At 39.1% G+C, this 41120-nt stretch carries 45 protein-coding genes and 4 pseudogenes; 28 read left to right on the top strand and 21 right to left on the bottom strand.

Annotation, left to right across the window (positions count from 1 at the left end):
• Window positions 1-203 (top strand): annotated as a pseudogene (locus tag C7B62_RS25705) (hypothetical protein); the annotation flags it as partial.
• Here C7B62_RS25705 and C7B62_RS11695 read toward each other — a convergent pair.
• Window positions 189-3485 carry a helicase-related protein gene (locus C7B62_RS11695; RefSeq protein WP_106236173.1) on the bottom strand — a complete coding sequence of 1099 codons (3297 nt, stop codon included), beginning with the start codon at window positions 3483-3485 and terminating at the stop codon, window positions 189-191. The pseudogene C7B62_RS25705 and the gene C7B62_RS11695 overlap by 15 nt on opposite strands.
• 127 nt (window positions 3486-3612) lie before the next feature.
• On the opposite strand from C7B62_RS11695, the gene C7B62_RS11700 reads away from it, so the two are divergent.
• The 4 genes from C7B62_RS11700 to C7B62_RS26525 are packed head-to-tail and all read left to right on the top strand — an operon-like array spanning window position 3613 to window position 4962.
• Entirely contained in the window at window positions 3613-3918 is a 306-nt protein-coding gene (locus C7B62_RS11700; protein ID WP_106236175.1) for a type II toxin-antitoxin system HicA family toxin, read from the top strand.
• Complete coding sequence (locus C7B62_RS11705; RefSeq protein ID WP_106236177.1) at window positions 3915-4232, top strand: type II toxin-antitoxin system HicB family antitoxin; 318 nt, start codon at window positions 3915-3917, stop codon at window positions 4230-4232. Before C7B62_RS11700 ends, C7B62_RS11705 begins: the two co-directional genes overlap by 4 nt.
• Before the next feature lie 21 nt (window positions 4233-4253).
• Complete coding sequence (locus C7B62_RS26520) at window positions 4254-4703, top strand: Uma2 family endonuclease (protein WP_233219926.1); 450 nt, start codon at window positions 4254-4256, stop codon at window positions 4701-4703.
• Between the two features lie 43 nt (window positions 4704-4746).
• Window positions 4747-4962 (top strand): Uma2 family endonuclease, encoded by a 216-nt coding sequence (locus tag C7B62_RS26525; RefSeq protein ID WP_233219927.1) that lies wholly within the window; start codon window positions 4747-4749, stop codon window positions 4960-4962.
• A gap of 60 nt (window positions 4963-5022) precedes the next feature.
• Here C7B62_RS26525 and C7B62_RS11715 read toward each other — a convergent pair whose 3' ends face one another.
• The 5 genes and pseudogenes from C7B62_RS11715 to C7B62_RS27135 all read right to left on the bottom strand — a co-directional run.
• Window positions 5023-5454 carry a helix-turn-helix domain-containing protein gene (locus tag C7B62_RS11715; protein ID WP_106236179.1) on the bottom strand — a complete coding sequence of 144 codons (432 nt, stop codon included), beginning with the start codon at window positions 5452-5454 and terminating at the stop codon, window positions 5023-5025.
• 6 nt (window positions 5455-5460) lie between these two features.
• Window positions 5461-5712: a hypothetical protein gene (locus tag C7B62_RS11720; RefSeq protein ID WP_106236182.1), complete on the bottom strand. Its 252-nt coding sequence runs from the start codon at window positions 5710-5712 to the stop codon at window positions 5461-5463.
• Between the two features lie 118 nt (window positions 5713-5830).
• Entirely contained in the window at window positions 5831-6187 is a 357-nt protein-coding gene (locus tag C7B62_RS11725) for a four helix bundle protein (RefSeq protein WP_106236184.1), read from the bottom strand.
• 31 nt (window positions 6188-6218) lie between these two features.
• Window positions 6219-7962: pseudogene (locus tag C7B62_RS11730) on the bottom strand (hypothetical protein); the annotation flags it as partial.
• Window positions 7963-7983: 21 nt separating this feature from the next.
• Window positions 7984-8109 (bottom strand): annotated as a pseudogene (locus C7B62_RS27135) (hypothetical protein); the annotation flags it as partial.
• Window positions 8110-8158: 49 nt separating this feature from the next.
• On the opposite strand from C7B62_RS27135, the gene C7B62_RS11735 reads away from it, so the two are divergent.
• From C7B62_RS11735 to C7B62_RS11750, 4 genes are read left to right on the top strand one after another with little or no spacing between them, the layout of a single operon-like run.
• Entirely contained in the window at window positions 8159-8425 is a 267-nt protein-coding gene (locus C7B62_RS11735) for a CopG family ribbon-helix-helix protein (RefSeq protein WP_106236186.1), read from the top strand.
• Window positions 8426-8429: 4 nt separating this feature from the next.
• Window positions 8430-8783, top strand: a complete 354-nt coding sequence (locus C7B62_RS11740; RefSeq protein ID WP_106236188.1) for a type II toxin-antitoxin system PemK/MazF family toxin — start codon at window positions 8430-8432, stop codon at window positions 8781-8783.
• Between the two features lie 34 nt (window positions 8784-8817).
• Window positions 8818-9195: a hypothetical protein gene (locus tag C7B62_RS11745; RefSeq protein ID WP_106236190.1), complete on the top strand. Its 378-nt coding sequence runs from the start codon at window positions 8818-8820 to the stop codon at window positions 9193-9195.
• Window position 9196: 1 nt separating this feature from the next.
• Window positions 9197-9664 carry a nucleic acid-binding protein gene (locus C7B62_RS11750; protein ID WP_106236193.1) on the top strand — a complete coding sequence of 156 codons (468 nt, stop codon included), beginning with the start codon at window positions 9197-9199 and terminating at the stop codon, window positions 9662-9664.
• Window positions 9665-9711: 47 nt separating this feature from the next.
• Here C7B62_RS11750 and C7B62_RS11755 read toward each other — a convergent pair whose 3' ends face one another.
• Window positions 9712-10140 carry a hypothetical protein gene (locus tag C7B62_RS11755; RefSeq protein WP_106236258.1) on the bottom strand — a complete coding sequence of 143 codons (429 nt, stop codon included), beginning with the start codon at window positions 10138-10140 and terminating at the stop codon, window positions 9712-9714.
• Window positions 10141-10243: 103 nt separating this feature from the next.
• Here C7B62_RS11755 and C7B62_RS11760 point away from each other — a divergent pair, with 103 nt between their 5' ends.
• Entirely contained in the window at window positions 10244-10597 is a 354-nt protein-coding gene (locus C7B62_RS11760; protein WP_106236196.1) for a four helix bundle protein, read from the top strand.
• A 35-nt stretch (window positions 10598-10632) separates the two neighbouring features.
• Here C7B62_RS11760 and C7B62_RS11765 read toward each other — a convergent pair whose 3' ends face one another.
• Window positions 10633-13917, bottom strand: a complete 3285-nt coding sequence (locus C7B62_RS11765) for an ATP-binding protein (RefSeq protein WP_106236198.1) — start codon at window positions 13915-13917, stop codon at window positions 10633-10635.
• A 195-nt stretch (window positions 13918-14112) separates the two neighbouring features.
• On the opposite strand from C7B62_RS11765, the pseudogene C7B62_RS11770 reads away from it, so the two are divergent.
• Window positions 14113-14253: pseudogene (locus C7B62_RS11770) on the top strand (IS4 family transposase); the annotation flags it as partial.
• Between the two features lie 262 nt (window positions 14254-14515).
• Here C7B62_RS11770 and C7B62_RS11775 read toward each other — a convergent pair.
• Window positions 14516-14737, bottom strand: a complete 222-nt coding sequence (locus tag C7B62_RS11775) for a DUF6335 family protein (RefSeq protein WP_106236203.1) — start codon at window positions 14735-14737, stop codon at window positions 14516-14518.
• 288 nt (window positions 14738-15025) lie between these two features.
• Between C7B62_RS11775 and C7B62_RS11780 the strand changes: the two genes are divergently transcribed.
• Both C7B62_RS11780 and C7B62_RS11785 read left to right on the top strand, forming a co-directional pair.
• The gene (locus C7B62_RS11780; RefSeq protein WP_106236205.1) at window positions 15026-16147 is read left to right on the top strand and encodes a calcium-binding protein; all 1122 of its coding nucleotides are present in this window, start codon (window positions 15026-15028) and stop codon (window positions 16145-16147) included.
• A gap of 250 nt (window positions 16148-16397) precedes the next feature.
• Window positions 16398-17012, top strand: a complete 615-nt coding sequence (locus tag C7B62_RS11785) for a hypothetical protein (RefSeq protein ID WP_106236207.1) — start codon at window positions 16398-16400, stop codon at window positions 17010-17012.
• Between the two features lie 122 nt (window positions 17013-17134).
• On the opposite strand, the gene C7B62_RS11790 is transcribed toward C7B62_RS11785, so the two are convergent.
• On the bottom strand, window positions 17135-17527 hold the full coding sequence (locus C7B62_RS11790) for a rhodanese-like domain-containing protein (protein ID WP_106236209.1): 393 nt from the start codon (window positions 17525-17527) through the stop codon (window positions 17135-17137).
• Window positions 17528-17715: 188 nt separating this feature from the next.
• On the opposite strand from C7B62_RS11790, the gene C7B62_RS11795 reads away from it, so the two are divergent.
• The 3 genes from C7B62_RS11795 (at window position 17716) to C7B62_RS11805 (ending at window position 19545) form a co-directional block, all read left to right on the top strand.
• Window positions 17716-18588 carry an SDR family oxidoreductase gene (locus C7B62_RS11795; protein WP_106236211.1) on the top strand — a complete coding sequence of 291 codons (873 nt, stop codon included), beginning with the start codon at window positions 17716-17718 and terminating at the stop codon, window positions 18586-18588.
• A gap of 201 nt (window positions 18589-18789) precedes the next feature.
• Window positions 18790-18927 (top strand): hypothetical protein, encoded by a 138-nt coding sequence (locus C7B62_RS26145; protein ID WP_199194159.1) that lies wholly within the window; start codon window positions 18790-18792, stop codon window positions 18925-18927.
• Between the two features lie 228 nt (window positions 18928-19155).
• Entirely contained in the window at window positions 19156-19545 is a 390-nt protein-coding gene (locus tag C7B62_RS11805; protein WP_106236213.1) for a DUF4346 domain-containing protein, read from the top strand.
• On the opposite strand, the gene psb32 is transcribed toward C7B62_RS11805, so the two are convergent.
• On the bottom strand, window positions 19542-20264 hold the full coding sequence (gene psb32 / locus C7B62_RS11810; RefSeq protein WP_106236215.1) for a photosystem II repair protein Psb32: 723 nt from the start codon (window positions 20262-20264) through the stop codon (window positions 19542-19544). The genes C7B62_RS11805 and psb32 overlap by 4 nt on opposite strands.
• Before the next feature lie 193 nt (window positions 20265-20457).
• On the bottom strand, window positions 20458-20940 hold the full coding sequence (locus C7B62_RS11815; protein WP_106236217.1) for a photosystem I reaction center subunit XI: 483 nt from the start codon (window positions 20938-20940) through the stop codon (window positions 20458-20460).
• Window positions 20941-21196: 256 nt separating this feature from the next.
• Here C7B62_RS11815 and C7B62_RS11820 point away from each other — a divergent pair, with 256 nt between their 5' ends.
• Window positions 21197-21322, top strand: a complete 126-nt coding sequence (locus C7B62_RS11820) for a photosystem I reaction center subunit VIII (RefSeq protein WP_106236219.1) — start codon at window positions 21197-21199, stop codon at window positions 21320-21322.
• A gap of 237 nt (window positions 21323-21559) precedes the next feature.
• On the opposite strand, the gene C7B62_RS11825 is transcribed toward C7B62_RS11820, so the two are convergent.
• The 4 genes from C7B62_RS11825 to C7B62_RS11840 form a co-directional block, all read right to left on the bottom strand.
• Window positions 21560-23038, bottom strand: a complete 1479-nt coding sequence (locus C7B62_RS11825) for a UDP-N-acetylmuramoyl-L-alanyl-D-glutamate--2,6-diaminopimelate ligase (RefSeq protein ID WP_106236221.1) — start codon at window positions 23036-23038, stop codon at window positions 21560-21562.
• Between the two features lie 51 nt (window positions 23039-23089).
• Complete coding sequence (locus tag C7B62_RS11830) at window positions 23090-23350, bottom strand: glutaredoxin family protein (protein ID WP_106236223.1); 261 nt, start codon at window positions 23348-23350, stop codon at window positions 23090-23092.
• Window positions 23351-23369: 19 nt separating this feature from the next.
• Window positions 23370-24683 (bottom strand): hypothetical protein, encoded by a 1314-nt coding sequence (locus C7B62_RS11835; protein ID WP_106236225.1) that lies wholly within the window; start codon window positions 24681-24683, stop codon window positions 23370-23372.
• A 245-nt stretch (window positions 24684-24928) separates the two neighbouring features.
• Window positions 24929-25660: a hypothetical protein gene (locus C7B62_RS11840; RefSeq protein ID WP_106236227.1), complete on the bottom strand. Its 732-nt coding sequence runs from the start codon at window positions 25658-25660 to the stop codon at window positions 24929-24931.
• Between the two features lie 1018 nt (window positions 25661-26678).
• Between C7B62_RS11840 and C7B62_RS11845 the strand changes: the two genes are divergently transcribed.
• The 7 genes from C7B62_RS11845 (at window position 26679) to C7B62_RS11875 (ending at window position 34804) form a co-directional block, all read left to right on the top strand.
• The gene (locus C7B62_RS11845; RefSeq protein ID WP_370303920.1) at window positions 26679-27434 is read left to right on the top strand and encodes an O-methyltransferase; all 756 of its coding nucleotides are present in this window, start codon (window positions 26679-26681) and stop codon (window positions 27432-27434) included.
• A 102-nt stretch (window positions 27435-27536) separates the two neighbouring features.
• On the top strand, window positions 27537-28886 hold the full coding sequence (locus tag C7B62_RS11850; protein ID WP_106236231.1) for an ATP-grasp enzyme: 1350 nt from the start codon (window positions 27537-27539) through the stop codon (window positions 28884-28886).
• Between the two features lie 109 nt (window positions 28887-28995).
• Window positions 28996-29991, top strand: coding sequence for a methyltransferase (locus tag C7B62_RS11855; protein WP_199194160.1), 996 nt, complete (start codon window positions 28996-28998; stop codon window positions 29989-29991).
• 306 nt (window positions 29992-30297) lie between these two features.
• On the top strand, window positions 30298-31011 hold the full coding sequence (gene ubiE / locus C7B62_RS11860; protein WP_106236236.1) for a bifunctional demethylmenaquinone methyltransferase/2-methoxy-6-polyprenyl-1,4-benzoquinol methylase UbiE: 714 nt from the start codon (window positions 30298-30300) through the stop codon (window positions 31009-31011).
• 42 nt (window positions 31012-31053) lie between these two features.
• A complete protein-coding gene (locus tag C7B62_RS11865) occupies window positions 31054-32304 on the top strand; it encodes a DUF445 domain-containing protein (RefSeq protein ID WP_106236238.1) in 1251 nt (416 codons plus the stop codon).
• Window positions 32305-32463: 159 nt separating this feature from the next.
• On the top strand, window positions 32464-33420 hold the full coding sequence (locus C7B62_RS11870; RefSeq protein ID WP_106236240.1) for a glycosyltransferase: 957 nt from the start codon (window positions 32464-32466) through the stop codon (window positions 33418-33420).
• Window positions 33421-33511: 91 nt separating this feature from the next.
• Window positions 33512-34804, top strand: coding sequence for an EpsG family protein (locus C7B62_RS11875; protein WP_106236242.1), 1293 nt, complete (start codon window positions 33512-33514; stop codon window positions 34802-34804).
• 208 nt (window positions 34805-35012) lie between these two features.
• On the opposite strand, the gene C7B62_RS11880 is transcribed toward C7B62_RS11875, so the two are convergent.
• Window positions 35013-35354, bottom strand: coding sequence for a hypothetical protein (locus tag C7B62_RS11880; RefSeq protein WP_106236244.1), 342 nt, complete (start codon window positions 35352-35354; stop codon window positions 35013-35015).
• 57 nt (window positions 35355-35411) lie between these two features.
• On the opposite strand from C7B62_RS11880, the gene C7B62_RS11885 reads away from it, so the two are divergent.
• The 4 genes from C7B62_RS11885 (at window position 35412) to C7B62_RS11900 (ending at window position 38549) form a co-directional block, all read left to right on the top strand.
• The gene (locus C7B62_RS11885) at window positions 35412-35711 is read left to right on the top strand and encodes a DUF6439 family protein (RefSeq protein ID WP_106236246.1); all 300 of its coding nucleotides are present in this window, start codon (window positions 35412-35414) and stop codon (window positions 35709-35711) included.
• 30 nt (window positions 35712-35741) lie between these two features.
• Entirely contained in the window at window positions 35742-36506 is a 765-nt protein-coding gene (locus C7B62_RS11890) for a YebC/PmpR family DNA-binding transcriptional regulator (protein ID WP_106236248.1), read from the top strand.
• Window positions 36507-36605: 99 nt separating this feature from the next.
• Complete coding sequence (locus C7B62_RS11895; RefSeq protein ID WP_106236250.1) at window positions 36606-37673, top strand: hypothetical protein; 1068 nt, start codon at window positions 36606-36608, stop codon at window positions 37671-37673.
• 57 nt (window positions 37674-37730) lie between these two features.
• Window positions 37731-38549: a PHP domain-containing protein gene (locus C7B62_RS11900; RefSeq protein WP_106236252.1), complete on the top strand. Its 819-nt coding sequence runs from the start codon at window positions 37731-37733 to the stop codon at window positions 38547-38549.
• 29 nt (window positions 38550-38578) lie between these two features.
• On the opposite strand, the gene C7B62_RS25710 is transcribed toward C7B62_RS11900, so the two are convergent.
• The 4 genes from C7B62_RS25710 to C7B62_RS11915 all read right to left on the bottom strand — a co-directional run.
• Window positions 38579-38746, bottom strand: coding sequence for a hypothetical protein (locus tag C7B62_RS25710; RefSeq protein ID WP_158260673.1), 168 nt, complete (start codon window positions 38744-38746; stop codon window positions 38579-38581).
• 160 nt (window positions 38747-38906) lie between these two features.
• Window positions 38907-39500, bottom strand: a complete 594-nt coding sequence (locus tag C7B62_RS11905; protein ID WP_146132087.1) for a salt stress protein, Slr1339 family — start codon at window positions 39498-39500, stop codon at window positions 38907-38909.
• A gap of 64 nt (window positions 39501-39564) precedes the next feature.
• Entirely contained in the window at window positions 39565-40041 is a 477-nt protein-coding gene (locus tag C7B62_RS11910) for an NAD(P)H-quinone oxidoreductase subunit N (protein ID WP_106236256.1), read from the bottom strand.
• Window positions 40042-40302: 261 nt separating this feature from the next.
• Window positions 40303-41120, bottom strand: an 818-nt coding sequence (locus C7B62_RS11915) for a dihydroxy-acid dehydratase (protein WP_199194161.1), incomplete at its 5' end; no start/stop codon positions are given.

Raw genomic sequence — 41120 nt, forward strand, 5'->3', positions numbered from 1 at the left:
ACCGTCGCTCTTTGAACCAAGAAGCAGAAGGAATACAGACTTCTCGTACTGTTAATTCGGTTTTGCTCAAGAAACAGAAACAACTATTGGTTCAGACGCAATTCGCTCACGACTTGGTTGGGAAATCAGTTATTATCGCTTGGATTATCCCAGTAGTAACATTGCTAGGCTGCATGGCTGTATTGCTCTTAAGTAAAAGATAATTTATTTTGTTGATCAACTATTTCTAGTAGCTTTTGAAATAGAGGCTCGCCAGGATTTATTAATCTAAGAGATGGCTTTTGATCGAAAACTTCAGGATAGAAGGTGACAGCATAAGTTTTATCTTTGTCAGTCAATTCCCAAATACGATCGCCTTTTGATTCAAAGAAGATATTTTGAGCAAGGAAGCTCGGCGAGGTTTCCTCGCCATGAGCAAGTCTTGCTTGAGCTAGTAATATTTGAGAATTAGTAAATAGTGCTTCTATTTGTTCTGAAGTTATAGGACTAGGAACAAGTGGTTTACGGATTTCTTTTAAGTCAGCTTTAACATCCATTGCGACCCTTACGGGTTCGCCAGTCGCTATAACGGAGGGAACCTCCGCAACGCGCTGGCTCACCATCTCTTCTAAACCAGGATGCAAAGGCGGTGTATCTAGAACCTGCTCAAATTCTGCTAGTAACACCCCTTCTTCTTCAGGATCGGCACTCATGACAGCCTGTTCGATAAATGTAGGCACTTGAGCGAGTATCGGCTGTAAATTACCGACTACACTTTGAAAAGCATCAATGCGATCGCGCAATTTACGATAAACTTTTGCTTCTACCGTACCATCATAGTAAAAGTTATGAATGTTAACTGTTGAATAAGCTTGCCCAATGCGATCAATCCTGCCGATACGTTGTTCTACTCGCATGGGATTCCAAGGTAAGTCGTAATTAATCAGTACCCCACAAGTTTGAAGGTTCAGTCCTTCACTAGCAGATTCAGTACAGAGCAATATTTTGATAATTCCTGCTTTAAACTGTTTTTTAATCTCTTCTTTTGGTAATCCTTGCCATTCTCCATCTAGATACAGTTCGCCACCTCTTCCTGAGTAGCAGGCTACTTGAGAACCAAATAGCTGCCGTAGGTTATCCCGTAAATAGTCCATTGTGTCAGTGTATTGAGTAAAAACGATCGCACTTTCTCTTTGACTCAGTTCTCGGCGTAGGATTGTCAGAAAATGGGATAGTTTACTGTCTTCTCCCGTATTCTCAAATTGCCGTAATAAGTTTTCTAGATATTCAATTTCTTTAGGATCTACTGGTTCTGCTAGATAGGTTTCTAAACCCGTAATTACTGCATCATCAGCATCATCTAAATCGCTGAGATCGTCTTGGGTTATATTATTAATTCCTTCTAAGCGTCGTTGGAGAGATTCACGAATAGCATAAAAAGAACTGGTGAGACGTTTGCGATATAGGGTCATCAAAAACCCTAATGCTTTACGGTTTTCTTTCTGAGCTAGTCTGTAAAAATGGCGAACGTAGTCACTCACCGCCTGATAAAGAGGAACTTCTCGATTTGGTTCAAGAGCGATCGCATTATCACTAACTATTCTTCTGGGAATATCTCTGTCTAAAATGCCCAGCTTATAATATTGCCTCAGAGTATCGCGAGTGTGGCGGAACATCAAATCTTTTAGGGGAGTATTGACCGTTAGATACTGACGCGAAGCATTAATAAAAGGAGTATCTTGAGCTAGCTGCTTAGGATTGACAATACTTTTACCTTGTTTCCAAGTATCTCTTAACTTGTAAGCCATCAGGCGATCGCCATTAACTAAATGTTCTTCTAAGCGATCGCGACGCGAAGCTAGTCCTTTAGGGCATTCTTCCCCACCACGACGAAAATAATCAGTAGACATGGTTTGCCAAAAGTCTAAAGTGTGACTATCTGGTTCATCCGAGAGTGAAGAGAAGTAATTACAAAAATTATCGCCATAACTCCAATGTCCTGCTAATCCCACAAGATTCAAGAGATCGAACACTTCTATCGGATCGATTTGCATTGGCGTAGCAGAAAGGAGTATTAAGGATTTGGTTCTGTTTTTCAATTGCTGCATCAATTGAAGTAAGCGATTAGGAGTGTCTTTACGTTGTTGTGGACTTTTACGACGAGCATGATGGGCTTCATCAAGGATAACCAAATCCCAAGGTTCGGCAGCTAGTAATTCTTCCATCCTCTCAGTACGTCGGACTAAATGAGATGAGGCTAAAACTAAATCCTGAGTATTCCAGGGATTTGAAGTAGGGGAAGTGATTCCACCATAACAGTCTTTAAATTTACCCTGGCTATAACTCCCAAAATGCAGGTTAAATTTTTCTCTTAACTCCTCTTGCCATTGGGGTTGAACGCTAGCAGGAGCAAGAATTAACACTCGTTTCACTTTTTTACTCAAAATTAAATAGCGCAGAATCAACCCTGTTTCAATGGTTTTACCTAAACCAACTTCATCGGCAATCAGAAAACTACAGGGGAAATTAGCAGCAACTCGACGCAATATTTTCAACTGATGCGCCCAAGGTTGAATGGGAATCGATTTAAGGCAAAAATCTAAACAACCTGGATGTTGATGAAGATTAGCTAGCAGTGCAAACATCTTACTTGCTTCTATATCTTGTATATCTGTATTTTTCGTCTCTGCATCAGGTGACGGTTGAATATTATCTAATTTTGAATTTTGAATACATGCGGGCAAGCCCTTTGTGAACTTTGAATTCTCAATTTCCTCTTCTTTTTTCCAACTCGGCTTACTATCTGGCGTATACGTTAAAAGTTTCTGCTTAACTGCTTCTGGTATCTCAAAAATTTTGACATTGGGCGATAAATCATTCCACAGTTGTTCAAACCTGTAGGCTTCCTCGTTAACTCGTTCCAAATCGCGATCGCCTTCCCAACCACAATAGACATGAAAAGACTCAACATTATGTGACCAACCGCTTATAGATTCATTGTTTGAGCCACTAAAAGCAAGGCGATCGCCTTTACTATCGGTAAAGATACCAACTTTCTCATGAAAGATATGGTTTGGATCGAGTAGGCGATCGCTTTCAAGGGGAATACCTTTATCTTTTGTAGGGACAGCAATTTTAATGTCTAAATACTCATTAGCAATTAACCAGCTAAGTATCTCGAAGTGTTTGAGTTGGACAAAGTTGGCTGGTGCTTGCAAGTCAGCTTCTAAACGAAATGCTAAAGCTTCTCTTAGTTCGTAACCCTTTTCAATTGCTGCTATGTCTTGCGGACTAAATTGACAGCCCATAATCAAGCGAATCTTACCATGATTGTGTAACATCGCTCCCAAACCTCTAGCTACTTTACTAAGAATGGCACTACCAAAGAAACCTGACTTGCGATCGTACTGCACAGCGCATTCTAAAGCAGGAATATAAAAATCTATGATGGGATTATTTTCGTTGCTGGAATAGCTAATGCGCCAGGAGTGATCTTGTAAGTGCATGAATTGAGAGGGATTAAGGGCTATCTCTCAATTCAAGGCTTTATTTATTCGTCAGTCTGTGAGTTCGATCTCTGGTTTGATGTGTTTAGCTAATAAAAATAGTATCATTAAGTAGTACTATATTTTTATGAATCGAAAACAGCGCAACACCTATGATGCAATCTTTGCCCAGCCAATCCGTCGCAATATTGTCTGGAATGACGTGGTGTCATTGATTAAAGCTGTGGGAGGTAGAGTGACTCAAGGAGATGGTTCGAGAGTTCGCTTCGATCTCAATGATATTTCGTTAAATATTCATTCTCCCCACCCGCAAAAAGAATTAAAAAAATATCAGGTAAAAGCGGTTCGAGAATTTCTAATTGCGGACGGGCGCGGTCTTGGGGGTCTCCCCCATGAGCGACCCGTTCAAGAAAATGCAGGAGTAGACTTATGAACTATAAAGGATATGAAGCTGTAGTCGAATTTGATGATGAAGATCGTTTATTTGTAGGACGAGTTATTAATACGCGAGATGTTATTGTTTTTGATGGCTTGTCAGTCGATGAATTAGAGCAATCTTTTCAGGCTGTGATTGATGAGTATTTAGAAGACTGCGAATCTTTAGGAAAAACTCCAGATAAGCCGTTTTCTGGTCGATTTAATTTGAGAATATCTTCAGAGTTGCATCGAAAAGCTGCTACCAAAGCCATACAAGAAGGTGTTAGTTTAAATACTCTGGTAGAACAAGCATTACAAAAAATTCTTTAAATAAAGTGGCAATTTAAAGTCATGACTCAGTTAAAATTTGTAGATTTTATTGAACGAGACAATTTACAGGAAAAAGACAAGCTGTTTATCTGTTCTAATACTTCTTGGGCTGAATATGAGGCAATTTTACAAGAAAAAGCTAACTCTTCAGCCTATAGAATTTCTTTTTTAAATGGTGTTCTAAAAATAATGTCACCCAGTCGCAATCATGAAATTATCAAGGATTTTATATATTTATTAATAGTTACTTACTGTGATGCTATTGAATTGGATTATTATCCTTTAGGTTCAACGACGCTTAAACAAAAAGATAAGTCCGTAGGTAAAGAACCAGATACTAGCTTTTGTTTTAATAGTTTGAAACAAGTTCCTGACTTGGCTGTAGAAGTAGTATTTAGTAGCGGTGAGAACCCGCGTCCTAAAGGATACACTCAATGCGATAAGTGCAAGCCGCTCCGCATATCGGCGTAAGACGCAAGGGAACGCTCACCAAGAGAGTGGCAGCGTTGAAGATTTGGAAAAATATCAAAAACTAGGTGTTAAAGAAGTTTGGTTTTGGATTAGCGATCGCTTGGAAATTTATGTACTGATTGATGATAGTTATCAAAGACAAAATAGTAGCTATAACCTGTCTAAGTTAGACGATAAAATTTTAGAGAAATATATTTGTCAGGTACTAACTGGTAATCCGAGACTACTTAAAAAGGCTTTTTTACAAGAAATTAGTTAGATTATGGTCTTAAATCTAGTTAAATTGCTTTTGTAAAAATAGAGATCATTCTCGATTGTCTTAATCTTCATATAAGTCTAATTCCTCACTCAAAGCTGTCAGTTCGTCTAATGATTGACTTCTTTTTGCATCAATATTTGCTTTGTATTCATACAAGTCTTGAGCCAGAATTCGTCTATGCTTTCCTACTTTGCGATGGGGTATCTCGCTAGATTCTAGTAATTTTATCAAATAGGGTCTGGAAACATTGAGGAGGTTTGCTGCCTGTTGGGTGCTTAATTCAGCTTGGACTGGAACTAAAGTAACTGCATTACCTTGAGATATTTGAGACAGGATATCAATTAAAAGCTCATATGCGACAGCGGGAATTAAGAGCGATTCTTGTTGTCCACTTTCTGACTCAACCGTGATTTTTTGAGTATGGCAATGACTGACAACCGTAGCATTTCCTTTGAGAAAAGCTATACAGATATTAGTATCTATTAAAAACATAAAAAACTATTCAAAGACACTAAAATCTATATCTCGACCGCGATAAGCATGACGTTCTCGATCTATTTCGGCAAAAACTTCATCTATTTCTGAATCATCTTGCCAAGCACCAGCAACTTGCTGTAGTCGTTGCCATTGGTCTGCTGCACTGCTCAAAGAGCGATCGCTAATTTCTACCGTAACTTCTGTACCATCTGGAACAGTAATTGCTTCTGGCAATTGAACTTTATTATCTTTAATAATTCCTTTGACTTTCATAGCGATCGCTTTTTGAGCTTGTCTTCCTATTATAGAGTTGTTCTGTTTTGGAGAAAGTATGAAGTATGAGGTTTGAGGGATGAAGTTTGGATTTACTTCATACTTCTGTTTTCGTACTTCATACCTCAATTAATAGTTTGTTAATTGTTGTCACCAATAGTCTTTGAATTTCATCCGAATCTTTTAGAACAGATTCTATGTAATTACTTTTTGTTAATTCTACCTTTAAAGAAATAATTAATTGAGTTTCTAACTCTCTTGCCGAGCCTAAAGCTATACGCAAAAACCTTATATATTCTTTTTTATTTTGTCTCCCATATCCTTCCGCAATATTACTAGGAATAGACACAGAACTCCGTCTAATTTGACTAGTTATTCCATATATTTCGCTTTTCGGGAAATAGGCAGTTAATTTATAACAACGTACCGACAAATTAACTGCTTTTTTCCATATAAATTGCTCTTTATAGCTCATACTTCAAACTTCAAACTTCAAACTTCATACTTCATACTTCAAACCTCATTTGCTCATAAACCACTTTGGCTTTTATTTCATCCATTGATAACCAGAGTGAAGTTAGGGTTTTATGTTCCTCGGCACTTTTAGGAATTACTTTAAAGGCAATTTCTAAGGTTTTCATCAACATATCATTATTATTTAACCCCGTTTTTTGCAAGAAGTTTCTAACTAACTGGGGATTTTGTTCTTCTTGGTAAATGGCAATAATGGCGTGCAGGGCATCGACTAGATAAAGGTTAGAAAAGTTATCGGCACAGGTGTTAAAAGCACGTTTTTTGTGTCTTTGTTTGGGAGTTAATAGTTTACAAGTACCGCTAGCGGAATCGAGTAATTTGTACTCTTTAGCTAAATCGTTAACGTTAAAACCACCAATAGCAAGGGCTAGCTGTCTGGCTTCATCGAAGGGGAATTCACGGGCTTTGAAAGCATCCCAGGCTAATAAATACCATTGAGTAAGGGGATCGAAACCTGCGGTGTCGGTTTGTACCAGTTTACGGAAACGATAGTTGGCGATCGCTTTTCTGGCTTCGGCAAAAGCAACTTCGGGGCGCACTGGTTCACCGCTACTATCTAGAATAGGATAGGCACGGGAAAAGACATTAAGGGCAGGGCCAAAAGCACTAAGATACAAGTCAATTCCTGTAATCTCATTCTCTTCAAATTCGGGAGCGCGTTGTTCGACGAGGTTGGCAACTTCAGGGCGCAAGTCATCCCACCAGGCTTGTTCGGCTAAGGGGTCGCGTTTGCGACAGACTAAAAGCACGGTACTAGAAACGGAATTTTTCTTAGCTTGATGCAGATTCTGCGGGTTTTCGGTACTGACTGACCAAGATGCAGTAATCTCAAAGCCAGCATCGATTAGGGATTTAGTGAGGACATCCCACGCCCCAGATTCTTTATGGTTAAACTGTACTGTCATTACGCCGTCATCTCGTAAGACGCGATAATATTCGCTAAATACCAGTTGCATCTTGGCTTCATAGTCTTGTTTTGCCAGTTCTTCGGGAGATGCACCCATGTTACGGAAGCGAGAAGGATTCGCAACGGCTTCTCTATCTTTATCGGTAAGTTCCGACCAAAATAAATCGGGGAAGATATCGCCTAATGTGCGTTTCATCCAGACATAGAAAAAGTCCGAAAGTTCGGCGTATTGAATGGTGGAATAGTACGGAGGGTCAGTTACTATTGTATCTACAGAGTTATCTGGGATGTGAAAAAGGCTATCGGCTGATGAAGTTTGAAGTATGAGGTTTGAAGTTTGAAGTTTGAAGATCATCTTCGCGCTTCATACTTCTGTCTTCATACTTCGAGGGAAAAAACTCCGCTAATCTCTTCTCTGCTTCATCACCAACAAACTTGACCCACTTATCAATATCCTGCTGTAAATCAGCCCCAAACTTGAGAGGATATTCCATTGCAGCTTTCATCGTCACTACAGCCACAGGATTTAAGTCAGAAGCGAGAACATTTAAACCATATCTAGCAGCTTCAAAAGGTATAGAACCTCCACCAGCAAAGGCATCTAAAATCACGGGCTTTCTTTTACCCCAAATGCGATCGCAATATTCTTCCAATTTCTCAATTACTAAACTGGTCGGAGGAGTTTTATATAATTTAATTGCTTCTTTTTTCTTGACATTGATTCCGTCTTTTTCTGGATGCAAACCCAACAAATATTCAAACTCTTCCATCGAAATATCTGCGGGTAACAAAGAAGCCAAAACCGAAGCGCGAGAAAAAGATAAAGGCTTGCGAGAATACCAACGATGTAACCCCTTAAAAGGATTTCCCCCGTGTTCGTAATATACCTGCTCGTTGAGGAGTTTTACAGGCATAATTTTTTCAATAAACACCTGGGGACGTTGGGATTTAGTCATAAGTAATATAAAAAGTATTATTATTTATATAGAGATTAAATAAGCTCCTATGATTAATAATTCCCAAAAACAACGAATTTCCATCACTGTTGATGCCCATTTGCTCGAAGAGATTGACCAAATGACTAAAAACCGTTCGGCTGCGGTGGAGGAAGGTTTACGTTTGTGGCGCAAACAGCAAATCGAAGAACAGCTAAGAAACTTCTATCAAAACCGTTCTCAGGCGGATATTGAATTTGAACAAGAGTGGACGGAAGAAACACAAGAACAAGCGATCGCTGCTTGGGATGAATTTCCCTGGGACGAATCTAAGTAAAATTATGAGTAGTGGAGACTTTCCCCGTCAACGACAGGTTTATTTATCCAAGGCTTTAAAACAGTCTGGGGATACTAAAAAACGTCCAGTAGTAATCATGTCGATAGATATCCGCAATCAATATAGTTCTACTGTCTTAGTTGTCCCTTTTTCTAGTGATACTTCTGATGCAGCTAATCCTAGCCGTGTCTTGGTTAAACAAGGAGAAGGAGGATTGAATGTCGATTCTGTGGCGATGTGCGACGTTATGACTAATATAGAAAAACGCTATCTTGAGCGTGGACCTTATGGCGAAATAACTCCTGAATCATTCGCTCGTATTCAAAGAGCAATTCAAATTGCGATCGGCATTTATTAAGTTTAGAGGCTTATCAGTAAAGAAGTTAACCAGCATGACTACAACTATAGAATTACCCAGCGGAAAAATTATCGATCTGGCTCGTTTCGTTGCTTTATTACCTGATGAAAAAACAGCAAATAATACATATTCTTTGATCTTAGAAGGCTGCGAAAAAGCGATCGCCTTGAATCCTCAAGAAGCAAAATCGATTAAAGAACATCTCAATTTGAAGTCCAATAAAAATCACAATGGTGTTTGGGATCGAGAAGAACAATTACGCAAAAATCAACCCAAACTGAAAAAACTTAGAGAATGGATTGACCAAAAGAAACAAGAATCGACCTCACCAGAAAAAGAAGCAGCTTTTGAAGAATTTAAACAAACAATTGATGCAGAAAGACCAGTAGGACAAAAATTATACGAGCATTAGAATGATTGTCCTAGTCGATTCTGGAATATTAGGAAAACTTTGCAATCCTAATTCTTCTGCTGAAGTTGAAGCTGCAAGAGAAAAGCTATACAAGCTGCTAGCCAGAGGAGTATATATTGTCAGTAGTCAAATCTGTGATTACGAAGTAAGGCGATCTTTAATTCTTAATTCTATGAGAGGTTTATCTTCAGAGGGAATTAGTAACTTAGACAAATTATCTGAATTTATTGATTTTCTACCTGTTAATAATACAGTTTTACAAGAAGCTGCTAATCTTTGGGCAGAAGCTCGTATACAAGGAGTACCTACCGCAGACGATAAAAGCCTTGATGCTGACATAATCATCTGCGCTCAATACAAGCTACTAAAGCAAGAATATCCAGGTAGATACATTATTATTGCCACTACCAATGTCAAACATCTAAGTCGCTTTACTGAAGCAAAAGAATGGCAAGCGATCGAGTTTTAACGGTAGATATTTATAATGAGAAAGTGTATCTCAAAGAATATAATTCGCTATTCTCCTAAAAGTATCCGTAAGGCTTTAAGAGCAGAAGAACGTTTACCATTGGCAATCATCGCAAACCAATAATGAGCTTCTTCATTACTCATAGAACTAATTCCAGTAGCAATTTTAGTAATGCGATCTAATTTTTTTAAAGGTTGTAAAGTTTGGAATAAAATTGCTAAATTAACTCCTGATTCCTCTGATAGAGTGTAATGACTTTGACGCTTATGAGACAAGCTTTGTGGATCGTATTTATTGCTCTTTAATATTTTATAAATATTCTTTTTAGCTAATACTAAAGTTTCTCCTTTCAAGTGACCAATTTTCTTGGCAGAAGCTCGTTTTTTTTCTCCTGCTTTTTTATAAGCGCATTGATATAGTTCAAGAGCGAAATTATTGTTATCGGTGGAAATAACTCTTAGTTGAAATTCTTGCACAGGTCGTTTCACTCCAATTCAAAATTCAGAATTCAAAATTCAAAGTTAAGTATGCTGAAAACTTGTTGATAAGATTGGCTTACATAATTCGATTAGTTTTAATATGAGTAATCTTCCTATTACAGAGAGAACTGAAGATTTTGCTATTAGAATAATTAAGGCTTGCAGTTTTCTTGCAAAACAGTCGGATGTGTCTAGAACTTTATCAAGGCAACTACTAAGGTCTGGTACATCTATTGGGGCTAATGTCCACGAAGCACAATCAGCACAATCAAACAAAGATTTTATCCATAAGTTAGAAATAGCATTAAAAGAAGCTAGAGAAACCGAATATTGGCTCAAAATATTAATTAAATCAGGAATAGTAGGAGAATCTAAGTTTAAATTGTTGTTGCAAGAATCCCAAGAAATTAAAGCTATCATTGCTGCCTCAGTAGTTAAATTAAAGAAAAAGTAATTTTGAACTTTGAATTTTGAACTTTGAATTCCAAGTCAATACTTCACTTTGGCATTAAGAGAAATTCGGTCTGCTTCGTTTCGCTTAAGTGCTTGATGAATATCGTTCAACTCTTTACTTTGGGGGGGAATACCAGGCTCAAAATCAATGATCAATTTCAGATTTACGTCGCCTTTAGTTTCTGGATTGTTGAGTAGTGCGTTAATGGTATTAAAAAAGCTTTGAAATCCTTTCATTTGCCCTTGATATTCCAAACGCACAAATTGGTCATCACCTGTTTGAATAGTTGCCGTTTGGTCGATTCTGAGGGGGAAACGACTTAATAAAGGAATCGCCGTTCCCAATTTACGGTAGTCAAGCAATTTGTCTACCGATATTTCCAACGACTCAATTTCTTTAACTTTGCGATCGCCACAGAGATCGATTAAGCCAGTAAAAACTTTGTTGACGGTGCCATCGAGTTCGATAACGGGCGATCGATAATCAAAGATAGTGCCAGTGCTGCCATTATCGTTTAGGTTATCATCAGGTTTATATTCACCATTTGGCTTTTTAACTCTAGTTCCATCTGACGAAATTACAGCTTGAGTTTGTTGTTCTACTGTTTCTCCGTTGCCATAGTCAGCAGCAACTTTAAATACTGTTGTATTAGTAATTGTTGTTTCGTATTCATCGGAAGGGCGAAACTCTTCGGGTATTAAAGTACCATTCTCATAAAGGCTAGTTTTTAATGCTCCCTTGGCTTTCCAACGAACTCGCACAGGTTTTTCTGTCTCTGTAGAAGGCATCACCTGAGCATTTAATTCAATTACTCTAGGTTCAGGCGGTTGAAGAATTCCGCGACGGTATAAAGTAAAGCGATCGCTAAATTCAATTGATTCAGGTAGAGATAGTGTGTCGTCGGTTTTAAGATAAACTTTTTCTCCCACTTTCATATCCCAGTGACCATCTTGTAATCCTTCGCGGATGGTATCTCGCAGTAGAGAAATTTCAGCATCCAGTAAAATATTCAGGTTTAAATCTTTGGCAAAGGCATCTTTTAAAGCTTTAGTTGTCCAGTGGTCTAAACCTTTACTCCAAACTTTCTGCAAAATATAAACAGGGGCAAAAGGCTTAGAACCTTCAGGGCGTATCTTTTCACAATCTTTGAGAGCCTTAAGGATGATCGACTGCTGATTATTATTACCTTTAACAGCACTCGAATCTTGGGCGGGTAAGACATAGTGCATCAACCCAGTGGGAGCTTTAACATCATCTTTGGTGGGATAAAACAGATGACGATAAGCATTAGTTAGAGATACTCTAACGTCTAAATCTTTACCTCCTTCTCTTTCTTTTAGTTGCTTTTGTTGAGTATCCGATAAATCTTCTAAACGGGTTTGACTTGTTAAAATATTTTGAATTGCCTTGTATTCTCTTGCGTTATCAATAGCTCTTTCGATTTCCTGTTTATTAGCTAGCAAAAATAACAATCGATTGCGATAAAGGCGGAATTTGCCAGATTCTCCAGTATTATTAAAAATCTGCTCGACAATATTAGGCGGACTATCGGTAGAGTTAACCACAGTTGTTTCATCAAAATCAATTAAACAAAGGGCAACGCCATCAGGAACATCATCAACATCTCCCGATCCTTCAGGGGAGAAAATTGGTGTAAATATTTTCTTGGCAAAAATACTATCGCGACGCGATCGCAAATCGTCTTTTGCCTCACTGCGCCCTACTTGTTCTTTTTCTTCAGTAACAATTTTATTAACTGATGGCTCTTCTTTAAACCGAGACTCTGAAGTAATCGGATCGTAATCTAAATACCAAGCCACTGCTGTCAATCTTTCTAAGGCGCGATCGACAAAACTAACCTCTAACCCTGGTGTGAGTAATGACAAGTTTAATTCTGCTCTTCTGATACCAGAAGAGATGCCCTGAGTTAGAGAATGTAAAAAGATAGTCCGAGCTACCCAACTGGAAAAAGGCGGTTTGTCGGCTGCAATCCACTCCTCATCTTGTATCTGAGCATAAGCTTCTCTACCATTAGGGTTGTAAATATCTGCCCCGATAGGTGGACGCATTTGTGAACGTTGAAGTCTTGAGGTTAGGTCATTGGTTATTTCACCATCTAAACCCACAGGAATATGATGGGTATGAATTAGATAAAAGTGAGAATTTGCAGAAGAATTCATTCTTGCATTCTGAACTCCTCCATCCTTACCTTCTTTATTCCACAAATGCCTAACTACTTGAGCTAGTAAACGCAATGCACCTCTGGTCTTTTGAAATTCTGGAATAGAGGCAATTTTTTTGGTTAACAGATTGAATAGCTCTGGGTGAAAAGGATAACTTTGAGCGATCGCCTCACTATAACGAGCGTCTTTACAGGCATCGGGTAAATTACTCCGACTAGCACGACAGGCGGTAAAGTATTCTGAGGCTGCTTTCCTTGCTGCTTCAGCACTAACGCTCTTGAACAATCGTTGTTTAACAATATTGTAGACTTCAACATCTGTTGAAGGGCTTAAAACCTTTTCTTGTCTGGCAGAAGCGCGAATTAATTCTTGCAATTCTGTAGTTTCTTCCGCAAAAGTATCTGTAGTTGAAGCAAGAGAATATACAAACACTAAATTATTACAAGATCCTGCCAAATCCATCAAGGTAAAAAGAAAAGCCACAACTTGTTCGGCTAAGTCACTCCTATTTATCTGTTTTGCTTTAGCTGCCCTCAGATAACGAGCAATTTCATCTAAAACGATTACCGTTGGCTGATTGTCTAATAACCTTTCTAAAACATCTGTTCCAGGACTAATACCTGAGCGATCGCTCCCTGCTAAAAGCTGATATCCTGCTATCCCCCCAATTTGATAGGCAATTTCACCCCAAAGAGTTTTGGTAGTTACGCCATTACTATGATTAATACCATTTTCAGGGTCTAAATCTCTTCCGTCTATAGCTGCTATTTGTACAGGGCGATCGGGGATTAAACTAAGTTCTGCAAATCTTTCTAATCCCTTAATTTCTCTTGCTTGTTTACAGATATGCCATAAAGCAATCTCATCGTGGGTTTTACCACCACCAAAGCTAGTTTCCAGTCTAATGACAGGAGAACCTGATGATTTACCCGTTAACCGACCAAACACCTCTGTGATCAGAGTTTTAATTCCATCTGTGGCATAAGTATTCGCAAAAAAACTTGCAGCATCTTGATATATCAGGGGTGCTTTTCCTTCGACCACAGATCGCAATTTAGCAGCGAATAGATCGACAGAAAGTTCTCCTGCTAAAATCTCTTCTCTGGGAATACAGGTTTCAAAAATTGAACGCAACATAGACAAGTCTCTAACTAGAAGCTTGTGCTTAAAATGCCCATTTTGGTTCGTTAAATCTAAAAAAAATCTAAAATTGCTGGTATGACTTTATTATCGCTACTAACTAAGAGCAAGCGATCGCTCTAGATCCTAGAGATTTGCTTAAATAAGGGGAAAATAGCAGTGATTCAAAACGAACATCAGTACAAAGTAACTCAAGAATCTCCTTCAATTAAACAAGTTGTGACTTGGATTGCTCAACTTGGAGGATTTTTGGCTCGAAATCATAATGGTTTCCCTGGAGTCAAAACTCTCTGGAGAGGATTACAGCGATTACATGATATTGTTTCTACTTAGAAGCTGATACATTCCTCTAAAAATCATAGTTTATAAACTTATGGGTAAGGCATAGATTAGGAAATAAGTACCGATCTGAAACTACATCTGAAAATTCAACTTCTTTTCTAATGACTAATATTCAAAAAACTAAAACTCAGATAAAAAAGATTGATTAATTGCTTGATTTTCCGTAGATTGGTTATGAAAAACACCAGCACACTACTGATGTCAATAAATTAGAATTAATTTCAATCTAGCTTATAGCCTTAAATTGTCATCCCTAATTCTTAGGATTGGAATCTAAATCCAAACGATTATTATCTCGGTTTTCAAGTTTAGCTTTCAAACCTAACTCTTCATTGTCATTCATCTCTAAACCCGCTTGTTTCCCTAGCTGATCGACATCATTCATGTCCTGACCTATTTCTTGATCGATTTTATCTGTATCATCTATTTCGCCCAAAGGCTCAGTGTGAGCAAATTTTTCTTCACCTGTATTCATACAAATACTTCCTGTTTCTGCTATTTAATTTTAACATTACCTAACAGATAACATAGTTATCAAGAAATGTGTTCCATCTTAAGAAGTATTTATTTCTTGTTTTAGTCTACAAATGTTTTTTATCTAGTATCGAGTCAAAAATCAACAGTTTTAAAACCAATTATATTTAGGTTGCTTTATCAACTTTTTCATTTTCATCATTTAAATTTTAAAACTATATCAATCTAGTCTTAATTTACATTTAAGAGCGAGCTAGTTTTTTACATCACAGCAGAGAAAAGAATTAATATGGCTAATTTTACAGGAACTTCAGCAAACGACGATTTTCGCGAATTATTTGGGCTGAGTTCAGAAAACGACGAACTGATTGGCTTGGAAGGAGACGATATTATTGATGGTTTTTTAGGAGACGATACTGTTTATGGTTCTGAAGGAAATGATACCGTAATTGGTGGAGATGACCAAGACTTAGTATCGGGCGATTTAGGTGATGATGTGCTATTGGGTGGCGGTGGCAATGGTTCGGATACTTTGACTGGAGGCGAGGGCAACGATCGAATTTCTGGAGAACTTGATGACGACACTCTTTATGGTGGGGAGGGCAATGATGAGCTATTTGGAGAGTCAGAAGATGATGAGCTATTTGGAGAAGCAAACGAAGATACTCTTTATGGTGGAGAGGGAAACGATGCTCTAAATGGTGGAGATGGTCAAGACTTTGTATCAGGGGATTTAGGTGATGATGTGCTTGCAGGGGGAAATGGTTTGGATACTTTAACGGGAGGTGAAGGCAACGACCGAATTTTTGGAGAAGCAAATGACGATACCCTTTATGGTGGTGATGATGATGATACGTTAGATGGAGGAACAGAAAACGATCGCCTCTTTGGTGAATCAGGCAACGATCTTTTGCAAGCAGGAGAAGGTAACGATATTCTGGAGGGAGAAATAGGCAGCGATCGCCTCTTTGGGGATGCAGGTAACGATATTCTCTTTGCTGGTAATGATAACGATATTCTCGATGGTGGCGATGGAGACGATGAGCTATTTGGAGAGGCAGGGGAAGATACTTTGCTAGGAAGTTTGGGTAGAGATACGTTATCTGGCAATCGAGACGACGATATTTTAGAAGGAGAGTCAGGGGATGATATTCTCAATGGCGGATCGGGTGCAGATACTTTCGTCTTTTCTGATATTTCTAATGTGGGCGTAGATACAATTGAAGGGTTCTCATTTGATGATGGAGATCAAATACGGATAGTTGCCGACGGTTTTAATATTGATACAGATGAAATTGACCGCTTTGGTTTTGATTCTGGTTCTGGTGAAGTTTTCTTTGACGACCAGGTTTTTGCTGTAATTGAAGGAGACAATGAATTTATTTCTGAAGATGCTATTGAGATCGTCTAAATTCTGATTTGAGCTACATCACACTAGGCAGGCATTGGTAATAATGTCTGTCTAGCCGCGCTCCTTCGGAGCAGAGGTCGAAAATACTACAAAATATAACATTAAAGGTTAAAAGTAATGCTCCGAAGCTAATTTAAAGCTTCGTCTTTAGAGGCAAAAAGAAATAAATAACGGTTCAATATCTGAATCCTCTTGTTTCAGAAAGAGGTAAAATTTTGACTTATGAAAATTATTTAAAGAGGTAATCTTAATGATAGAAGTAATTTGCGCTGGTTCTTTGTTCCTTTCAACGAATATCCCCGTTAAGCCAAACTCAATTGATTTTGCTTGGATAGATATGGCAGAATCCAGCTTAGTTCAACCAAATATCTGGCGTAATCAAATGTATCTGGCAGATAATGAGTCTGGTGCGAACCGTAATACTGAACTAGAACAACTTTTCCAGAGATTTAACATTATTCTCGATAATCCTCAGAACGACACGAGCGATCGCGATGCGGATGAACGTCGCCGAGAATTAGATTTAGAAAATCCAGAACCTGACTCAGAGAATAACTATGAATCAGATTATCGTCGTCAAGCAGACGAAGCAAGAGAAGAGAACGATATTTTTAATTCAGATTCAGATTCAGATTCAGATTCAGACAGCGATCGCGATGCGGACGAACGCCGTCGAGAATTAGAAACACAACAAAACGAATCTTATCCAGGGGAGTACAGTGAGAATGAGCATCAATCTGATTATCGCCGCCAAGCAGATGAGGCAAGAGAGGGGTCAGAAATTACTGTTCCCAACTCAAATTCAGATTCAGACAGTGATCGCGATGCGGATGAGCGCCGTCGAGAATTAGAAGATAATAACTAGAAGATTGGCAAAAATTGCCAATCTTCTTCATTTTAAACTTTAACCTTGTCTTGAGCTTCAGATGTCAAATTTGCTTGCTCCATTATCAAGGCAATCCCCTTGATATTGATCTTGTTATCTTGTTATACAGATCTGCCCTCAGTTGGGCCTTTAATTGCCTTCCAACCAGCTATACCGCCCTGAAGTTGCGACACACTCTCAAAACCTTCTTTACGTATTTGATTGGCTACTGTTTCCGCTTCTTGATCGTTGCTGCTGTAGACATAGATCTCGCGGTTTTTTGGTAAATTTTCCACGGTTTCCATTAACATTGCACCTGTAATTCTTTCTTCTAAATAAGATTCGCGATCCCGAGCATCAATAATGGTTAAACCAGGTTCGCCCCACTGTAAGCGTTCTTTTAATGCTTGAGCGCTGGCTTTAGGAGTAGCTGGCGGAGGAGTGGGAACCGCTTTAGTAACTGTTTCCTTAACATCCAAGATTGCTTTTTCTGCTTTTTGTTCAGATTCAGACATAAAATTTTTATCCAAATAAATTCTTATTAATGTTAATTAATGCAAGTTTCTGCTGCTAATGAATCCCTCTAAAGGAATAAATATTAATAATGATCTGAGCTGTAAATATTCCTTTTGGTTCATTTTTTTAAGTTACTTTTTATTTAATCTTAATTACTGTAGCTAGCAATCAACTTAAAAGTAAGACCATGCAGAGTCAAGAACGTCGTCCAACTCCCGATGAAATTCCCGAACAGAAATTAGACTACCCTGCTTCTCAAAGGAATATGATTCCTCAGCCTGATAGTGATTTGTCTAACTATAGTCCTGCTAATAAATTAACAGGCAAGGTGGCGTTTATTACTGGTGGTGACTCTGGTATTGGTCGAGCAGTAGCGATCGCCTACGCAATGGAAGGAGCAGAAGTGGCTATCTTTTATCACGCTAATGATACCGATGCCGAAGACACTAAAAAGATGGTTAAGGAAATTGGCAATAAAGACTGTCTGGTTATCAAAGGTGATGTTCGTGATTTTGCAAGTTGTGAAGCTGCAATCCAACAAGTAGTCGCTCAGTTTGGGAAGTTAAACATTCTGGTGAACAATGCAGCATACCAGATGGTACAGAAGAAGTTTGAAGATATCACCTTAGAGCAGTTTCGACGCACGATGGAAACTAACGTTTTTGGTTATTTCTATATGGTCAAAGCAGCGATATCTCATTTAACCGAAGGGGATGTGATTATTAATACTGGTAGCGTAGTCGGTAAAATGGGTAAAGGAATGCTGGTGGATTACTCTACTTCTAAAGGTGCAGTACATACCTTTACCAAGTCTCTGGCTTTAAATTTAGGCGATCGCGGTATTCGCGTCAACTCCGTCGTACCTGGCCCAGTGTGGACTCCTAATATTCCCGCAACCATGCCAATTGAGAAGGTCGGTCAATATGACACAGATGGCATCATCAAACGAGCAGCTCAACCAGAAGAATTAGCTCCCGCTTTTGTCTTTCTAGCTTCTTCTGACAGTAGTTTTGTCACTGGCGCACTATATGACGTAACAGGTGGACAACTATCTGCCTAGCCAGTACAAGAATCGTTGGCGTTGCTCTAAATTTTGTTTAATAAAAGCTATAAGCTCTAGGCTTTAAGCCTGGTCAACGACTGCATATGCGGAGCGGCTTGCACTTATCGCATTGAGTGTATCCTTTAGGACTACCCCCAACTTAAATATGTAAAATCTCCTTCTTATATTTCAGGTAACTTAACTCTCTTAAAAGATGAGGTGGGTTCACTAGCGATCGCCATTTCTTATTATTGTCTGTTTATTGTTGCTGTAGCGATCGCTCTATTAGCTTTAACGGCTTATCTTTTATATAAAACCGACTGGTCGTCAGGTACGGGCAGTGACTCAAAACCGTGAAATGGTTAAGTGTCTGAGGGTGAATATCAGTTTGGTAGACTCAGATCTTGCATCAGTACAAAAAAACTAAATTATGGAGACTGGACAATCAATTTAATACCCTTTTCCCTTTGACCCTTCCCCTTTACCCGAATACCACAGTTAAATTACGCGGTAGGTGCAAGATCTCAGTAGAGATGATTTTGTTATAATAGTTGCCTTATTAAACTCAACCAGCGCTCTATTTTAATGCAGACTACTGTTAATTTTGAACTTCAAGCTATAGACGATCAGCTTTCGAAACGTCCGATAGCTCTTGATCCTGGTGGCTACTATATTATCTACCTAGATCGAGAAGCAGGACTAATTTGCGCCAAACACTATACTAATATTATTAACGAGCAGGGATTAGCAGCAGATCCAGAAACAGGAGAAGTGATTGCTTGTGGTGGGAAGAAAGTTGAGCGCAGCGTGGAAAAGCTCTATACTGCTAGAACTGCTAAAGAATTGTGTGTCGAGGTAATCGAAAAGCCTCAACCCTGTCCTTTGACCATGTTAGACCATGCTGCCTACTTGGGTAGAGAGTTTACCAGGGCCGAGTATGCTTTAGTTAATGGTACTGAATATATTCAGGATTAATTCCCCAATCCCACATACCAGTAGTAAGTGACCATGGGTACGACAGTAGCTACTATTAAGAAACCAACTACCCAAACTGTGGCGCTTCCTTGGTCGGTATCTTCAGCTTTAGTAAAAGTACCTTCAGTTTGGATCTCATCTTCAATAATTGGTGGACCTGGATCTTCTTGTCCTGACAGTACTGCTACTAAGCGATCGCCTGCATCAAGAAAAGCCTGGTTATATTTATTGCCCTTGCGCATGTTGTAGCCAACAGTATCATCAATAATACTTTTCGCGACTTCTGCACCAATCAATCCTTGGGCGGCATCTCCTGAACGAATAGCCACATTATTAGTTAGGGTATCCAATACCAATAACGTCTGATTCGCCTTGGATTCAGCATCAGGATACCAATCCTGAAATATTTCCTCTGCCAGACTGTCCACCGTCTCACCGTAGTCTAGACGGCGAATTGCGACCATTCTAATTTCTTGACCTGTTTCTCTTGCCAAGTCTTTAAAAGTATTGCTTAACTTGTTTTGATTGACGCTACTAATAGCATCGGCAGTATCCACTACCCATAAGTTTTCCGCATCAAAGTTAGGTAGGTCAAATAGTCCTGTGGCGATCGCTGGAGTAGCGACGCAAAATATTGTAAATATCAGCAAGAGGGTAGATAAAGCTGATTTTAATAGATTAGTTCGCGGTAAAACCGCTTTTATAGACAAAAGATTCATTGTTGTTCTCAAATAACTAAAATAACTACTTACACTTACTTTAAAGAATATATTTAGCCCTCAACATAAATAACTGCTGAATGCTTATTATAAATAATAATAAAGCCCAGAGTTACCTCCAGGCTCTAAGCCGATTACTCGCTCAAGTAAAAATCTCTTGACACCTCAAAATAGGCAATCTTGATTGAAGCAATTAAATCCCAATCAAGCCTTTAATGCCTCCTAAATAAACTGTCGACAACAGGAAGTAAGAAAAAAATGCCCCACCGCCTCCGCCGATGAAGAAGCCAGTGGTAAAGTCACTCCAACCTTCTTTGGAAGCAAAAGCATCAGGCACTTTGCCAGTGGTGATGGTTTCTGTTGGTTTGCCGCCCATCGCACTAGAATATAGGGAAAGACAAAGGGTTAAGATAACTATCAGGCCAAAAGATGATAGCAAAGCTGCTATATCTGCATGTTCAGTATTTCTTAGAGGGCCTAAAACTAGAAAAGGTCCATATAGCAAGTAGCCGTGAGCCATCCCCACCTCTAATCCACGACGTAAAGGTGCTAAACCCTCACGGTAGGCAGGGAGGTTGCGAATCAAAGATAAGCTAAAATCAGAAGAATTTAGCGGTGTGGCTAAATTGCCAATTTGAGGATCTCCTGCGGGCTGAATCGCATTATATTCGTTCATATTTTGATTTCTCCTTAGATCTATTAAATTCAATTGGATTCAACAAGTAGATTGGGCATGGTCGGGGCTTGCCCCGCTTTGTTTGGGAAACCCGACTGCTCCTCGACTTCAATGAATCCTTTAAATAGCATCACTCTAACTTGGTTTAAGTTCGCTTTTTGTTAAGAATCTTTATAACTGAACCTAATCAGGTTAAGCTTCACAGTAATATCCATGTTGTTAACGTTTGATTTAAAAAAATAGGGAAATATAAATTATGATTGGCGATTATGCAGCTTCTTGGTTACCCGTAGCGATGGTTCCTTTAGTAGGTCTTGTTGGAGCAGGAATTTCAATGGCTTTGTTGTTTATCTATATTGAAGGCGAAAGCCCAGCAAAATAGTCTCACCATCGCAATACTATAAGTAACTTTATTGTACTTATAGAAACTTAATACTCTGCCTTTAGTGGCAGATTTTTTTTAGTAATTATTTCAAGAGCATGTCTGAACTGTTGTGGTTTGATTTGATATCCTTGGTATTGATTAAACGCCAAAAAAAATAGAGTTAAGTAATCGTAATCCATAACAATTTTGGAAATTACTCAACCCTGTAGATGAAATCAATGAGATGATGCAGATTTAACGATCTCCTAAAGCAATACGAGCCTGTTCGCGATCGTCAAAATGGATTTTTTCTGTACCTAAGATTTGATAATCTTCATGTCCTTTTCCTGCAATTAAAACACCATCCCCTGGTTGAGCGTTTTTAATCGCTGTAGCGATCGCCGTAGCCCGATCACCTATGATTAAAGGCTTAACATTGTCAGGAATACCCGCTACGACATCTTTGAGGATCTGTTCGGGGTTTTCAGTACGGGGATTATCAGAAGTTACTACTGCTAAATCTGCTAGTTGTGCAGCAATTTTTCCCATCAACGGGCGTTTTGTGCGATCGCGATCGCCACCACAGCCAAAGACACAGATCATTTTGCCAGTAATAAAGGGGCGTGCAGCCTTAAGTAAATTCTCCAAACTATCAGGAGTATGAGCATAGTCGACAATCACGTTAATATCCTGATTAGAACCAGAGCGCACCCGTTCCATTCTCCCTGGAACACCCGCAAAGTTTGGTAAGCTATTGGCAATTAGCTTGAGATCTATCCCTAAGTGTAATCCTGCCCCTACTGCTGCCAGCAAGTTGGCTAAATTAAATTGACCAACTAAAGGCGAATTGAAGATAATTTCACCTTGGGGAGTATGTAACCTACCGCTAACTCCTGTGGGCTGATAGTCTAAATTACTGGTGTATAAGTCAGCATCTTGATTATCAACGCTATAACTCCAAACCCGCTCAGTATCTAGTTGAGCAATCAGGCGTTTGCCATAATCATCATCCAGATTGATAATTGCTCTACCCTGTAAATATTCGGGGCTAAATAATAAAGACTTTGCTTGGAAGTAATCTTCCATGTCTTTGTGATAATCCAAATGATCTTGCGTCAGGTTAGTAAACACTGCCACCTCAAAACTACAGCCTTTGACTCTTCCTTGAGCTAACGCATGAGAACTAACTTCCATCACCGCATATTTATTCCCAGCCTTTACTGCTGCGGCTAATTGTGACTGCAACTCAACGGCAAAAGGAGTCGTGTGGTTGGCAGTTTGGCTATATCCTGCCCAGCGAGTGTATAGAGTACCCAGCATGGCGGTAGGAGATTGCGCCTGAAGCAAAAAGTATTCAACTAGATGACTAGTCGTAGTTTTACCATTTGTCCCTGTCACCCCTACCATGCTTAATTTTTGACTGGGATAATCATGAAAAGCGGTAGCGATCGCACTACAGACAGAAACCAAATCCTCAGTTTGGATTACACAGGCATCGCCTGTAGGAGGCTGTTTTTGGGCTGCTGCGGGAGTGATGATAGCAGCGATCGCACCTTGACTTGTCGCACTACCCCAAAACTCTCCGCCGTCCACTCTAGTTCCAGGCATACCGATAAATAGATCTCCCGGTTGGCAAGCATGGGAGTTAGTACAAACTCGATTTACTTCTAGATCCAGAGCATCATGTTCTGGTTGCTGAAGATTGACTTTAGCTAATAATTCGCGCAGCTTCATTATTTTTCTGTGTAGATGCTTAACGGTACTATATTTTGCCTTCTTTTTACCCTATATGGTTAAATTTTGCCGTAACATCTGCTCTAATTTAGCCACAGGTGCGCGAGGAGATATACGGGGTAAGGGTTTTTCCTTGTCTAATAATTTTTGACACAATACAGGAACTTCATACTCATAGGCAGTCCACCAGTCTTCACGAGTAGTTATGTCGCGTATTTCCAGTTCAAACTCAATTTGACGAACCTGCTCTAATTTCAACTGCAATCCTGCGCAGAGATGACAACCAGGCTTGCTATACAGAATTAATTGCATCACTAACTTCTTACTTGGGTTACTTATCCAACAATCTTAGTTGATGACTAATTCTGCTGTGAACAGTCTGTAATTCCTTGAGATTAGTCAATTCTGCTGAATCAAAACAAGCCTGGATTTTTCTCAGAGTTTTTTCTAGTTGCTTGGCTAATTCTAAAGCCTGAGCGCTCACCCGATCCATTTGCTGCTGTTCATATGTTTTTAAAGCTAAACCGCGTAAGATTTGAATTGCTACTGTTTCCAATTGTTGCTGGACACTAAATTCTAAACGAAGTAAGATCCGCTCCTGCTCAAAGAATCTTTCTAGTACTAGCTTTTGCGGATGGGTAGATGTATTTTGAGGCAGTTTTGCCATCCGCTTAATTTCATCAATTAAAGAGCAGAAAATTGGTAAAGGTACTCGATCCAGGGAGGATTGAACTGAGTTATTTTGTTCCGTAACAATGCCACCGCGATCGCTATAGCGAGTTAAGGTAATATATTCTGAGTGGTATTTAAAAGCTTGTTCTAGCAGCTTTTGCCATGATAGTTGAGACGATAGCTGTGGCAGAAAATCCACTGTTTTAGGTTCAACTATTGGGGATTTTTGACCTAAAGTTTCAGCAATTAATTGTGATATTTGTGCCTCTTCTAAAGCATTTTTTAGTTCGTGGTTAGATTCTGGAGTTAATAGTTCAGCAGGATCGGCAATGATTGTGGCTTTATGATCCAGATTATTAGCTGGATTTTGATGATTAAATTCTGGCGGAATTTCAAACAAAGTAGCGGTTGCATCGACTTTAGCTTTGTCTAGCTGTTTGGGTTTGGCAGTTAAGTCTAAGTCTTTAAGAAAGTCTAAGTCTGCTGGTAAATCTGATAATTCTAGTTCAAGATCAGGCTCGTCTATTCCAGATGCCGCTGCATGAGAAATAATTGTGGGCGCAGAATCTATGGCTCGACGATGGTTAACGCCTTTTAAGGGTGCATTAGGATTAAAGCTAGTATCAATTACAGTTTTACGATTATCTTGCTGTTGTCTGCTTGATTGAACTGTATTTCGCGGATAATTTGCCAGAATAATTTGGTGGGTTTGTAAATCAATCAACTGAACTTCCAAATCATATTTGAAAACTTTAGCGATGGAATTGGCAAAGTTTTTTGACTCTTCGTTCTGGGGATCTAACATGCCTAAAACTAAATGATTGCCATCTAGTTTTAAAGGTAGAACTTGATAGTGACGACAAGAATCTAGAGGGAAAACCCGATCGATTAATTGAAAGATTTCTTTACTGTTAGCAAGACAATCAGCAAACATTGCTGTTTTAAAACCACCAGAATTAAAACCGTTATTCATAGAAAAAGCCTAGCTGGAAAATTTTTATTAGTAAATTGTTAATCTCGCGATCGCTAAGAGTGAAACTATTGGTTTATTAATCAATCATTTATCAGTTCATAAGTCTTCACAAGTATAGGTTACCCAAATTAAGCTTAAAGATTAGCATTGGGTTAATTAAGAACCTTTGTCACCCAACCAATAAAAAATGCCAATAGCAAGGTACTATCTACAATACGGACTTGAGGAATTTATGAGATAAGCTTTTATTTTCTACGTATGGCAATGGTATAAGAAGGTCTTTGTTTAGCTTCTCGTCTGGTTTTGATGATGCGAAAATCGCTGTCTATATATAAATGCTCGAATTGAGGAGTAGCACGAAAAGCAGTTTTAAATTTTTTGGCGGTACTGCTATTTAAGTTTTTTAGCTGTATTTCGGTAGAGGTATCTGCTACTAAAAAACGTTGCGCTACTTTAGTAAACCAACTATCTGCTTTGGCGATCGTCAAAGGAACTCCTTGCCATCTTAATGCTTGTTTGATGCCAATATTTTCAATCAGCCATTGACCATCTTTTACTCCGTACTTCTGGACGATCATCAGATCGAAAGCCAACAATAGTTCGGCTAATTTCTGTAACCAGCCAAGTTTTAGTTTACTCCCTGGAGCATAACGAGCCATATTGGCATAAAAACCGTCATCATGAAAGATTTGATAGGATTGCTCTGGTATACGCCCTGGTAAAATATCTTGAAAGGGAATAGTTGACCAAACAGGTGTCCAAACACCTAGAATAAGGGGCAGTTGATCTTCTGCCTGGGGAAAAGGACTGCGCTGACTTAACTCAGTGACAATTGGTTCTAACTGCTCTTGATAATATTCTACTTTGTGCTTAAGCGGCTGCAAATCTCGATCTTGAGTAAGCTGTAGTAGCTGCTGCTTGAGTTCTGCTGTAGTATGCTGAGATAATTCCTGGGTATTTGATGTTGTATTAATCATCTAGATAATTCTCTAGTAAGTGAGTGAGTGAGTGGGCAGTCATTAAATTACTTGGGTTGCAAAATAGATGTAGGTACGGGCTGTTTTTGTAATCTCTTTAAATTTTTGATATGCCGGTTTAGCGTTGGCGATCGCTACTTTGCCTTGAATTTTTTCGCAAACGGGTTTCTTGGTTTAAACTTTTCGTACCGATGTTTTTTAGTTTTTTATCAATGCGAGCAACGACTTTAGCTCAATACGACTGAGGAGGAAACTAGCAACCAAGACAATCTTGTCAATGGGTTAACCTTGTTTTATATGCGAAGCGGCTCTTTGAGGACTCTCTGTTATAAACCGCGAATATATGCCCAAACAGTCTGTTCGTAACTTTTTATGGAAGACAATAAAGTAATATTAACATTAATTTTTTCAATAAGTAGCTGGGTGGAATTAAATATAAAATAACGGATTCTTATTTTTCTCTCCTATCTCCACTACCTCACATCAGTCTTTAAATTAATTATGCCTAGCTACTTATCTTTGAAGCGATCACAAAAATCACGAATATTTGCAAAGATTAGAAATTCATAATTATAAAGTTTGCAAGTATAACTATATGCAGATGATCTTCCTAAAAAAAATGTGCTATGAGTAACAACAGGTAAATAATTTAATCTGTTGTTATTGATTTTCTTTAAGTAACCTAGCTATTTTGCTGTTTCATCAAAACCTCAACCACAAGAATTTAACCGATGAATACTATTGAACACTATGGTTTTTAATGCCTATTAAATTCACGCTGCTATTGTTGGTGACAAAAAATAGCTTAAAGATCTTAAAATATTAATTTTGTTGAGTAAAAGTAACTTCAGCAATTTTCCAAATGCCAAAAATTATGATTAGGAGCAATTAGTAGATCGTGGTAAGTACAGCCAATCCGTCAAACGTTAACGCTGAGAACAATTCTCAACCAGACGGACAAAAGAAAACTGCAAGACCAGTAACGCCCTGGGGGATTCTGGTTCAACAGCTAGAGCAAATCTTAGCAACTGTTCAAACAGAATCAGTTTCCGCTGAGTTTAAAACAGCTTTAAACAATTCATATCAATTGGCTGCGGGTTTAGATCCTTATTTAGAATATTGCACCACCAAAGAATCTCCAGCCTTAGCTAATTTAAGCGATCGCACTCAAAAAGAAGACTGGAGTAAGCGTTTTGAGGATGGGGAAACAGTAAAAGCTCTCGAGCAAGAAATGCTTTCAGGGCATCTTGAAGGGCAACTGTTAAAAATGTTGGTGGCAATCAGTAAATCCCAACAGGTACTGGAAATTGGCGTATTTACTGGCTATTCCGCTTTAGCGATCGCCGAAGCTTTACCAGATGGTGGTTGCTTGATCGCCTGTGAAGTAGATGAATATGCTGCTAAGTTTGCCCGTGAATGTTTTGATGTCTCTGAACATGGTCACAAAATAGAGCTAAGAGTTGCTCCCGCCAAGGAAACCATGCAAGAATTAATCGATGCGGGTAGATCGTTTGATTTGGCATTTATTGATGCGGATAAGGGAGGATACATTGACTATCTCAACCTTTTGTTAGATACAAATTTATTAGCTGCTGATGGCTTTATCTGTGTAGACAACACTTTAATGCAGGGACAACCCTATCTAGCCGAATCACAACGCACTGAAAACGGCAAAGCGATCGCCAGGTTTAATCGCTTTGTTGCCGAAGATCCTCGCGTCGAACAGGTCATGATTCCGATCCGTGACGGCTTAACCCTAATTAAACGTAAATAAAGGAGCTATAAGCTACAAGCTTTTTGATAAAACGTAAAGAAATTAAGGATTAGGATTAAAAAAAATAACGCAGGGGCAAATTAACAGTTTTTTTGATTGTATATGGCGCAAAAATTATTTTTAAGATACGGGACGGCGATTGCTAAAAATCTAGCAACTCTGGGTTTATTAACACTCTTGTTTCCTGTTAACTTAGGACTGATCTTAGTATCTCTAGTTAGTGGAGTTTTTAGGGGAAGGGAAAAAGCGATCGCTAGTTCGATCCCTAAAAAAAGGATTTTAATTACTGGGGCGAAAATGACCAAGGCGTTACAGCTTGCGAGGTCTTTTGCCCGCGATGGTCATGATGTGTATTTGGTGGAAACCCATAAATATTGGTTGTCAGGACATCGCTTTTCCCGTGCTGTCCAAGGCTTTTTCACCGTACCCGTACCAGAAAAAGAACCAGAAGCTTATTGTCAGGCTTTAGTAAATATAGCCAAAGAGAAAAATATCGATCTTTTTGTTCCCGTATCTAGTCCCATTGCTAGTTACTATGATTCTCTAGCCAAAAAAGCTTTAGAACCCTATTGTGAATCAATTCATTTAGATCCAGAACAGACAGCCATTCTCGATGATAAATACGCCTTTTGTTCAAAAGCGAGGGAGTTTGGTTTATCTGCACCTAAAGTTTTTCGCATTAGCGATCCGCAACAGATCTTAGATTTTGATTTTAAGAGTGATGGTAGTCAATACATTGTCAAGAGCATTCCCTATGACTCAGTATTGCGCCTAGATTTAACTCGCTTACCCTTTTTCGAAATGGCAGAATATGTCCAGAGTTTGCCCATCAGTGAATCTAAACCTTGGGTGATGCAGGAGTTTATTCGAGGACAGGAATATTGCTTCCACGCTACCGCGCGTAAAGGCAAAATCAGACTGCACTGCTGTTCTCAATCTTCTCCGTTTCAGGTGAACTACGAACAGGTAGATAATCCAGCAATCTATCGCTGGGTGGAAACCTTTATCCAAAAAATGAATCTAACGGGACAAGTTTGTTTTGACATGATTCAGACTGAAGACGGCACGGTATATCCGATTGAATGTAATCCTCGTTTGCATTCTGCCATCACCATGTTTCACGATCATCCAGGGGTGGCAAATGCATATTTGAGCGATGGTGAACCAGGCGAAGTTGCGATCGCTCCTTTACCTGACAGCAAACCAACCTATTGGACATATCACGAACTCTGGAGATTATTAAACATTCGCTCACTCAAAGAATTAAATGCTTGGTGGCAAAAGATCACTAAAGGGACAGACGCTGTTCTAACCCCGAATGACCCTTTACCCTTTCTCATGCTGCATAACTGGCAAATTCCTCTACTGCTGTTGGATAATTTACGTCGACTTAAAGGCTGGGTCAAAATTGATTTTAATATTGGCAAACTAGTTGAAATCGGCGGAGATTAGTAGGGGCGAACGGATGTTCGCCCAGCAATAAACAATTAACAATAAAGAACTAATGGTATCAACTAGCACGAATCCAAATACAGAAGCAAAAAAAAGAGCATTTGACTTAATGCTAACTTTCGTTAAAAGTCAGTGTACATATACCGCAGCACGATTGGGCATCTTCGATCTGTTAGACGATCGCGGAGAACAAACGGTAGAAGATTTAGCCCAAGCAACTAACACCGATATCGAAAGACTATACTTTATTTTGCGTGCTTTAGCCCATGTGGAAGTATTAACAGAAAAACCAGGCAGAATATTTGCCCCCACAGAAACATCTACTCTCTTGGTAACTAATAAAGATCCATCCGTAGGTCATTTGTTGATGCATCTAATTGAACCTGCACAGTGGGATGCGTGGAAGGTTTTGCCAGAAGCATTAGAGAAGGGAGTTGTGCCTTTTGAACTGGCTAACAAAAAAGGTGTTTATCAGTATTGCTATGACAACGAGTGGAGTAAAGATACTTTCATCAAAGCCATGAGTTTTCTCACCAATTCTCAGGTAGATGGATTGCTGGATGCCTATGATTTTGGTCAGTATGAAACAGTCATGGATGTTGGTGGTGGACAAGGAGGTTTGATTGCCAATATTGTGAAACGCTATGGTTGTAAAGGTGTTTTGTTTGATTTACCTGATGTAGCTGATACTGCCAGAGAGTATATGGCTAGCATTGGTGTCGATCCAGGTGCGATCGCTATTAAAACAGGGGATGTATTTGAAAAGATCCCCAAAGGTGCTCAGGCGATCGTCATGAAACATTTTATCTCCGCTTGGAGTGATGAAGATGCGCTAAAAATTTTAGCCAACTGTAAAGCTGCACTTCCTCAAGACGGTAGATTGATCTTACTACAGTCATTTGTACCCGATCTTGATGAACCCAAAACTGAAGCTGATGGCATTATGCCAGGAATTTTTGCCGTACAAATTAATGTAGCTACTCCTGGCGGTGGCTGGCGTACTAAAAAACAGTTTCAAGAATTGTTTGCTAAAAGCGGCTTTAAGCTAGAAAAAACTGTGAAAACTAGTAACAGTCTGTCGATTATGGAATTCAAGCTTAATTAACGTGAGTTCGATAGACAATTTTGAGCTGCCCAATTAAGACGACAAAACGAGCAAAATAATCGGCGTTGCATCATCATTAATCGTTGCTGATTCTAGATCATCCCGCAGCTAGGCAATGCCAGTGAGAACGAGAAGTAAAGCTTTTCCTTTTTACCATTCCCCAATCTTGACAAAAAGATTATCGCGTAACATCAGTGAACAACCTGCGTAACTTCAATTACTTAAGTTAAGATTCTCGATCTTGATTATTGTCGGCTTTAGCCATCCCATATGATTAGTTAAAAGTCCATTTCATGTAGATCATTAATGACCGAAACCATGTCCCCCACAGCAGCAGCAGAAATTAGAGCAATCTTTGATCGCATTGCTCCTGTATACGATCGCCTTAACGATCGCCTTAGTTTTGGACAGCATCGCATCTGGAAGCTAATGGCAGTCAAATGGAGTGAAGTTAAGTCAGGAGATCATGCCCTAGATGTTTGCTGTGGGAGTGGAGATTTAGCCTTATTATTAGCGAAAAAGGTGGGTGCTAACGGTCAGGTAATTGGTTTGGATTTTGCTTGCGAGCAATTGGCGATCGCTAAACAAAGACAGATGATTAAATGTCCAACAGTGCCGATCAACTGGGTTGAAGGAGATGCCCTAGCTTTACCTTTTGCAGATAATCAATTTGACTGCGCCACGATGGGCTATGGATTGCGTAATGTAACAAATATTCTTCTAAGCCTTGAAGAATTGTTACGAGTCTTGAAACCAGGGGCAAAGGTAGCAATTCTAGATTTTCATCGTCCTGAGACTGGTTATATGCAACTATTCCAGGAATGGTATTTAGCTAATATTGTCGTGCCAACTGCGGAAAATATGGGCATGAAAGAAGAGTATGCTTATATTAATCCCAGCGTTGAAAGATTTCCCACGGGTTTAGAACAAATTAAACTGGCTCATACAGCAGGATTTAATCAAGCTGTTCATTATCCTTTGATGGGTGGGATGATGGGAATATTGGTATTAACCAAATAAAATAATAATAGCTACAATTACTTTTTTGTTAATTAATCTTTATTGTCGATTCAACATACTGCTTTGGCACTAGCGAATCTCTGGATATATTTAGTTCCCCCTATAGCTGGCAGCATCATTGGCTATTTCACTAACGACATAGCAATTAAGATGTTGTTTCGTCCCTACAAAGCTATTTATCTGGGCAAACGTAAGCTGCCTTTTACTCCTGGATTAATTCCTAGCAATCAAGAGCGTCTGGCACAAAAAGTTTCCGATACGATCATGGGTTCATTGTTAACCCCAGGAGAATTACAAAAGCTGGCTCAAAGATTGTTGGCAACTGAACGTATACAAGGGGCAATTCTCTGGTTATTGAAGTTAGCTTTAGATCGGGTTAAATCTGATCGCGAACAAAAAACCGCCAAGATTTTAGGTAACATTCTGCGGGATCTATTTAGTCAATCCTTACCTCGACTGTTAAAAGTACTCGCCAGAAGAGAAGATTTTCTTGAAGCACAGGTTAATCAGATTTTTGATCAGATTCTCCTCAATTTTCAACTCAAAGATGAGCAGGCTAAAAAGTTTTCCGACTGGCTATTGAGTTCAGTATTACCTCCAGACACTATTCGTCGCGCCATGATTGATTTCTTGAGCGATCGCAATATTCAAATTATAGATGAAGGTTTTCGCGAAAAAACCAGCGGGACATATTGGGTTGTGGCAAACTTGTTTGGTTTACGCAATAGCTTGCTAAGACTACGTTCTTTTTGTATTGATGAACCACAAATTACCAATGCTCGACTAGAAGAGTTGAGTTTTTCTCTACAAATTCGAGATCGCATTAAAAATTGGTTAATGAACCTTTCTTTACAAAATCTCCCTGTCTCGACTGTCAGACAACTACGTAAAACCGTAAGAGAGGCAGTCCGTAACTATGTGCGAGAAGAAGGAGGCAGAGTTATTACAGGTTTAGGAGAGTCCGTAGAATGGGAAAACCTGGCGACGTTGATCCTCAATCGTTTACAGTCTTCACCAACGGTTAATGATTCATTAGAAGTGATTAGCCAAGAATTAGCTTTAGTGTTAGAGCGTTATCTCGAAGAAGATTTAGAAAAACTAGTAGCTCAAGCTATTCCCATCCTCTCTATCGATCAGGTAATCATCGATCGTGTCTCTGCTACCACTCCTGAAGAATTAGAGCAAGCAGTACAGGGAATCGTGAAAAATGAACTTCAGGCGATCGTCAATTTAGGAGGCATACTCGGTTTTATTGTTGGACTATTACAAACAGTTATTTTGCTGTTTAATTAACGTGAGTTCAACAAAGTTAGAAAGTAGCAGAAGTTAGAGCTAGTAATATTTAGGCTTCGATGGACGGTGTTTTGGGTTAAGTACTCTAATTATCGAGTTATTGACTGAAGAATATGTTAATGTTGCGGAACATTACATTTATTTAATTAATAATTTTTAATGCTAGGACATGATGGGAAGTTTTTAATCAGCGTTATTATCCCAACTTATAACCGTAGTGATTTAATTCTAAGAGCGATCGCTTCTGTCATCGCTCAGTCATACTCTCACCTAGAAATAATCATCGTGGATGATGCTTCTCAAGAAGATATTGCTGGAGTTATCAAGCAAATAGATGATTGTCGGATTCAATACATTCGTCATCCTCATAATTTGGGTGGCTCTGAATCTAGAAATACAGGAATCAAACATGCTCAAGGAGAGTTGATCGCTTTTTTAGATTCTGATGATGTCTGGTTACCTAATAAGCTACAAACCCAAGTGGATGCGGTTGTTCAAACAACACTACAGCATGATCTCCATAGTCTAGTTTGTTATAGCAAGTTTAAATTATCTCCCCAGGTATTTTACGCTCAATCAATTTTTCCCTCTCGGGGTAAACAAACTCAGGAAACAATTCCCCATTACTTGTGGGTATCTAGAGGAGAAATGCTGACAAGTACTCTATTAATTTCTCGTGAGTTAGCCTTGAAAACTTTGTTTAAACCTGGGTTAATCAAACATCAAGATTTAGACTTTGTAATTAGGTTAGAACAAGAGGGAGCTACATTTATTTTTGTCCCTCAAGTTTTGGCAATTTGGCACAATGAATCTAGAAGCGATCGCACTTCAAAAATTAACGACTATCAATTTTCTTTGAGCTGGATTGATACTTATCGAGGATCTATTACTGATAGAGCAATTAAAGGATTTATTTTGAAGGAAGTAGCCCCGAAAATGCTCTTAGATTATCAAAAAAGACCGCAAGCAATTAAAATACTGATTGAGGGATTGCGGGAACAACTTATTCCCCTAAACCATGTTTTATTTTTACTGATTAAGCAGGCTATTCCTCGAAAACTTCAGCTAGCTTTAAAAGTTTTATTTCAAAAGGCTAAGTTAATTGGCAATACATAAAAATATACTGTTGTAGTTAAAAGGTTCAAGATGCAGTTAGTCTAATAGTCTAAACATTATTATATAAACATGATTATAAAAAAATAATTAAATGCAAAAAAACTTAATTAATAACAATATTAACAGCTTTACCAGTGGAAAAAATGACAAGGCAATCTTTTTATTTATCGGTTTTGCCCTGTGGTTTATTTCACCAATCTTAGGCATTTTTGCGCTACTTTATTTTGTCCATTTAAATAAAAAAGAAAATAGTCGTATTAATCTACTAATTCTCTTATTAGTAGTTATAACTATTACAGTTTTTGTCTCTTCTGTTGATATTATCTCTGATTTAGCTGTTTATGTTAATAACTATGAACTTTTAGGTAAAGAAACTCCTTTTGAAGTTGCTGGAGGAGGAGGATTTGAGTTTGTCATGTGGTTGGTAAGTTATCCAATTTATGTGCTTTCTGGCGGTTCTAGATATGCTTTTATCTTCTTTTGGTCATTAGTAATTAATTTAGTCACTTTTTTGGTAATTATTAAAGTTTTTTCTCCCAGAAAATATGCATTATTAGCTTTGTTTATTGTTGCCACACCAAACTTTATTGGCTATCAGGCATTTTTGCTCCGACAATATATCGCGATGATTATCTTTTTTGTTGCTTTAATATACCTGGATAAAAAAATCTGGCTGTGGGCTATATATCTACTAAGTGTCCTGACTCATATTGGCAACTTACTATTTTTGCCAATTTTATTACTATATAATAAAGTAAAAATATTAGAGTCTAAAATAACTGTCTTTTTCGTAGTTATATTTGGTATGACTGCCGCTTTCAGCGCTTCTATTGTTTTCGATTTGGCTTCTTTTGTCGCCAAATTCCTCCCTTCTCCCTATTCTTCAATTATCTTAATCAAAACCTATCGTTATGGTCGAGAGCAGGTTGCTTCTTCAGACTTGGGTATTGCTTTTGTCGAGCAGTTTATAGTCTTTATGATTATTATATTATTGGTTAACAATAAAGTAGTTAAGCATCCTCAAGAAAAAGTACTTAAATTCTTATATCCTATTTTTTTAGCAATTATGTTTATGGGGCGAAACATTTTCTTGTTTTCTAATCGTTTTGCCTTTATCTTTTTTCCCTTTGGTGGATTATTTTATTATTTTATAATTGAGCATAAATTAAAAATATTTAAACGAGAAATTATCAGTTTTTTACTGTTAGCTAAAATTGCTTATTTTATTTATTTTATGAATATTATGAATAATGGGGATACTGTGTTGAGCTTTATGCACGGTAACACCCTTGGGTCTAATTTTTTCGACTATATTGAAATAGTTTATGATGGCTTTACTGAAGACGTAAAAATCAAAGAGCTACCCGATCGCATTATTATCTAATAAATGCAAAGTAAAGCCAGGAGTAAAAAAGAGAAAACCGCCCGATAAATTGCCGAGCGGAGTGTGGTGTGAGGAGTGAACGGAAACTTTTGTCTCCGCCCACTATCATTCTAAAATAGAACTTTAAAATTGCCAGAGTTTTTTGCCTGAAACAGCATAAATATTAAGTTTGATTGAGATAAATCTTGAGAAAATCAAAAAAAACTGGTTAGGTAGCATAAATATGCAAAAACCAGCCGATCGCAATTCCCAAAAAGACAAAGCGTACCACCTGCCAAAAAATATCGGGTAACAAAACGCTTTCAAGGTTTAATTCCAGACTTTCTAACTCTTGTTTTAGACTGCGTAGTTCAGTTTTTAGGGGTTGAGTTAGAGATCGATCCTGTTGCTGTTTTAATTCTTGCTGACGCGCTTTAATTTGCGATCGCTTTTCCCAGTCTTGTTTAACCTGATCGTATCGTGATTGAAGCTGCGCCAAAGATTGCTCTACTTCAATCAAGATTTGTGCCAACTCATTTTCTTGAGGATCGCCAGATTTAGGGGATGACATCGCTAAAATTAGTAAAATTAATTAGAAAAGCAATTTAGAACGACACGATATTAACCTATGTTTAACGTAACGCCGATATCCAGCAATCATAATCAAGTTCCTGCTGATTTAACAGATTTAGAGCTAGCCCAGGCTCTGGTTGAACGCAGCCTCATTGCCCACCAAAACTGGCATCGCCTCAAAGGCAACAGAACAGCTCAAGCCAAACAACAGCTAGCCTCAGCACTAGTATTGCTGCTAAAAGACCAACCCGAATTAGCCTTACAGCACCTCAATCAAGCAGCAGGATGGCTCGACGGCTCACTGGCTGCGCCTCCTTGTCCTGATGCTCAAAAGCGCAAAAATTCTCCAGATTAAGTACAAATAAGTATTTTAGCTAAACCAAAGATGGCGGGACATAGTAAGTGGGCAAATATTAAGCGACAAAAAGCGAGAGTCGATGCCAAAAAAGGCAAAACTTTCACTCAACTATCGAGGGCAATTATCGTAGCAGCACGCAACGGTATTGCCGATCCTGAGGGGAACTTTCAGCTACGAACAGCAATCAACCAAGCCAAAGCAGCAGGGGTTTCGAACGATAGTATTGAGCGATCGCTAGCTAAAGGAGCAGGAACTTATCAAAATAGCGAAACTAGCCTAGAAGAAATCCGCTATGAAGGTTATGGCGCAGGAGGCGTGGCGGTTTTAGTAGAAGCTTTGACGGATAATCGTAATCGTACCGTTGCCTATCTGCGGACAGCATTTGCTAAAAATGGCGGAAACTTAGGCGAGACAGGCTGTGTTAGCTGGATGTTTGAGCAGAAGGGGGTGGCGATCGTCACGGACGTAAATGAAGAAAAATTGCTGGAAGCTTCTCTCGAAGCCGAGGCAGAAAGTTATCAAATGTACGACGAGCAAAATGCAGAAGTACTGACAGAAATTACTAACCTGGAAAATCTTAACCAAACTCTGCAACGGTATAATTGTGCGATTGAAGAAATAGAACTGCGCTGGATACCTAATAATATGATAGAAATAATTGATCTAGAGCAAGGGCGATCGCTCATCCAACTGATCGACACCCTCGAATCTTTAGATGATGTCCAAAAGGTCACCGCTAATTTTGATATGAGTGAGGAATTGATTGCAGCTTGTAGCCAAACAATAGAATAGATAGATGATAAAGATTAAAGCGAAAAAATAAAAATTGATAGTTGACAAGACAATTTTTCTCGGCTATTAAAGATACTAAAAAGAGAGTAATAATTTCTTATGAGCAACTGCGGAGCAATGTCTAGTAGCAATCGACAGCCAGTTCTTCCCTTAGCTGATTTACTGTGTCATAAAAAAACTGAACAACTAGCTCTTTTACCCATTGGGGCAAAAATCAAATCATTTGAAATTACAAATCAAGATTTTTCTAATGAAGTTGCTGTCCAGAATTTGCACCAAAAAGTCAAGCTCCCTAACTTTGTCAATTTACAGTCTTATGCGCTAGATTTTAAGCGTCGGCAAATCGTCAAGCAAACTCCTAATCTTATCTCTGCTACATTCCAGGGAAATTTAACGGCAACTAAAAGGTTTTGGTGGCAGTGGCTGTTATTAACTACTACCAAAATTTCAATTTTAGTTTTGCTGATTTTATTTCAATCATCTTCTCAGGCGAGCAACCTGCTGGAAAAAGCGAAAATCTATATCGATCTAAATTCACAAAAAGCAGCCACTGTTCCTACTAGTAGCGTGGCATTGTTAAAGGATAGCCAAGCCTCACCATTTAATCGAGCAATTGAAGCTGCAAGGGAAATAGAAGTTGACTCTCCCTATTATCCAGAAGCGAGCAAAGACATTACTCGCTGGAGTGAAGTAATTCTCGATATTGCAAAAGGAAGAGCGGGTGAAGGAGACTTGGCAGGGGCGATCGCTGCTGCTGAGTTAGTTCCTCAAAATTATTCCTCTACACAATTAATTGCTCAAGAAGCAACAGTAGCCATGGAAGATTGGCATTTACAAGCGCAAACCCAGAATCTCAATCGCAATTATTTGGCAGAAGCCAAAGCGCAAATCTCGCTCAATCCCAATCAAGCTTATGCTTACAATCAGGCAATAGAAATTCTACAGCAAATAGTTCCAGGAGCAGAAGAATATCCAGAATCTCGAAATTTGATTGAGCGCTGGAATAAGCAAATATATCTGATTGCCAAACAGCGAGCAGATCAGGGCAACTTTCAGCAAGCAATTGAAGCTGCCTTGTTAATTACTCAAGACTCTTTATATTATCGACAAGCAAAAGATTCAATCAATCATAGAATCGAATCGATGTATGTACAATATATAGAGTGAACAACTAAATGTAGTGAGAATAAAACTGCGATAAATTAAGCTCACTGCACCAAAAAAATGATCGAACTACATACACATACTACTTATTCTGACGGTATTTTAACCCCACAACAGCTTGTAGATAGGGCTGCTAATGCAGGGGTACAAGCGCTGGCGATTACTGACCACGATACTCTACATGGTTGGGATGAGGCGATCGCAGCAGCCAAACAATACAAGATGGAAATTGTGCCAGGGGTAGAATTAAGCACGGTTCACAACGGGCGATCGCTTCATATTCTCGGTTATTATCCTCAAAGAGCATGGTTAGAAGCGCCCCTGCAAGAGCGTTTAGCAGGGAGAAAGCGCCGAGCCAGGCAAATGGTAGAAAATCTGTCTCAGATGGGCTATCCCCTAGAATTAGACCAGTTAGACGGCAATTTAGCCCTGGGTCGTCCGCATATAGCTAACGCGATGATTCGAGCAGGCTATGTAAGTTCTAGTCAGGAAGCCTTTGAACGATTTTTGGGGGAAGATCAACCAGCTTATGTTCATTATGAAAAGTTTTCCATCCAAGAAGGCATTAGTTTAATTCGCAATTGCGGGGGGATTCCTGTTTGGGCGCATCCTTATTTATTCCGTGGTGGTAAAGTAGAGGATGTTTTACCAGAGCTTTTAGCCGCAGGATTAATGGGACTTGAAGTGTATCATCCCCATCATGGGAATAATAAGGTGAATCGTCTCAAACAATTGTGCCAAGAGCATAATCTCTTGATGACAGGAGGAACAGATTACCACGGTTACGATCTAGAGCATCCTGAAAACGAACGCTGGCAATTGAATCAGCTAAAATTACCCTTGAGTTTGCTAGAATCTTTGCAGCAGTTGGCGCGCTAGGACAATGGCTTGCACCTATCTAAACTCAATTAATCGTCACTAATACACCAAGAGACAAAGGCGATTAATAATAGGGCTAAAACCCACCAGCTAAAAGAGGTAAAATGAATAGCTAAATTTACAGGAGTAAAGATCAAACTCTCTGTCAAAAACCAATTGCCGATTAACAGTAAAGCTAAAATGACCAAAAGTAACATAAATCTCAATATAATTTAAATCTTGTTGAGCAGCAAGTAATACTGTTTCCCCTTGGTACAAAATTAGGTTAGAACATATTAAAGTTATTTGCTCGCAAGTAACAAGTAACGAGTAATGATTGTCCTAATATAAGTGCGTATCGCGATAGCTTCAATGATATTAAAGACCAGTTTCTTGCATGGCTTCAAGATAATCGATCGCAGCCTGAAGTTTGTTTTCGTATGAATAAGAAAATTCTTGAAACCACTTACCTTCTTCGCTACGAGGATCTAACTTTGCCAGCCATGTTTTAGCTTCTTCCCTTAAAGCTTCTTTACGTCGGCACTCGCGCAATTCTTCGCGCTGCTGCATCTCGATTAATTCCTGTTGACGACGTTTTTCTTCCGCCAGCTTGGCTTCTGCTTGGCGTTGAACCTCAGCGAACTGAGCTTCTCGTTTCTGGGCTTGTTCTTGGTAATTGCGATCAATTAGAGCATTGAGACGTTGACGAGCCTGTGCTGCCTCTTTGGCGCTTAATTGTGGTTGCGCTGAAGTCGATGATGGTGAGGGTGTGCCAGGTGTATTGTTTGGTCTGCCTCGACCCGATTCTAGCTCTTTTCTAAGTTCCTCTAGCATTTGGTTCATTGAAGCTTGAGAAGTAGTTCGGGGTGGTGGGGATTTAGCAGGCTGATTAGCCTTTGATTTTGGCTGTGGCTGTGGCTCAAATTCTGCTTTTAACTGAGCCAGTAAATCATCCATATTTTTATCTGACACCGGTACCACCCCGTAACCTATTCACAAAATCTAGTTGACGCTTATTTATATTTTCTATTATGAATTATGCAGCAGCTAAAGTGTCTGCTAGAGGTTTCCAATTCACATAGCGATCGCCACCCATTTCTAAAACAACTTTTAGTTTTGGCTCTTCTTTGGTTAAATCAACCAAATACTCAATTTCTTGGCGGGATAAGATTTGTCCTTCAATGATCCAGAGAGCTAATCCTTTAGCATTGGCAGGCAGAGAATTTAATTCATAAGTAGCAATGGGTGGAATGTAGTAAATATCACCGACGCAGGCCTCTCGCCCGATCGTTTTTTTACCCAAGTGAGCGGGACGTACTCCGTGTACTCTAGTTAAATAAGCTGCTAAATCCCCTAATCCTCTGGCAGTAATATTGATCGTATGGTAACCATAAGCCCGCAAACGCCTTTGGTAACGTCCTTCTGCACCTCCTTCTAGAGGCATATACAATCCCAATGCTCCAGCTTTTTCCAAGGCGCGAATAAATGATTTTCCAGTGGTGATTAGCGGCATACCTAAATTAATATCTTTATGGGTTTGTCAATCTAAAATTATATTTTAAACGTCTAGTGTGAATTAAGGTGAGTTAGATGATGCTTAAAATTAAATGCTAGGGAATTAGGGTAATAAATCAACTCTATTCTCCCCAATTCCCTAAGTCCTCAAAATCCTAGTTTTTCAAAGTTGCGATTGGACTCTGTCCACGGACGCGCCTTCAGGCGCTAATCCTTTAGGGCTAAGCGATCGGGTCAGTTAATCAGACGAACTGAATGATTAACTATGTAAATTTAGATCCGTTACCGCACCCAGACTACTAGAAGATACTAATTTGGCATATTTACCTAAAACACCTCTAGGATATTTAGGCTGACGTGGCTGCCACTGGTGACGACGTTGTACTAATTCTGCATCATCAACGTTGAGCTGCAACACCTTTTGACGGGCATCAATAGTAATACTGTCTCCCTCATGTACTAGAGCAATTGTTCCTCCCACCGCAGCTTCAGGGGCAACATGACCTACAACCATGCCGTAAGTCCCGCCCGAAAAACGACCATCGGTAATTAAGCCGACAGAATCCCCCAATCCTGCACCAATGATCGCGGAAGTTGGTGCTAGCATTTCCCGCATTCCTGGCCCGCCTTGAGGGCCTTCATAACGCACAACAATCACATCTCCCGCTTTGATTTTGCCGTCTAAAATGGCAGCAAGACATGCTTCCTCAGATTCAAATACCCTAGCAGGGCCAGTAATTAGAGGATTTTTAACACCGCTGATTTTAGCTACTGAACCTTCGCTAGCTAGATTGCCCTTGAGAATGGCTAAATGTCCTTCTGAATATACAGGATTATCCCATTGACGAATCACGTCCTGATCTGCGGGAGGATTTTCGGGAATCTCGGTTAAAATTTCGGCAATAGTTTTACCTGTGACAGTTAAAGCATCACCATGCAACAAGTCATGCGCCAGCAACATTTTCATCACTTGCGGAATACCACCAGCGTTGTGTAAATCAACGGTGACGTATTTTCCTGATGGCTTAAGGTTACAAATTACGGGGACGCGCTGACGAATAGTTTCAAAATCATCTA

Origin of the sequence: Pleurocapsa sp. CCALA 161 (genome assembly GCF_003003995.1) — a bacterium.
Taxonomy (GTDB): Bacteria; Cyanobacteriota; Cyanobacteriia; order Cyanobacteriales; family Xenococcaceae; genus Waterburya.

Coding starts and splice junctions, on each gene's coding strand:
- C7B62_RS11805 (WP_106236213.1), top strand. CDS start 19,156: ATGCAGACTACTGTTAATTTTGAACTTCAAGCTATAGACGATCAGCTT.
- C7B62_RS11840 (WP_106236227.1), bottom strand. CDS start 25,660: ATGATTAATACAACATCAAATACCCAGGAATTATCTCAGCATACTACA.
- C7B62_RS11885 (WP_106236246.1), top strand. CDS start 35,412: ATGTTTAACGTAACGCCGATATCCAGCAATCATAATCAAGTTCCTGCT.
- C7B62_RS11880 (WP_106236244.1), bottom strand. CDS start 35,354: ATGTCATCCCCTAAATCTGGCGATCCTCAAGAAAATGAGTTGGCACAA.
- psb32 (WP_106236215.1), bottom strand. CDS start 20,264: ATGAATCTTTTGTCTATAAAAGCGGTTTTACCGCGAACTAATCTATTA.
- C7B62_RS11835 (WP_106236225.1), bottom strand. CDS start 24,683: ATGAATAACGGTTTTAATTCTGGTGGTTTTAAAACAGCAATGTTTGCT.
- C7B62_RS25710 (WP_158260673.1), bottom strand. CDS start 38,746: ATGTTACTTTTGGTCATTTTAGCTTTACTGTTAATCGGCAATTGGTTT.
- C7B62_RS26520 (WP_233219926.1), top strand. CDS start 4,254: ATGACTCAGTTAAAATTTGTAGATTTTATTGAACGAGACAATTTACAG.
- C7B62_RS11745 (WP_106236190.1), top strand. CDS start 8,818: ATGACTACAACTATAGAATTACCCAGCGGAAAAATTATCGATCTGGCT.
- C7B62_RS11825 (WP_106236221.1), bottom strand. CDS start 23,038: ATGAAGCTGCGCGAATTATTAGCTAAAGTCAATCTTCAGCAACCAGAA.
- C7B62_RS11695 (WP_106236173.1), bottom strand. CDS start 3,485: ATGCACTTACAAGATCACTCCTGGCGCATTAGCTATTCCAGCAACGAA.
- C7B62_RS11765 (WP_106236198.1), bottom strand. CDS start 13,917: ATGTTGCGTTCAATTTTTGAAACCTGTATTCCCAGAGAAGAGATTTTA.
- C7B62_RS11700 (WP_106236175.1), top strand. CDS start 3,613: ATGAATCGAAAACAGCGCAACACCTATGATGCAATCTTTGCCCAGCCA.
- C7B62_RS11855 (WP_199194160.1), top strand. CDS start 28,996: ATGCTAACTTTCGTTAAAAGTCAGTGTACATATACCGCAGCACGATTG.
- C7B62_RS11750 (WP_106236193.1), top strand. CDS start 9,197: ATGATTGTCCTAGTCGATTCTGGAATATTAGGAAAACTTTGCAATCCT.
- C7B62_RS11715 (WP_106236179.1), bottom strand. CDS start 5,454: ATGTTTTTAATAGATACTAATATCTGTATAGCTTTTCTCAAAGGAAAT.
- C7B62_RS11785 (WP_106236207.1), top strand. CDS start 16,398: ATGATAGAAGTAATTTGCGCTGGTTCTTTGTTCCTTTCAACGAATATC.
- ubiE (WP_106236236.1), top strand. CDS start 30,298: ATGACCGAAACCATGTCCCCCACAGCAGCAGCAGAAATTAGAGCAATC.
- C7B62_RS11850 (WP_106236231.1), top strand. CDS start 27,537: ATGGCGCAAAAATTATTTTTAAGATACGGGACGGCGATTGCTAAAAAT.
- C7B62_RS11735 (WP_106236186.1), top strand. CDS start 8,159: ATGATTAATAATTCCCAAAAACAACGAATTTCCATCACTGTTGATGCC.
- C7B62_RS11820 (WP_106236219.1), top strand. CDS start 21,197: ATGATTGGCGATTATGCAGCTTCTTGGTTACCCGTAGCGATGGTTCCT.
- C7B62_RS11895 (WP_106236250.1), top strand. CDS start 36,606: ATGAGCAACTGCGGAGCAATGTCTAGTAGCAATCGACAGCCAGTTCTT.
- C7B62_RS11760 (WP_106236196.1), top strand. CDS start 10,244: ATGAGTAATCTTCCTATTACAGAGAGAACTGAAGATTTTGCTATTAGA.
- C7B62_RS11780 (WP_106236205.1), top strand. CDS start 15,026: ATGGCTAATTTTACAGGAACTTCAGCAAACGACGATTTTCGCGAATTA.
- C7B62_RS11870 (WP_106236240.1), top strand. CDS start 32,464: ATGCTAGGACATGATGGGAAGTTTTTAATCAGCGTTATTATCCCAACT.
- C7B62_RS11740 (WP_106236188.1), top strand. CDS start 8,430: ATGAGTAGTGGAGACTTTCCCCGTCAACGACAGGTTTATTTATCCAAG.
- C7B62_RS11720 (WP_106236182.1), bottom strand. CDS start 5,712: ATGAAAGTCAAAGGAATTATTAAAGATAATAAAGTTCAATTGCCAGAA.
- C7B62_RS11775 (WP_106236203.1), bottom strand. CDS start 14,737: ATGAATACAGGTGAAGAAAAATTTGCTCACACTGAGCCTTTGGGCGAA.
- C7B62_RS11890 (WP_106236248.1), top strand. CDS start 35,742: ATGGCGGGACATAGTAAGTGGGCAAATATTAAGCGACAAAAAGCGAGA.
- C7B62_RS11790 (WP_106236209.1), bottom strand. CDS start 17,527: ATGTCTGAATCTGAACAAAAAGCAGAAAAAGCAATCTTGGATGTTAAG.
- C7B62_RS11900 (WP_106236252.1), top strand. CDS start 37,731: ATGATCGAACTACATACACATACTACTTATTCTGACGGTATTTTAACC.
- C7B62_RS11910 (WP_106236256.1), bottom strand. CDS start 40,041: ATGCCGCTAATCACCACTGGAAAATCATTTATTCGCGCCTTGGAAAAA.
- C7B62_RS11795 (WP_106236211.1), top strand. CDS start 17,716: ATGCAGAGTCAAGAACGTCGTCCAACTCCCGATGAAATTCCCGAACAG.
- C7B62_RS11705 (WP_106236177.1), top strand. CDS start 3,915: ATGAACTATAAAGGATATGAAGCTGTAGTCGAATTTGATGATGAAGAT.
- C7B62_RS11830 (WP_106236223.1), bottom strand. CDS start 23,350: ATGCAATTAATTCTGTATAGCAAGCCTGGTTGTCATCTCTGCGCAGGA.
- C7B62_RS11815 (WP_106236217.1), bottom strand. CDS start 20,940: ATGAACGAATATAATGCGATTCAGCCCGCAGGAGATCCTCAAATTGGC.
- C7B62_RS11875 (WP_106236242.1), top strand. CDS start 33,512: ATGCAAAAAAACTTAATTAATAACAATATTAACAGCTTTACCAGTGGA.
- C7B62_RS11725 (WP_106236184.1), bottom strand. CDS start 6,187: ATGAGCTATAAAGAGCAATTTATATGGAAAAAAGCAGTTAATTTGTCG.